The sequence below is a fragment of the Mesorhizobium sp. RCAM 06353 genome (genome assembly GCF_059683585.1).
This window is the reverse complement of sequence record NZ_CM185031.1, coordinates 172633-228367: the sequence shown is the minus strand read 5'-3', so window position 1 is coordinate 228367 and position 55735 is coordinate 172633. Positions and strand designations below refer to the sequence as shown.

Below are 55735 nucleotides of genomic sequence, written 5' to 3'. Positions count from 1 at the left end.
AAGGGCGGCGCGTCGGACAGGAGATGCGGCAGCAGTGAGGCGTTGGAATCATGCAGGCCGCAGAACACAGGTGTTTGCGGATCAAGGCCGGTTCGTGCGGCAAGCGCAGGCAGGATCGGGCCAAGGCGATCCCTGGCCGGCCGCACCGGCGCCATCAGGCGGCGCCAATCCAGACGGTCGACCATCGTCGAAAAGTCAGCACTCCACGGGCTCCACAGATCGGTATGGCAGCCGAGCGACGTCACCTCGTTGGCGGCGACCCCAGTGAGGCGCAGCGCCCAGTATTGCGGGTACATCAGCATCGCCGCAGCCCTGGCAAACTCGGCCGGAAAGCCCTTCTGCTGCCAGAAGAACTGCGCGCCGAGATTGAGACCGAGCGGCAGCCGTGGCGTGCCGGTTTCAGCGAAGGGCGGACGGATCGCGTCATACTCCGCCGCCAACCTGTCGGGGCCGTCGAACTCATAGTCGAGGACAGGCAAAACGAGTTCACCCGAAGCGTCGACCAGCGCGCCCGTCGCGCCGTGGGTGGTGATCGAAATGGCGTCGATGCGCTGTTCGCGGTTGAGGCTGGCCAGGCTGTTGAGGATGAACGTCCACAGCGCCTCGACATCGTGATGCGGGTAGGGCGCCCGGCGCAGCGGCGCATTCGCCATGCGGCGCAGCGCCACCTCGCTCAACGTAACGAGGTCGACCAGCGCCACCTTGGCGTTGGTCTTGCCGATGTCGATGACGGCGATATGGCGCAGAGCACTCATGCCATATGGAACACGGTTTCCAGGGGCACGGCCAGCGGCTCGTTGTCCGGTTTCGTTTCCATGATGTCGGCCATGTGGGCCCACCAGCGCTGCATCACCGGATGCTTCGGCAGGTCGGCCATGCCATGGTCGTCGCGCCGCCACAGCACGCCGAACAGGATGTTGGTTTCCTCATCGAGATGGATGGAATAATCCGAAACGCCGGCCTGCTTCAGCAGCGCGACCAGTAATGGCCAGATCTCGTCGTGGCGCTTCCTGTACTCCGCCTTCATGCCGGGCTTCAGCTTCATCTTGAACGCATATTTCTCCGGCATCAGCGTCCCCCGCGCAGCCGCCGCCAGACGATCGGCAGGGCGATGACGATGATCAGCAGCAGGCCGATGAAGATCGACATGACGATGCCGGGCACGTTGAGCAGGCCGAGCCCGAAGGTCACCAGCCCCATGATGAAGGCGGCGAGCACGACACCGACAATACTGCCGGCACCGCCCAGGATGCTGACGCCGCCGAGCACCACCATGGTGATCACCTCGAGCTCGTAGCCCTGAGCGATCGACGGCCTTGTCGAGCCGAGCCGCGAGGTGATCAGCACCGAGGCGATGCCCGACATCAGCCCGGTCAGGCAAAACAGGATGAATTTGATACGGCCAACGCGCACGCCGGAAAACTGCGCAGCTATCGGGTTGTTGCCGATGGCAAAGACGCGGCGACCGAAACTCGTGCGGTGCAACAGGAACCAGTAGACAACAGCCGCGATGAGGAAGAGCACCAGTTCGAACGACACAACCCACCAGACGTAACCCTGGCCGAAGAAGGCGAAGCTTTCCGGATAACCCTTATAGGCCTGGTCGCCGAGAATGATGAAGGCGATACCGCGAAACAGGCTCATCGTGCCGATGGTGACGACGATGGAGGGCAGGCCGAGCCTTGTCACCAGCAGTCCGTTGAAGGCGCCGCAGCCGAGCCCGACGACGATGCCGATCAGCACCAGCACCGGCGTGCCGGCGCCGGCCTGTACCGCCATGCCCATCATCGTCGAGGCCAGCGCGATGATGGCGGCGACCGACAGGTCGATCTCGCCCGAAATGATCAGCAGCGCCATGGCAAAGGCGATCAGGCCCTTCTCGGTGAAGTTGAAGGTCAGGTCCGACAGCGAATAGGGGTCGAGGAAATAGGGCGAGGCGAAGCTGTTGATGGCGAAGATGGCCACGGCCACCACGACCAGCAGCGCTTCCCAGGAAAAGATCGCCGAGCGGAACGGCTTGTCGAGCCGGTCGGGAATGTGGCGCGGGGCAGGGATGTCGGTCATGTCGCCTCCGCCTTTCTCAGGATGATGCGGCCCTGCTGGCGTTCGCCGCGCGCATTGAGCACGACGGCCAGGATGATGGCGCTGCCCGAGATCGCCATCTGCCAGAAGGGCGAGATGTTGATGACCGGCAGTGCGTTGGAGATGATGCCGAGGAACAGCGCGCCGAGCACCGCGCCGCCGACCGAGCCGATGCCGCCGGCGATGGAGATGCCGCCGATGACGCAAGCGGCAATGATGTTGAGCTCATAGCCGTTGGCGACCTCGACCGAGGCGATCACGTAGCGCGAGATCCAGAGGTAACCGGCAAGCCCGCCGATCATGCCGGAGATGCAGAAGACGATGAATTTGGTCCGGCCGACATCGATGCCGGTATAGACCGATGCCGTCGGGTTGACGCCGATGGCATAGATCGAGCGGCCAAGCGCGGTGCGTGTCATCAAGATGAAGAACAACGCGATGACCAGTATGGCGATCCACGACAGCACCGGAATGCCAAGAAACGCCGCGCGCTGAAAGCCGATGAACTCCGGGCTCATCTTGTCGGCATTGACCCAGGCGCCGCCTGACAGAACGAAAGTGGCGCCGCGATAAATAGTCAGTGTGCCCAAAGTCACCACGATCGAGGGGATGTTCAGCCGCCACACCAGCAGGCCGTTGATCGCGCCAAGCACCAGTCCGACGGCCAGTGCGATGACGATCAGCAGCGGGATCGGGATTGCCGGATGCGCGGCGTTCAGCATTGCCACCACCATGCCGGTGAAGCAGAGGTTGGAGGCCATGGACAGGTCGATCGAGCGGGTCAGGATGACAACCATCTGGCCGAGCGCCAGGATCATCAGGATCGAGGTGTCGTTGAACACCTGGCGCAGATTGCTGGGATCGGCGAAACCGGGAAAGCGGGTCGAGATCAGCCCGATCAGCACGATGATGGCCGCAGCCAGCCAGATTTCGCGATGCTTCAGAAGAGCCTTCATGCCGCGATCCCCGCTGCCGTCCGGACCAGCGTCTCGGCGTCCAGCCCCTTGTTGTCGTAGACCGCCGCGACAAGGCCCTCGCGCATGACGACGACGCGGTCGGACATGCCGAGAATCTCCGGCAGTTCCGACGACACCATGATCACCGACAGGCCTTGTGCGACGAGTTCGGCCATGAAGCCGTGCACGGCGGCCTTGGAGCCGATGTCGATGCCTTTGGTCGGTTCGTCCAGGATGATCACCTTGGGTGCGGTTGCCAACCATTTGGCGATGACGATCTTCTGCTGGTTGCCACCCGACAGCGTGCCGACGTCTTGGCTGAGCGACGAGGCCCTGAGGTCAAGCCGCTCGGTGTAGGAGCGGGCGAGCGCAAACTCCTCCGACAGCCGCAGCAGGCCGGATTTCGACGTGCGCTTGAGCGACGGCAGCGAGACGTTCTGGAAGATCGGCAGGCCGATCACCACGCCTTGCTTGCCGCGTTCTTCCGGCACGTAGACGATGCCGGCCTCGATTGAGTCCGCCGCCGATTTCGGCACGATCACCTTGCCGTCCAGCGTGATCTTGCCGCCTGAGGTGCGGGTAATGCCCGATATCGCTTGCATCACTTCGCTGCGCCCGGCACCGACAAGGCCGTAAAAGCCGAGGATTTCGCCCTTGTGCAGCTCGAAGCCGATGTCGTTGAACTCGGTCGGATGCGACAGGCCGGAGACGGACAGCACCGGCGCCCCGATCTCGGTCTTGCGCTGCGGAAAGATGTGGTCGACCGAGCGGCCGACCATCATGCGCACGATCTGGCTCTGGCCGGCATCCTTAATCAGGCCTTCGCCGACCATCTCGCCGTCGCGGAACACCGTGTAGCGGTCGGCGATCCGGTAGATCTCGTCGAACTTGTGGCTGATGAACAGGATCGCCTTGCCCTCGCTCTTGAGGAACTCGATGAGCAGGAACAGCTCCTCGATCTCCTTCATCGAAAGTGCCGCCGTCGGCTCGTCCATGATGACGATCTGCGCGTCGATCGACATGGCACGCGCCACGGCGACCAGATGCTTGTTGGCGATACCGAGGTCCTTCAGCCGCGCGTCGGCGTCGATATGGCCGGCATGCATGGTGTCGAGCACTTCGCGCGAATTCTTGCGCATTGTGCGCCAGTCGATGGTGCCAAAGCGCGAGCGCGGCGCATGGCCGAGAAAGATGTTTTCGGCGACGCTCAGATCGTCGAACAGCACGGTTTCCTGATGGATGGCGGTGACGCCATGGCCGAAGGCGGCATGCGCGCTGTGCAGGGTGACCGCCTGGCCATCGATGCTGATCGTGCCGGCGTCGGGCTGGTAGATGCCGGTCATGATCTTGACCAGCGTCGACTTGCCGGCGCCGTTTTCGCCGATCAGCGCCGTCACCTGGCCGGGATAGAGCGACAGGCTGACATCATGCAGCGCGCGCACGCCGGGAAAGCTCTTGGAGATGCCGGACAGCGTCAGGCGTGGGGCGGGGGTCGGAAGCCCCTCCTTTGCCGCGCCGTGTTGGGCTGTCGTGTCCATATCCGTATCAAGCCCTGAAACAAGGTCCGTTTAAAGTCGCGGCGGGACGTGAGCCCCGCCGCGACAGCTTGAGAGGGTCCGAGATCAATAGATCTTGGAGAACTTCTCGATGTTCGACTTGTCGAACTGGAAGGGCGGAGCCATCGCAGCCGAGTTGCTATCGTCGAGCGTGACCTTGCCGACGCGGCCGATCGACAGCGTCGCACCGGGCTTGGCCTCTTCCTTCTTCACCGCCAGATCATGGGCGAGGTAGACGGCCGAGTAGCCGAGGTCGATCGGGTTCCACAGAGCCACGGCCTGTGAAGCACCGTTGTCGATGAACTTCTTGAACTCGGACGGCAGCGCCAGGCCGGTGACATTGACCTTGCCGATCAGGTTCTCGTCGGTGACGACCTGGGCAGCGGCGACGACGCCGACGGTGGTCGGCGCGATGATCGCCTTGAGGTTCGGATAGGACTTCAGCAGGCCCTTGGCTTCGTCGGTGCTCTTAGCCGAATCGTCATCGCCATAGACGGTGGCGACGAGTTTGATCTTGGGGAACTTCTCAGGCAGTATTTTCTTGGCCGCGTCGATCCAGGCGTTCTGGTTTGTCGCGGTCGAGGAAGCCGACAGGATGGCGACGTCGCCGCCTTCCGGCAGATAGTCGGCGGCGAGCTTGATGATGGTCTCGCCGATCAGGCCGGTGTCGGATGGGTTGAGGTGAAGCTGGCGGCCTTCCTTGGCGACGCCGGAATCCCAGGAGATGACGGTGATGCCGCGCTCCATGGCCTTCTTCAGCACCGGCACCAGCGCGTCGGCGTCATTGGCCGAAATCGCGATGGCGTTGACCTTCTGGGCGATCAGCGAGTTGACCACTTCGATCTGCGCTTCGGCGGTCGCCTTGGTCGGGCCGGTGTAGATGATGTCGACATCGCCGAGTTCCTTGGCCGCCTCTTCGGCGCCCTTGTTGGCGGCGTCGAAGAAGCCGTTGCCGAGCGACTTCACCACCAGCGCGATCTTGACGTTTTCGGCGTAGGCTGCGTTCACGAACATGGCGGCAGAAAACGCCGCTGTAACCATCAATTTCTTCAAGAAGCTCATCGAATATCCTCCCTTGAGCGTTGCATTCCATCGTCGCTGCGGGCGTGAGGGTGTCTCAGGCCTGCAGTGAAGATTCTTCCTTTGCCGACTTGCGGGCGACGATCAGCGTCACGCCTGCGGTCTCCAACATCTTGGCTTCGCGATCCTCGATGCCATCATCGGTGATGACGGTGGCGATGCGTGACAGTCCGCACAGGATCAGGCTGGAGCGCTTGCGGAATTTCGAGGAGTCGACCAACACCACCAGCTCGTCAGCCTGGTCGATCAATTTCTGTTCCGCCTGGATCAAGAGCGGATCGCCTTCCATCAGGCCGAGTGGCCCCAGCCCTTGAGCGCCCATGAACATGCGGCGTGCGTAGAAATTGCGCGTCACGTCATTGTCGAAGGGCGACAGGATGATGTTCTGCTCACGGTAGATCGTACCGCCCGACAACATCACCGTGTTCTTGGAGTGCTTGAGCAAATGCTCGGCGATCGGGAACGAATTGGTGAAGATCGGCATGCGGCGGCCGGTCAGGAAATGCACCATCTGGAAGGTGGTGGTGCCGCCATTGATGATGATCGGTTCGCCATCGCCGCACAATTCGACAGCCTCGCGGGCAATCGCCCGCTTCTGCGAAGCATTGATCGTTTCGTTGACGGAAAACGGCCGGCCGGCCAGGCCGATGAACTGCGGTGGCGAGATCGCCTCGGCGCCGCCGCGCACCCGGCGCAGGCGCTTTTGCACGTGGAGGGCCGCGATATCGCGCCGGATCGTCGCCTCGGACGACTCCGTCAGGTCGACCATCTCCTGCACCGTCACCACAGGTTTTTCCTGGACGGCGGACAGAATGATCCTGTGGCGCTCTTTTTCGTGCATGGTTCCTCCCTGCCTGGCCATCTAGGCACTCAAAACGAGCAGTGTCAATCATTTCCGATCATATAATTTCATTGTGCAGTGCAATATGATCGATCTTGATCGTTTATGATTGACAATCGGCCTGCGTGCGTAGACATTCCCGGCAAAATGGACTGCCGTTTTTTGCGTCCCAGGGAGGATACCTATGCTCGACAAGCGCTCCGGCTCGCGCCTTGCCAATCTGTGGGATGATGCGAAATCCAAGGGAATGACCGATCCCGAGCTTCTGGTCTATCGCTCGAACACGCTCGGTTCCGACAAGCGCGTCACCAACTACGGCGGCGGCAACACTTCGTCCAAGATCTGGCAGAAAGACCCGCTCACCGGCGAGAACGCCGAGGTGCTTTGGGTCAAGGGCTCGGGCGGCGACAGCGCCTCGATCAAGCTTGACGGTTTCGCCACGCTCTACATGGACAAATTGCGCGCGCTGAAAGGTCTCTATCGCGGCGTTGAGCACGAGGACGAGATGGTCGGCTTCCTGCCGCACTGCACGTTCAATTTGAACCCCCGCGCGGCCTCGATCGACACGCCGCTGCACGCCTATGTGCCGAAGCCGTTTGTCGACCACATGCATCCCGATGCCATCATCGCGATTGCCGCGGCGAAAGATTCCAGGGCGCTGACCAAGGAGATCTTCGGCGATGCCATCGGCTGGCTGCCGTGGAAGCGGCCGGGCTTCGAACTTGGCCTGTGGCTGGAGAAGTTCTGTCTCGAACATCCCGCCGCCAAGGGCGTCATCCTGGAAAGCCACGGTCTGTTCACCTGGGGCGACACGCCCAAGGAATGCTACGAGACGACGATCTCGGTCATCAACCAGGCGATCGAGTGGTTCGAGCGCCGCTCCGAGGGCCTCGCTATTTTCGGTGGCGAAGTGGTCAAGTCGCTCGACGCCGCTGAGCGCCGCGCCATCGCGGCGAAACTGATGCCGAAAATCCGCGGCCTGATCTCGGAAAAGAGCCACAAGCTCGGCCATTTCGACGATTCCGCCGCCGTGCTCGAATTCGTCAACTCCAGGGATTTGCGCCCGCTGGCGGCACTCGGCACCTCCTGCCCCGACCATTTCCTGCGCACCAAGATTCGGCCTCTGGTCATAGAATTCGATCCGGCCAAGCCCGATGTCGATGCGGTGATTGCGCGCCTTGCCGATGATGTTGCGGCCTACCGTGTCGGCTACCAGGCCTATTACGACAGCTGCAAGCATCCGGACTCGCCGGCCATCCGCGATCCCAACGCTGTCGTCTACCTGATGCCCGGCGTCGGCATGTTCACCTTTGCCGGCGACAAGGCGACGGCGCGCATCTCGGGCGAGTTCTACGTCAACGCCATCAATGTCATGCGCGGCGCCTCGACCGTCTCGTCATATGTCGGCCTGCCCGCGCAGGAGGCCTTTAACATCGAATACTGGCTGCTCGAGGATTTGAAGCTGCAGCGCATGCCGAAGCCGAAGTCGCTCGCTGGCCAGATCGCCCTGGTCACCGGCGGCGCCGGCGGCATCGGCCGCGCGACCGCCAACCGCCTGCTGCGCGAAGGCGCCTGCGTGGTGCTCGCCGACATCGACGAGGCGGCGCTCGCCAGCGCCAATGAAGAACTGGCCAAGGCCTATGGCAAGGATTTCGTCCGGCCGGTGGTCATCAACGTCACCTCCGAGGATCAGGTGGTTTCCGGCTTTGCCGAGACGGCGGTCGAGTTCGGCGGCATCGACATTTTGGTGTCGAATGCCGGTCTCGCCTCCTCGGCGCCGATCGAGGAGACGTCGCTGGCACTGTGGAACAAGAACATGGACATCCTGTCCACCGGCTATTTCCTGGTCTCGCGGGAAGCGTTCCGGCTGTTTCGGGTGCAGATGATCGGTGGCAACGTCGTCTTCGTTGCTTCCAAGAACGGCCTTGCCGCATCGCCCAACGCCGCCGCCTACTGTACCGCCAAGGCTGCCGAGATCCATCTCGCCCGCTGCCTGGCGCTGGAGGGCGCGGAGGCACAGATCCGGGTCAACGTCGTCAATCCGGACGCGGTGCTGCGCGGCTCGAAAATCTGGACCGGCGAGTGGAAAGAACAGCGCGCCGCCGCCTACAAGATGTCCACGGACGATCTCGAAGAACACTACCGCTCGCGCTCGATGCTGAAGCGCTCGGTCTTTCCGGAAGACATCGCCGAGGCGATCTATTTCTTCGCTTCCGACATGTCGGCCAAGTCGACCGGCAACATCATCAACGTCGACGCCGGCAACGCGCAGAGCTTTACGCGCTAGGCCTTTCTTCCTTCTCCCCGTTCACGGGGAGAAGGTGGCCCGAAGGGCCGGATGAGGGGCAGCGCTGACGCAACGCATTTGGGAGGAATAGCAGTTTGTCCGAAACCATCATCTCCGCCGATCTCGTCGCCAGTCACAACACCGCCCGCAAGGCCAACCTCGAGCGCGACTACGCCTCGCTCGGCGAACGCCTCGACCGTCGCGGCATCGCAATCGACGCCATCCGCGACAAGGTCGAGAAATTCGCCGTGGCGATCCCGTCCTGGGGCGTCGGCACCGGTGGCACCCGCTTTGCCCGTTTTCCCGGCGCCGGCGAGCCGCGCGACATCTTCGACAAGATCGAGGATTGCGCCGTCATCAGCCAATTAACGCAGGCGACACCAACCGTTTCGCTGCACATCCCTTGGGACAAGGCCGACCCGAACCGGCTGAAGCAGGCCGCTTCGCGCTTCGGTCTCGGCTTCGACGCCATGAACTCCAACACCTTCTCGGATGCCAGGGACCAGAAACTCTCCTACAAATTCGGCTCGCTGTCGCATGCCGATGCCGGCACCCGCCGGCAAGCGGTCGAGCACAATCTCGAATGCATCGAGATCGGCAAGACACTTGGCTCCAAGGCGCTGACGGTGTGGATCGGCGACGGCTCGAATTTTCCCGGCCAGGTCAATTTCGGCAAGGCGTTCGAGCGTTATCTCGACGCGATGAAGGAGGTCTATGTCGGACTGCCGGCGGACTGGAAGCTGTTCACCGAGCACAAGATGTACGAGCCGGCCTTCTATTCCACCGTCGTGCAGGATTGGGGCACCAACTACCTCATCGCCAAGGAGCTGGGCGAGAAGGCGTTCTGCCTTGTCGACCTCGGCCACCACGCGCCCAACGTCAACATCGAGATGATTGTCTCGCGGCTGATCCAGTTCAAAAAACTCGGCGGCTTCCACTTCAACGATTCGAAATATGGCGACGATGATCTCGACGCCGGCTCGATCGACCCCTACCGGCTGTTCCTCGTCTTCAACGAACTGGTCGATGCCGAACTGTCCGGCGCTGAGGGTTTCGATCCCGCCCACATGCTCGACCAGAGCCACAACGTCACCGATCCGATCGAAAGCCTGATGCTGTCGGCGGTCGAGGTGCAGCGGGCCTATGCGCAGGCGCTGCTGGTTGACCGCAAGGCGCTGGGAGGCTTTCAGGACGGCAATGACGCGCTGATGGCGACGCAGACGCTGAAGGTGGCTTACCGCACCGATGTCGAGCCGATCCTGGCCATGGCGCGGCTGAACACTGGCGGCGCCATCGATCCCGTAGCCGCCTACCGGGCAGCGGGCTACCGCGCCAAGGTCGCGGCCGAACGCCCGGCTGTCGCCGGCGGCTCGGGCGGAATTGTCTAAGGCCTGACATCTGAATTGATCCGGCTGGCCACCCTTGATGGTGGACTTGGCCACTGCAACGGGCTCTTCTGGGCGTCCCGCCAGGAGAACCCGCAATGCATCTCACCCGTCGGACATTGATCGCCGCCAGTCTTTCCTTCGCTTTTGCGCTCGCTTCGCTGCCACCGACGTTCGCCGCGTCACCCGCACCGGCCAAGGGCGAACACGGCATGGTGGTGACGGCCCAGCATCTGGCGTCGGAAGTCGGCGTCGAGGTGTTGAAGAAGGGCGGCAATGCCGTCGATGCGGCTGTGGCCGTCGGCTATGCTCTGGCTGTGGTCTACCCCAATGCCGGCAACATCGGCGGCGGCGGCTTCATGACCATCCGTTTCGCCGATGGCAAATCGACCTTCCTCGATTTCCGCGAGCGCGCGCCGCAGGCGGCGACCAAGACCATGTATCTCGACAAGGACGGCAACCCGGTGAAGGGCGCCAGCCTCGACGGCTATCTCGCCGTTGGCGTGCCGGGTTCGGTGGCCGGTTTTGAGATGGCGCGCGAAAAATACGGCACACTGTCCAGGCAGGATCTGATGGCGCCGGCGATCACCTATGCCAAGGATGGCTTCGTCCTCAATCAAGGCGATGCCGCTTCTTTTGCCGGCAGCGCGGGTCGGCTGGCGAAAGACCCTGCGGCGGCGGCAGCCTTCTTGAAACCGGACGGCAAGCCCTACGGCATCGGCGAGCGGCTCACCCAGCCTGACCTTGCCGCCTCGCTCTCGGCCATCTCGGAAGAAGGCCCCGATGCCTTCTACAAAGGCGCCATCGCCGACGCCATCGTCAAGGCGAGCGGCGCCAAGGGCGGCATCCTGGCCAAGCCGGATTTCGAGCAATATGCGGTGCGCGAGCTGAAACCCGTGACTTGCACCTATCGCGGCTACGAGATCACTTCCTCGCCACCGCCGAGTTCCGGCGGCGTCATCATCTGCGAAATCCTCAATGTGCTGGAAGGCTATCCGCTGTCCTATCTCGGCGCAGGGTCGGCCGAGACGGTGCATGTCATGGTCGAGGCCATGCGCCATGCCTATGTCGACCGCAATTCGGCGCTGGGCGACCCTGATTTCGTCGACAATCCGGTCTCGAAGCTGCTGGACAAGGGCTACGCTAAGGACATCCGCGACAAGATCGATCCGTTCCGGGCCGGCGTCTCGCAGGACCTCATGCCGAAGGGCTTTGGCGAGTCGAAGGAGACGACGCACTATTCGATCATCGACAAGGACGGCAACGCGGTCGCGGTCACCTACACGCTGAATGGCTCCTTCGGCGCCGGCGTGGTTGCCGACGGCACCGGCATCCTGCTCAACAACGAGATGGACGATTTCACCCAGAAGCCCGGCGTTCCCAACCTCTACGGTCTGGTCCAGGGCGAGGCCAACGCCATCCAGCCGAAGAAGACGCCGCTCTCATCGATGAGCCCGACCATCGTCGCCAGGGACGGCAAGCCGTTCATGGTCATCGGCAGTCCGGGCGGCTCGCGCATCATCACCATCACTCTGGAAGCGATCGTCAATGTCATCGACCATGGCATGAATATCCAGGAAGCGATCGACGCGCCGCGCATCCACCACCAATGGCTGCCCGACACGGTCTACGTCGAGCCGTTCGGCCTGTCGCCGGACACCGAAAGACTGCTGGCCGGCATGGGTTATCATCTTGATCTGAGTAACCAGACCTGGGGCCAGGCTGCGGGCATCCTCGTCGGCGGCAAGAGCCTGGCGGAAATCGAGAAGGGCGGCGGCGCGCGCTACAATGGTGCCATCGACAGCCGAGCGGCATCGGGCGAAGCACTCGGATATTGATATCGGTTGGGCTCTCGGAGAGGTTCTGGTTCGCGGCCCGGCAAGGACCGTCAGGTCACCAGCGTGACGGTCGATGCGATCAGCATCAGGGCGGCGATGCCGACGAACAGCGCGTAGATGCGCGGCCGGTCGAGCAGGAGCGCGTTTCCGGAAATCCAGGCCGAGGTGGCGCCGCCAAGTGCGAAGAGGAACCCGTTGCGATGGCCGAAGGTCATCGATGCGGCCATCAGGCCGCCAATGATCAGGGCGCCGAACACGATGATCACGGCGACAGCGTATTTCTCGAAATCATTGTTGCCGATCCCCGGCCCGATCGCGTTCAGATTGGGCAGGTCGTCCGGATCGAAGGGGTTCGCCGACCCGTATTCGTCTTGACCGATGGATTCTCGCATCACTCGTTCTCCGCTGACCGGCAACAAACCATCAACACTTGCCGAGTGCAACCCGATCGCACATCCCTCTATGTGTTGACGGTCATCTTCAACACGTTCCGGCCGCACTTGTCACCGCTTTTTCGGGCGCCTGGCTCGGATGCAACACGCGTCCGCACTCGGATGGCACGCCGCCATATCATTCCATATGGACCGAGTTCGCGGGGAAAAGATGATGCCGCCGATCAATTCGGCGTCGGCATGCACTGCGCGACTGCGGCGGGGAGTCGCAGCGCCCGACATGCGACCGCTAGATTGTTCACTCCTGGTGGCATCTTTAATGTTGACTATGAAAGTCATGTTTCATAGTCAACCGGCATAGGCCGCTCGAGGCCAGAGTTCCAGACAGGCACGCCAAATTTGGAAAAAGACCAGGAAACCCGGCCAGGCAGGATAGCCAATCGCGCGCGTGGCTTGATAACCCGGCGCGGCGCGTTCGCGCTGTTTGGATTGCCCTTGGCCGCACTCATGCCACGGGCGGCCGAGGCAAAGCCGCCGCTGCGTATCGTCTGCCTGGATGACGGGCTGGCGGAGACCTTGCTCACGCTCGGCGTTACGCCAATCGCCGTCGCCGACCGCGAAATCTGGGAGAAGTGGGTAGTCGAGCCGCCACTGCCGCCGCAGGTTGCCGATATCGGCACAATCCTGGAGCCAAATCTCGAATTCCTGCAGCAGCTTCGCCCCGACATCATCCTCTCCACTCCCTATCTCGACGGCATCAAGTCGCTGCTCGAACGCGTGGCGCCGGTAACGACGATCGGCATCTACACGCCGGATGGCCAGCCTTATCGGCGCGCGATCGTGGCGACCCGGCAACTGGCAGCTCTTGTCGGCAAGGAAAGCGAAGGAGAAGCACTGATCGCGGCGACGGAGGTTTATTTCTCTGATGTCAGGCAGCAGCTGGAACCGCTTTCGGCGCGGCCGATCTACGTCGTCAACTTCCTCGATCCGCGCAATGTGCGCATCTATGGCGAAAAGAGCCTGTTTCAGGCAGTGTTCGACCGCATAGGCATCCGCAACGCCTGGACTGGTGAGACAAATTACTGGGGATTTGCAACCGTCGGCATCGACGGCCTGGCGACCTCGAGCGATGCGCGCCTTGCCTATCTCGAACCCCTGCCCGAAGGGGCGGCCGGCACGCTGACCGAAAGCCCGGTCTGGAACGCCATGCCTTTCGTGCGCAACCGCTCGATCATGCGCCTTGCCCCAGCGCTGATGTTCGGCGCGCTGCCTTCGGCGAGCCGCTTTGCCCGGCTGCTGGCCGCGGCGCTGACGGCGGAGCACGCCGGTGGCTGAGCAGCAAGCAATCTTGTCCGGCGACGCCGGCCTCGTCTCCGGTCGTGCGTCGTCGTCTCACATATCAGACAGATATCCCCTGGGAGCGATTCTGCTTTGCGTCGTGCTTCTTGGCGCCGCAGCCGCAGCGACCCTCTCTAACCTCGTCGTGCAGTTGCCGCCGGCGCTCTGGCTCGATGCGCTCGCCAGCCCCGATATCGACGACATGCGGCAGGTGCTCGTCCATTACGCCTTCCTGCCCAGGCTCGCCGTCAGCCTTCTCTGCGGCGCGGCCCTCGGTTTGGCCGGGACTGTGCTGCAACAGGTCCTGCGCAACCCGCTCGCCTCGCCCGAAACCGTCGGCGTCTCGGCCGGCGCCCATCTGGCGCTGGCGCTAGCGACGCTTCTTGCGCCGTCGCTGCTTGCCTTCGGCCGCGAATGGGTGGCCCTTGCCGGTGCCTTCACGGCTCTCGCCGCGGTCTTCGCGCTGTCCTGGCACAAGGGCCTGTCGCCGCTCTCGGTGGTGCTCGCCGGGCTCGTCGTCAGCCTCTATGCCGGCGCCATTGGTGCCGCCCTGGTGGTGCTGCGGCATGAATGGCTGGCCAGCCTGTTCATCTGGGGCGCCGGGTCGCTCGGCCAGCAGGACTGGTCGACGACGCTGTGGCTTTTGCCGCGCCTGGGTGCCGCCGCGTTGCTGATCGGCCTGATGGTGCGGCCGCTGACCTTGCTTGGCCTCGACGATGAAGGCGCGCGCAGCCTGGGCGTCCCGCTCGGCGCCTATCGCTTTGCCGGACTGGCGGCGGCGGTCGCGCTGATCGCCTTCGTCGTCGCCGCCGTTGGTGTCATCGGCTTCGTCGGCCTTGCCGCCGCGACGCTCGCCCGCATCGGCGGCGCCCGCCGGCTCGGCCAGCAACTGGTGATGGCGCCGCTCATCGGCGGCGGCTTGCTGTGGGCCGCCGATCAGGGCGTGCAGATCGCGACCGGACCGCATGGCGATCTGCTGCCGACCGGCGCGATGACAGCGCTTCTCGGCGCGCCGCTGTTGCTCTGGCTGCTGCCGCGCCTCGCGCTCGGCCTGGAAACGCCGGCACTCGGGTCGCAGAACCTGTCGCGCGCCCGTCATACCGGCCTCTTGCTTGCGGCGATCGGCGGCCTGCTGCTTCTGCTGCTTGGACTGGCCTTGCTTTACGCGCCGGGGCCACATGGCTGGACATTCGCGTCCGGCGATCAGCTGCAGCCTTTGTTGTCCTGGCGGCTGCCCAGAGTGTGTGCCGCGCTGGCCGCCGGCGCCATGCTGGCGCTGGCGGGCCTGATGATGCAGCGTCTCACCGGCAATCCGATGGCCAGCCCTGAAGTGCTCGGCATCAGCGCCGGCGCCGCGCTCGGCATGATGGTGGCGCTGTTTTCGCTGTCAGATGCCGGCCGTCCGGAGCAGACCGCCGCCGCCACCATCGGTGCCTTCGCCGCTTTGCTGGTGACGCTGGCGATCGGCCGCCGCGCCGCCTATGCTCCGGAGCGGTTGCTGCTGGCGGGCGTCGCTTTGACGGCTTTGTTCGACGCGCTGATCCTGGTGCTCACCGCCACCGGCGAACCGCGAGCCATGCTTTTGCTCAACTGGCTCACCGGCTCCACCTATGGCGTCGACGCGGGTTCGGCGTTTTTCACCTCGTCCATCGCCTTTTGCCTGTTTCTGCTTGCCCCGCTCTTCATGCGCTGGCTGGACATGCTGCCGCTCGGATCCGCTGCGGTGCAAAGCCTTGGCGTCAACCTGCGGGCAACGCGGCTTCTGGTGCTGTTGATGGTCGCAGCACTCACCGCCGCCTCCACGCTTGTGGTCGGGCCGCTGACCTTCATCGGCCTGATGGCGCCGCACCTTGCCCGCCGCCTCGGCCTGTCGCGCGCGCAGCCGCAAGCCGTCGGCGCGGTGCTCGTAGGCGCGCTGATCATGGTCTGCGCCGACTGGATCGGCCGCACCGCCATCTTCCCGCGCCAGATCCCGGCCGGCCTCGTCGCCACGCTGATCGGCGGCCCGGTGCTGATGTGGCTCTTGCGCCGCCGCTAAATTTTGTTTCCCGGAGAGTGCCATGACCGCCCCACCGAAGGCGTCGCCCGCCTTGATCGCCGACACCACCGTCCACGATCTTGGTCCCCGAGCAATTTCAGGAAAAGTGGCTAGCGGTTTTTCGTCCGGAATTGCGTCAGAGCAGAGAGCGGGCGGGGACCCCTGGCGGGTCTTCATCCATGTGCCTTCCGGGCCGGAGCCCGAGGCCGGCTGGCCGGTGCTCTACTTGACCGACGGCAACGCCGTCATCGGCACGGCGGTCGACGCTATGCGCGCCCAGGCCTTCTATCCCCTGGGCACCAATGTCGGCTGGGGCGTCATCGTCGCCATCGGCTATCCCGTCGTGGGCGCCTATGACCCGCTGCGCCGTTCATGGGACCTCGGCCCGCCGCCGGGCAAGACCTATCCGCCCTTCTACGAGGGCACATCGGAAGTCAGGACCGGCGGGGCAGGGGATTTTCTGGCCTTCATCGAGGAAGAACTGAAGCCCTGGGTCGCCAGCCGGACCGGGATCGATGAGAAGCGCCAGGCGCTTTACGGCCATTCCTTCGGCGGCCTGTTCGCACTCTACGCCTTGTTCACCCGCCCGCTCTCGTTCCGCACCTTCATCGCCGCCAGCCCCGCCATCTATTGGGAAGATCGCACCATCGATAGCTTCCTCGAAGCTTTCGAAGCTTCTGTCCCCGATGGCCTCAAGGCCGATGTGATCCTGTCGGCAGGCGAGTACGAGACCGTGAAGCTGGCACCGTTCCAGATCGGAGCGGAGGACGAGGAAAAACGCCTGCAGCAGAAGAAGCTGACGCGCACCGACGAATTCGCGCGGGCGATGGCCGGGCGCCTTGATGCTCTGCCTGGGGTGCGCGCGAGCTTTGAGCTGCATGCCGGCGAAAACCACATGTCGATCCTGCCGGTGACGGTCAACCGCGCGGTGCAGGCGGCGTTCGCGGTGAAGGCCCCCTAGGCGCCCGCAGCCCTGACCCTTGAAATCATGCCTTCCTGTTTTTCGGCCATGTCCGCGTCCATCGCGCCAAAGCGAAGGGCGCAGCGAAATACTCCTTCCGGAGCGACGCAAACCAGGCGGCCTCTTTCCTTGGCCGCAAGATAGCCATCGGGTTCGGCGGTCGCGGGCAGCACGAGGCCGAGCGCATCCTGGTCGGCGCCGCGCGTGATCCAGCGAACGGCATAGTTGAGCTCGGATGGACGAAAGCTGACGAAATCCGCTGTGCGATCCGGATGGACCTGCAAGGCGTGCGCCCAGCCTTCGGCGTCCGCCTTGGCTTTCATTGTCAGTACGAGTTCGGGGTCGATTGGCTCGTTCTTGGTCAGCGTGCGATGGCGCCGGGGATCGGCGACAATGGCGTCGCGATAGGCAAGGTAGCTTTCGCTCGGCGTGAAAAAGGGTGGCAGCACCTGGCGCACGACGATGTCCGCGTAATCATCGACCACGCTGTCGATCAGACGGCCGTCATCCGCCGGTCTGAAATTGATGTGCGCCAGATACATCAAATTCATAGGCGAGCGTTTCAGGTTGGTGATGGCGATGTCGACGGCAACGCCGGTGGCGTCGCGCTGCAGCCGCACGGTCGGTTGCGTCACATAGTCGTGGCTGAAGGCGACAGTTTGGCGGCAGCGCCCGGTCAGCGCCATGAACGGCCCGTCGGTATTGTCCCCGATGATCAGCTGGACATCCCCATAGGGTGCATTGGGCAAGTCGCCATGCAGCGGATGATGGTCGTCCGGACCCGGGTTCCCCATTGCCGTGGCGCCGCAGTGGATGAAGAAGGCGCCATAGTTGGACAGATAGTCCCGGGTCGCAACCGGCTCGTCGAACATCGAACGCATGGTCAGCGAGCGATTGAGGAACGTTGCGTCCCAAATCTGCTGCCCTTGGAACGGCAGCATGACGATTTCGCCCTTCGCATTGCTGATGCGAAGACCGGCAACGCCGGATCGGTAGCGAAAGGCGGTGGCGACAAGCCCGCGATATCGCGCCACGGTGGTGTCCAGCGGACCAAACTGCTCGGGCACGAGGTCGACGAAGACATGATGGGAATCGTCATAATGCATTGTTTCGACCTTCATCTGCAGCAAGCGCACATGCCGATAGTCGCAGGAAGCGTCTGGAAATCAACGGCTGTGACCTCAGATGCTCCGCCAAGCCGGCTGACGTTCTCGACAGGGCGGACCGGCGGTTTGGAGATCGCGCCGGACAGCTTCTTCGAATGTTGGGGGGCTGGCCCAAGCTTGGCGAATTCCACCGGACAATGGTCCTAAATGTCAGGATGTACCCGTCAAAGTCGGTAGACTTCTCCGAGTTCGCCAGCTAGCTAGATCGATATCAAAAGAGGGCAGACTCGGGGTCATCCAAAGTGAAAATCAGATACGTCGCCGGCATAAGCTGGCCACGCAGTGGACATCACCTGATGCATCGGCTTGCCCTGAGCTATTTCGGCAACGATTTCAATTACTGCCTGTTTTACCCCACTGATAACCCCGATTGTTGCCGCACCTTCCCGTGCATCCGGCCGGGGGTCAAATTCTCGAAGAACCACGATTTCGATCTATCGGGGCGGATCCTGCCGGATGTTCCTTATCTGGTCCAGCATCGGTCGTTCATGCCTGGAACCGTCTCGGACTTTGAACTGTATCTCCTCGACGGCGGGCAGGACACGAAGGAAAGCTTTAAGGAATTCGCACTCATCAGAACTGATGGATGGGCTGCCTTCATGGCAAAGTGGGTGGATAGCCGGATTAAATTCGAGCGTCTGTTGGTGGGGTACGAGGATTTCGTCTCCGACCCGCAAGGGACCATGAGACGCGTCATCCCGTTCTTTGCACCAGGTGAGAAACCTGATGAAGAGCGCCTGGCGCGCATTGTGAAGAACGAAACTCACGTCGCCGTCACCAAGCAAGGCGGTGAGGAGTGGACCGCCAATGCCGGTGTCAAGGCGTTCCGAAAAGTCGAGGCCTTTCGGTTCTATGACGCTGGATTGTTCCGGGAATTGGAGTCCATCGCGCAGGAGAAGCGCCGCGGGATTGCCAGAGAAGCCGCACCACGCCCTTCGAGTGGCCGCTTCAGGCTGCCGCTGATGAAAGCCATCTTCGGGCGGTAGATCAACAGGCCTCGCGCCATCATTCCTGTGAAGGAGGGGCGCTCAATCGACGATAAGGGACGCCATCGAAGCTTGCCGTCACAAAATCCGTGACGGACATCTTGCGCTTGCGTCCGTCGCTGCAGGCGTAAACCGGCCAACCGGCATCGCTGCATTCGCTGGCGGCGCAGATTCGCGCCAGGCAGTTACCGATAGTCAGCCGGAAGCCGCCCTTGCCGGCGAAACCTTGCAACAAGCTGCCGTCCGCCGAGCGCCATGTCCGCGCACGGAATTCCGCCCGCAAAAGAGATGGTTCGAGAGGGACCGCAAGATTGGTTTCGCCGGGACGCCCTGTAAGCTGCAGACGGAAGCGCGCCATTGCGGTCGTGTACGCGGTCACAAGATCCGATTCGCGAAAATATGCGATCGGTAGGTTGGAGCGGTCAAGCAGATGAGACATGCGCTCGCTTGCCTCAACCGGCGTCAGCAAGCCAACAAGGGTAAGAAAGGCGAAGCAAGCTCGCGACATTTCCAGCAGCCATATTGATCTCGGCCTGCCGGTTTGGCCCCGGTTGCCCCCAGTAACATCCCGCCAATCGTCGCTCCGTGCAAGCCACTTACTGAGGCAGTCCAAGGCGGCCGAGTGTGCAATTCGCAAGGCCACCGGGTTAAAGCGCCTGGAGCCCCATCGGTTAAAGCGCCTGGAGCCGAAGAGGTAACCGGCACCGACAAATTTGCGCGGGCGATGGCGAGGTACATCAGACGTTTGCGGCAAGGAGGAACCCCTGCCGCCAGCCAGGGTTCCTTAGCTGGCGCGGGCTGGCGGCAGTTCGAACAAATTGGCGCCGTTTTCCTGGCCGCTCTCGACATAGCCGATAATGCCGAACCATCTGGCGACGTCAGGCCCCTGCAGCCAGCTGCGCGAGTGGATGGGAAGGTTGCCGGCGAGCGCCTGGATGTGCCTGATATGCCGCTTGCAGAAGCGCACCGTCGAGCCGCGGAAGAAATCTTCCTGCGCGGCAAACAGCGTATCGGCGGCATCGCTGTTCTCATGCCAGGCGATGATCGCCACGGCCTTCTCGTCCTCGACCAGCGCGTGCGCCCGGCCTTCCTTCAAATTCATCATCAGATTGTCATAGGCGACCTTGCTGTCCTTGCCGGCCGCCGCGTATTCGTCCGACATTCGCTTGGACAGGCCATGAAACACATCCTCGAGATCCCCGAGCGTTGCTGCGCGTGCTCTCATTTCACCTCCTGCAGCCCCACGGGAAGTTTGCCCTACGGTCGAGGGGGCGCCAAGCAAATTGAATCCCGATGTGGCCCGGTGAGAGCAAAGTTGTTTCGTCAGACTATGGGCAATGGTTCGGAGGATATCGGCAATCGGGTTCCAGGGAGAAGATTGACAGTCGGGCCGCCGCCAATTGCGCTACGCCTAATGCCGCTCGGCCATGTTTGCCTCAGCCAGCTTTGCCAGCGCTTGCTCGACTTTCTGCGCCGAAGCGTCGGTGCGCGCGATGTGGCGCATCATCTGCCTGGCCAAATGCTCCAGCCTGGCGGCGCGATATACCTCGCCGTGCCTGGCGCTCTCAGAGTGGGTCGCGATCATCGTGCAGAACCCTTCTGGGCCGGTGGGTCGATCTTCACCATCCGCCGTTTGGCCTCGCTCACCCGACGTTGAGCGGACCGTATCCGACCACACAACGCCAAGCTGATGCCGACACCGCACTCGTCTTCGAGCAACTCTTCGGCGCGTTCGAGATCTAGCTTCGCGCGGCCGACACTCTGACGAGCCTTGGCCAGTTCCATATCCAGCAGGTCCATTGTCCCGCTCCCATTGGTTGCGGTCCCTTCGCTTCGTTAACCGCTGATGATCGCGTTGGTTCCGACGACGACCGATCACGAATGGCCCGGAGGGTGCCGATCGCATATTCGACGCAAGCGTTCGAATGTGGTCAGGAGAGGGAGATGGTGCCCAGAGGCGGATTCGAACCACCGACACGCGGATTTTCAGTCCTGTATCAACCGTCCTAAATCAAACACTTACGGCGAAAAGCCTGTCAAACCCGGCTTCGGAAATCAATCACTTACCCCGTGTTTGTCAAACTCGCCGGTAGGCGGAACTACAGGCCTTTGCCATACAGCGCCGGCCTCGATCGACGAGGCTGCGACCTGGTACGCGGCGCATCGCGACACCTGTGAGCGGCCGATCATTCCTGCACTGCGCAGCCGCTTCGGCCTAACACCCCATGAGGCAGTGACAGCCATCCGCGAAGCAAGGGGCCGAGGCTGATGAGGCCGAGCCTGCAGAAGAACGATGTGCTGTTCGCGCACATCGCGCTCAACCTGGCGCCGGGGTTTTCGAGCAACGCGCGTCGCGTCGCTGGCGCCATCGTCGAACACTTCAACAAGAAAACCGGGCAATGCGATCCATCTGTCGGCCGCCTGGCTGTCATGCTCGGCATCGATCGCGCAACAGTGCTGCGCGCGACGGCTGAGCTATGCGAGGGTGATGATCGCCTGTTCGACAAGGACAGTCACGGCGGCCATTCGCACCGGGCCAGCTACATTCCGATTTGGGATCGCTTCAACGCCATAGTCGACGATTGGGACATGCGGATGAAGGACGGCGAGGCACCTTCAAAGGTCGCAAAAGTGCGACGTTCAAGGTCGCAAGACTGCGACGTTAAAGGTCGCAAGACTGCGACACAAACCTACAGAAGGAACCTACAGAAAGAACCGGAGCAGGCGGCACCACTGCGGGAAACACCACCGCCGAGCGTCCCGAAAAGCCGCAATGGGCTTAGGAATGAGGGAGCCAGACCGCAGAGGCAGGGCTACCTGATACACGCCCTGCCTGGTGCTGGGCATGCTGCTGCTGCACGAGCGGCGGCAGAGCGGCGCTTGGACGTCGGCATGCGTGCGCTTCCATCCGACCAGTATCAGGCCATCAGCTTGGCGTTGATGGATGCGCCGGAGCTCTACGAGCGAGCTGCCGTCGCTGAGCAGGCGCGCCATGGCGATGGCATGCGGTGTGTGCTCGCCGAACTCGCGACGGTCACCCCCGCCTTGGGTCCTTCCCCGGTTCCAAACTGTATGCGGGACGGCTTAGGCCGAGGGTTCGCTAGTCAGAGGGTTGCGAAACATGGTTGACATGTTGACCGGCATTGACGGCGAGGCGACAGGCGTATGGTTGACGCTCGCAGAGGTTGCACGCCGGCGCGGTGTTAGCCGAGCGGCAATATCGAAGCGGGTGAAGCGCCTCGACCTGGCGACGCGCCCAGGTCCGGGCGGCTCGATCCTCGTCGAGCTCGCGTCGTTCGACCAAGCAACGCACGAAACGACCGCCGTGCGCGATGATCCGGCGGAGCGGAAGGCAACTGCCAAAGCTGTCGAGCTGCCAAGCGCGGCGGTCGAAAAGCTGCGCTACGAAGCCGCGCTGAAGCGCCTGGACCTCGATGAGCGACTAAAGACACTGCTGCCGATCAAGGACGTCGAGGATGCCATGGTCCGCGCCGGCGAAGGCATCGTCAGGGCGATCGAGCAGCTGCCAACCTTCGCGGCGGAATTGATGGCCGCCACGCGCCAGGGCGAGCCGGCCGTTCGCCAGAAGCTGCGCGAGATCAAAGATCATATCAGACGCAAGGCCTCCGAGGCGCTTGTGCTGTTGCGTGACGAGGGTGCGGCTCAAGAGCGGGCCGGTGGCCTCGAATACGAATTTGCCGAAATTGATGATGGAAGGGAAAATCCCCATGGCTAAAAACACGATCACGCAGCGCATTGCGCTCGAAGGTGGCGACGCCATTGCGAAGCAACTCAAGTTGCTGGGCGACGCAGGCGAGAAGGCTTTCAAAGATATCCAGGCGGCGGTTAACCGGGCTGATTTCAAGAAATTCACCGCCTCGCTCGCCAAGGTAAAAAGCGACCTTGCGACTGTGGCCAAGAATGCCGCACTCGTCTCTGCGGGTTTGGCCACGGCTGCCGCCGGCGCCGGCGTTGCCATCGTGGGCCTCGCCAAGTCGAGCGCGGAATCGGCCGATGAGGCTGGCAAAAACGCTCAAAAAACAGGCCTGCAAATCGATGCTTACGGACGGCTCGAGTTCGCAGCCAAGCAGGCGAATGTCACGCAAGATGAGTTCGTTTCCTCGATGTCGCGGCTCAACAAGTCGATCGCGGAAGCGGCGGCTCAGACATCGAAAACAGGCGAGGCATTCGACGCTTCTGGCGTTACCGTGACCAGGTTCGGTGGCGCGAGCGAAAAGGCTGCCGACAAGGCAAAGACGGCCGGCACCGCATTCGATCGCCTGGGCGTCAAGATCAAGGATGCCAACGGCAAGCTGCGCCCAACCGAGGCGATCATCGGGGATCTCGCCGAGGCGTTCTCACGACTTGAGGACGGTCCGGTCAAGGTCGCATTGGGCATGGAGATTTTTGGCAAATCATTCGCCGACCTGATCCCGTTCTTAAACCAAGGGCGGGCCGGCATCCGCGATCTAGGCGCGGAGGCTGACAGGCTGGGTCTATCCCTCACCAAAGCCGACACGGCGCTGGGCGACAATCTCGGCGATGCGCTGGACTCACTGGGCGGCGCCATATTTGGCATCAAACGCAAGCTTGGGCTGCTGTTCGCGCCGATCGTCCTGGCCGGCGCCGAAGGCTTGCGCGACCTCATCGTCGACAACAAGGACGCCATCCTGGCATTCGGCGCCGAGGCGGCTCGCCTCACCGCCGGCGTGCTAGGCGATTTGCTTCACATCCTGTCGGGCAACCCGCAGAACGTAAAAAATCCTTGGATCCGGGATTGGGCCGAAGCGATCGTCAAGTTCGGCCAGGATGTGGCGACGGTCGTCAAGACGGTTGTCATTCCACTGTTCAAGGCGGTTCGCGAGGGCGCCCAAGTCGTCGCCGACCAGATCAACAAAATCTTCAACACCGACATGAACGGCGACCAGCTGCTGATAGGCGCGGCCATACTTGGCGTCATAGGCTTTTTCGCCTTGCTTGGATCAGCGATCAGCGCCGTCATCATCGGCTTCGGCTTGTTTGGTGACGCCGCGGTTGCCATAGCGGCAAGTGCGGTTGCGCTCGGAATCGCGATCGGCGTCTTCTGGGATGACATCAAGGCGAAAGCAGCGTCGACCTGGCAGGATATCCAGAACGGATCGGCGGCGTCGTGGCAGTTCATCCAGGATGGCGCTGCGGCCGCCTGGGCGGCGATCGTCCAGGGCGTGACTGATCTGTGGTCGCAGATCGTCGGAGCCTTCCAGTCAGGTCAGCAGATGGCCGTCGATGCCTTTAACGGCATCGTCGACGCGATCGTCACCGCATGGAGTGGCTTGATCGATAGCCTGGGATCGATCGCGCAACAGATCGTCGAGAGGATCGCGACCTGGTTCGGCACTTTGCCCGGTCGGATCACCACAATATTCAACAGCCTTGTGAGCATTGCGGGCAGCGTTCTTAACCGTGTGTCGTCGCTGGTCGACAGCATCGTGTCAAAGATCAAATCGGCCATCGAGTTTGCCAAGCAGCTCGCCGGTATTGGCGACAGCGGTTCTGGCGGCGTCGGTTCCGGCGGCAGCCAGGGCGGCTTTGCTTCGGGCGGCTTCGTCCGGGGTCCAGGCGGTCCACGAACCGATTCGATCCTCGCCCGGTTGAGCAACGGCGAATTCGTGCTGCAAGCGCGCGCAGTGCAGCGGCTCGGCCTCGATTTTGTCACCGCGCTCAACAACGGCTTCGTGCCATCTCTGAAAGACCTGCGCGGCTTCAGCTTTGGCGGCTTCGTCGACAGCCTCAATCAATCGATGGCGATGCCGCGCTTTGCCGGCGGCGGCATGGCAAGGATGGCGCTTGAGCCGGCCACACTTGGCCGCACCACGCCGCTCCATTTTCACCTTGATGGCGGAAAAGAACTGGTTATCGACGCTGTAGGACTTAGCGCCCATGCTATGCAGACGCTTCAGACCATATCCCTGCGCGGCGCCCGTGTCAGCGCAGGCAGATCACCGAGGCGCAAATGACCTTTCCACATGCCGATCTTGGCCCTTTCGAGGGCGAAAATGGGAAATGGTGCAGCCACGTCACCCGTCAGTTTACCGGGCAGGTGACCAACGCGATTATAGAGGCAGATGAATGGAGCGACGCGCATGGCGCATGGGCTCACTTCCTAGGCTTTGTGATGCTATCGATGACCGATGCGAGCCAGCGCAGAGGGGATGGTGAACAACAGATCATGCCCGACCTTCTGGCGAAAGTGCGACCACTGTTCGACGCCTTGATTGACGGCCAGATAATGATCACCACCGGCAAGAAAGGTCCGCGCTTCACGGTGCTAACGGGCGGCAAACCGGACGACGACGGGTGACCGCCTGGCTCGCCTTCGCGCTGGCCTTCGGCGTCGTGCTGGTGATGACCTGGTGGCCGTGAAGGTCGGGTGACGTTTCACGGGAAAAGCACTGAAACAGGATTTGTTGTCGCTGTCGGGCGTACCTATATAATTTTAGCCATGACTGAAAAGCCTGTGTTAACGGACGACGCTACGCCCTCCAGCGAGGAAGTTTTGCCCGATGGCCAAGGCGAGGGCGATCTACCGATTTTCCCGATGGAACTTGTATCGAGCGTGCGGAAGTCGTCATTCCGCTACATCTATCACAACGAGCTTGCGACGGCCGAGGACGTTGAAAGGTTGATGGAACTCACCTGGCGCTCGCCAGAGACCAAGAATTTCATCTTCTGGGAGTGCGAACAGGGCCTGATTTCCACCGTCCAACAGGCCCTGGACTCCTGCAAAATTGCGTTCTCGGAAATGCAGCGACACTGGCACCGGCATCCAAATTATAAGCGAGACTTCATTCGCATTGACGGCGGCGAGCAAGAATTCGAGTGGCGCGAGGCCGCCGCCAAGTCGGAGCAGTTTTTTCGCGGCGAACTGGAGTTGACTACCGCAGAGCGCCGTCACCGGGACAATCGCGCTGTTGCTGATGAGATCGTTAAAAGCAGCCCCGAGGCACCAATACCATTTGGACAAAGCAAGGTGGGTCGCCACCTCTATAAGTATTCGACGGTCTATACGATCGTGACAACTGTCATCTCGATTGCACTATTCCTCCTCGCCTTCATCTAGGCGGATTAATGCCGCGTTCCCGGGTCGAGAGGATCGTCGATGGCGTCAATCTGTTCGCAGCCTAGTTCGAGGGCGAGATCATAGGCCTCGCGGTCGTTTAGCCAGGTGCCGCGACCGTCTTCAAGTCGCAGGCAGCGTCCGGTGATCTGATGCCTGAGCAGATAGAGATGATGCTGCTCGTCGACCACGCGTTCGTGGCCGAGGTTGTCGAAATCCGAAAACAGGAACCGCTCGCCGTCGATTTCAATCCACATTTTGAAATCCCTGTCTCTGATGAATCGCCAACAGCAATGATGATGTCACGCCGCAGCGCTCCCCGCGAGGAGGCGCTTGACGATTTTGGCGAATAAGAGCAGCGTGTCAGCGGGTGTGGAAACCCTGACCGCGATAAGCAGGAACCTCGATTGGCGTCGAAGGTGTCTGCTGAGGCGCAGGAGCCTTGGCAGGCTCTGAGCGCTTTGGTGACGCCTTGGCGGGCGTTCCAACTCGGCCTTTATGGCCGGGGGCGAACGCTATGTCCAGAGCGAGAGCTTAAAACCGTTCGACCTGTCTCGCGGCAGGTTTCCAACCCCCGGCTTCGGCGCCGTCCGCCGATGAATGGAAAATATTCCAAGCTTGGAATGTTTTCCGCCGGCTGTGGAAAGCCGGTTCGAACCGCGAGGCTCACCACCATGCAAACCAAGACCACGCGGGAAAGTATTCCGGTCGAGAATACTTTCCCCTCGAAAACCGTTCCGGCCGGGAACGGTTTTTCCCGCCGCTCGATGCTCTTCGGCCTGGCCGCTGCGCCGACAGTCGCATTGCCCGTCTTTGTCACGCCGGCGAGCGCTGAAAAACATTCCGGACAGGAATGTTTTTCAGCCGCCGATCGACTGCAGCATCACCTGTTGATGGCCGCTGCTGCAGCCGACGAGCTGGCGCCAGGCACGCAAAGCCGCTGGACAGTGTCGATGCACGGCAAGGCTGGCTTGTTCCGGCCGTTCTACAGGGTCAAGCGCATTGACGGATTTCGTGAACCCCATCCACGGGTGCCGGCGGGCATTTGGGTCGAGCGCTCGGAAGACATTGCCACGTGGAATGTGGAGCCTGTGACGATCGCCGAATACTCGGCACTTTATGGGCGGCCAGAATGAAAACCGGCATCGACTTGAAGGACCTGTTCGCGCCGACCGCCAATGCGAACTTTCTAACACTAGGCGCCCAAATCGAACGCTCGGCGGCAGAAATCGCCGATGCAATGGTGGCGATCCATGGTGAAAACTATCGGATCGAAATCAACCATCAGGTTGGATATGTGATGATTTGCAAGGGGCCGTCACCCGGGAAACCGGCGCCGTAGTTGTGGTGCGGAAATTCCGCACCCCGCCGTCGCCCTCCCTAGCGTTCTAGAACGGAACTCTAAGCCGACTGCATCCGAGGTCGGTCTCTGGAACATGAAGGGTCAGCAAATTTGCTGACCCCAAAGCGTGGCCGGGCACATGTGCACCCCCTGCCGGTATATTCGGCAGGGGATGCGATGCATCTATCCCCAATCAATGCTTTGGAGTCCCGTTGACTCTTTATTTACCATACCCTAGAGGTAACGGAGTCCTGTGGATTCCGTTTGCCGTTTGGAGGGTTTAATGCGTCGCGGTCCCTTTTGCTTCATTGCCGATATCAGCGTGTTCAACTTCAAGAACATGCTGAAGCGCGATCAGCTGCCTTTCGATGCCGGCGAGGCCGAGGGCTGGCGTACCTTCACGCTGCAAGACGCTTTCCTGCTTCGCATGACCCTCGACCTGTTCGAAGACGCCAGCATGGCGCCGGACCTGGCCGCCTCAGCCGTCAGCAATGGCTTTGGCCACGTCGCCGAGAAGGGCGAAGCCGGCATCGAGCAGCTGGCGCTCGCAGACCAGGACATTTTTCTCGGTGTCGAAAGGTGGATCGAAGCCGCAAGCGGCACCAAGGGCGCCTCGCATTATGCCGGCTCGCTCTCGCTGATAGCTGCGCAGAGTGAGCACCGCGCGGCAAGTGACCGCGCTGACGGCATCGAGCGCAGCCGCCTTTTCCTTGTCAACGCATCGCGCGCGGCCCGGTTCGTGTTGAAGCGCGCCCAAGAAGCCGGAGCAATCGACGATGATGACGCATGACCCGCTGGCGACGATCGCCACGCCTGAATTTGCCGACGCCTGCGCGCTGCTGGCCTCAGAATTGCGCGCCGGCGCCGACATCTCGCCGGAAGAGACAGCGCAGCGTCTCGGCCTGCCGCTCGATTTCCTGGTGATCTGCGCTGGGCAGTGGCTTGCGAACCAAACCGGCCGCGCCGTCGTGGTGCAGCCGATGGCTTGGAGGCCAAAGCATTGAACGCGCCGCTGATGGAAATGGATGGCAAAAGCTTGATCGTCGTCGACGGCGAGCTGATCCTCTATGGACCTGTCGGCTTCCATGATTTTTGGGAAGGCGCTGGCTTCACCGCCGCAGATGTCGTCAACGCGCTGGCCGAGATGGATGGTGACATCACCGTCCGCCTGAATTCAGGCGGTGGCGTCGCCACTGAGGGCGCCGCGATCTACAACGCGCTGAAACGCTACGATGGCGCCGTCGCCATCGTCGTCGACGGTATCGCCGCCTCGGCGGCCTCGCTGATCGCCATGGCTGGCAAGTCGATCGAGATGCCGCTCGGCAGCCTGATGATGATCCACGAGCCGGCCGGTATCACCCTTGGCCCAGCCGACGCGCATCGCAAGAACGCTGCCAACCTGGACGTCATGACCGGCGTCTATGCCACTGTGTACGCCGAGCGCACCGGCCAGTCGGAGGCAGTAATACGCCAGATGATGAAGGCGGAAACCTGGCTTTCACCGGATGACGCACTGGCCAAGGGTTTTGCCGACGAGGTCACCGAAAGGCAAGACCAGGCCGTCGCCGATGCCAGCTTCGACTATCAAACCTACAAGAAAGCGCCGGCGGACCTCGCAGCGCTGTCAGCAAATCGCAAGGCCGCGCGCCTTCCGATGGTGGCGGCACTTGCCGCCGCGCCGCGTGAGAAATTCAGGAATGCGCCGGCCTGTCCTCCCAAAGTGGCGCCCTCAAAGGAGTTTGAAATGGAAAATACCGACGTTATCGACCCGCCCATTGATGCACCTGTCGACAAGAATGCCGGCAAGATCCTCGGCATCTGCATGCGAGCCAAGCTTTCGCTCGATGCAACCAACAAGGTCTTGATCGAGGCGAAGGGTGATGCGGCCAAGGCCTCCGCGATGGTCATCGACATGATGGTTGACGCCGATCCCGACAAGGGCCGCAACACACCGCTGAGCGCGGCGGCGACGCTCACGCTTTCCGACACTTTAGGCAATCCGACATTCTTGGCCCAAACGATCGAAGACGCGATTTTCTGTCAGGTCAGCGGCCTTGCTCCGAACAAGCCGGCCACGGCTGAGTGGATGGGCCGCCCGCTGGTCGACATGGGCGCAGCGCTGCTTCAGGCGAACGGCGTCAGGATCATGTCGATGCATCGTGACAAGCTCGCTCGCCAGGTTCTGACGCCTGTCATGGCAGGCGGCCAGCATTCGACAAGCGATTTTCCGGCCGTGCTCGGCAATGCCATGAACCGCGTTCTTCTCGCTGCCTACCAGGCGAACGACACAGGGCTCAGCCCGTTGTTCAAGATCCGGAACGCTACCGATTTCCGCGAATTGCAGTCGGTCCGCATGGGTGATCTTGAGCGCCTCGACGAAGTGCCCGAAGGCGGCGAGATCAAGTACGGGACGCGCGACGAGGAAGGGCCGGAAACCAACCAGCTCAAGACGTTTGGCAAGATGTTCGCCGTGACGCGCCAGTTGATCATCAACGACGATCTCGGCGCTCTGGCCAGCATGGCGCAAGACCAGGGCCGAGCAGCTGCGCAGACCAAGGCGGATGCCATGGCGGCATTGCTGACGGCATTCAGCGGTGCCGGGGCAAAGCTGAGCGACAACACCTCGATCTTCACGACCGGACGCGGCAACAAGGCGAGTGGCGGTACGGCGATTTCCGTCGCTTCGCTCGGCGCCGGTCGCCAGGCAATCCGCGAGGTCAAGGGAATCGACGGAACGACGCCGCTCAACATCGCGCCGAAGTTCCTGGTCGTCGGGGCCGAACAGGAGACCTGGGCTGAAACGATCCTTGCCGCTGTCGCCGCGGCTGAGGTCGCCAATGTTAATCCATTCTCCGGCAAGCTGCAGCTCCTCGTCGATTCCAGGCTGACCGGCCCGGCCTGGCGCTTGTTTGCAGATCCGGCCGTCGCGCCGGTTCTTGAGATCGCATACCTCAACGGCGTCTCGCAGCCGCAGCTCGAGCAGCGTGACGGTTGGAATGTGCTCGGCGTCGAGTATCGCACCGTGTTCGACTTCGGCGTGGCGCCGATTGGCTGGCGCGGTGCTTATCTCAACGATGGCGCTCTGCCGTCCTGATCTCCGGGGGAAGTTAAAGCGCCTGGCTCCGGGCGCGTGAAGTGCCCACCTTTTCCCCCGCCCGGTCAGGAGCCGGGTTTCCAAGGGGGTGGACACAGGGCAGATTTTTTTTGAGGGTAACGCGATGTCGATGTCGACGCTGAATATCAGGGTGACGCCTCGGCGAATGCTGCCGCTGCGCGACGCCGCCGAGTATGTCGGCGTCGCCGCGAAACGGCTTGCCGGCCTGTGCCCGGTCGCGCCGATCGAGATGCCAGACGGCTCGCGCCTCTACGACATGCGGGACCTCGACGCCTGGCTCGACAGTCTGAAATCCGGTGACGCGAGCGGCGATGACGAGCTGATCGGAAAGCTCGCCTGATGGCAATCGTTCGCGTCAAAGGGTTTGCCATCTGGCGCGACCGCAAGCCGCCGTTCAAATGGCGCTGCCGGCATCGCAAGAGCGGTACGATGATCGACGTTTCAAAGTTCCCGATCGGAACTTTGACATTCCTGGCCGAATGCTCGCGCATCGTCGCGCTCGGCGACAAAGGCGACGAGCCGAAGCCCGGCACGCTCGGCCAACTGATCGGCCGCTATCGTGGCAGCGTGTTTTTCACCGACCTGGCCGCGCGCACGCGCGCCGATTACCAGCGCTGTTTCGACTATCTGCAGCCCATCGCCGACACCATGCTCGACCGCTTCACGCCGCCGCTGGTGGTCAAGATCCGCGACAAGGCGGCGGCGAAGCACGGCCGGCGCTTCGGCAATTACGTCAAGACGGTCCTGGCGCTCACCTTCGCCTGGGGCGTCGAGCGCGGCTATCTGAAGATCAACCCGGCGATGAAGATCAAGGGCATCCGTAGGCCTCGCGGCATGGCCGATGCGAATCGGCCCTGGTCGGACAGCGAGCGGGATGCCGTCGCCGCCGCGCTGCCGGCGCACATGCGGCTGCCGGTGGCGCTGATGATGTTCTGTGGCCTCGATCCCCAGGACGCGCTCAAAATCCCGCCCACGGCTGTTTCTGATGGCATGATCGATGCCAGGCGAGGCAAGACCGGTGAGGCGATGTGGTTTCCGCTGCCGGCGCCTGTCGTCGACGCGCTGGCGGTGGCGCCGAAGCACGGCGCAATCACGCTTTGCGCCAACAGCCGTGGCAAGCCGTGGACGCCTTCAGGCTTCCGCGCGTCGTGGCGACCCATCCGGCAGGCCCTGGAGCTTTCCGGCGCCGTGCAGCCTGGCCTGACGCTGAAGGGCCTGCGGCATACCGTGGCGACGATCCTTGCCGAGATGGGATATGACGAGCGCACGATCGCCGACATGCTCGGCCAAAAGACGATCGAAATGGCGCGGCACTACTCGAAGCGCGCCAACAAGAGCCGGAAAATGTCCGCCGTGGTCACCAGTTTCGACGCCGAAGTGAACAGGCGGCGAACAAAAACTGTCAAACCCGCCTGAGAAAAACGTCAAACCGGATTGCATCGACACCATGAGAAGCGCCGAAAAGATCAATAGAAACAATATGGTAGAATGGTGCCCAGAGGCGGATTCGAACCACCGACACGCGGATTTTCAGTCCGCTGCTCTACCAACTGAGCTATCTGGGCCTGTTCCGGCAAACGAAAACGCATCAACCGGATTTCATGAAGGCGCCGTGGGGCGCCCCTTGAAAGCGCGTGGGTTATAGCACGGGAATTTAGCCTGTCCAGCGCCTAGGTGGCGATTTCCGGCAGGAAAAGAGAGGCTGTGGAAAGGCCGGCTTTGTCAGGCGCTTTCACAATCACAGTGGCGCGTGGGTTGACCTCTTTCGGCCCTTTGGCCTCCTTTTCCGCGCCGCAATGGCGCGCTGCGACTGCCAGGATCCGTCCTTAGCCGACGATCGGGATGTCGCTATGCACTCGCATCAACAAGCGGCAACGGCCTGTCGCCTCTATCTGGCGCCTCCGGCCACGCCCTTGCGGAAATCCGACGGCGTCATGCCGGCCAGCTTGCGGAAGGATTTGTTGAAGGCGCTGAGCGAGCCGAAGCCTGAGTCCATGGCGACGCGCAGCACATTGGCGTCCTGATGCATCAAAAGCGCCTGCGCGTAGCTCAGCCGCAGCAGGTTGACATATTCGTTGAGCGTCATTCCGGTCGATTTCTTGAACAGGCTCATGGCGTATTTGGGATGAATGTCGGCCGCCGCCGCGATGTTCACGCAATCGATGTCGTAGAGGAAATTCTCGGCGATGAAATCGCACATACGCCCGACATTGCGCGACGATTGCTGGTCGAAGGGGCTGCCGGCTTCCTGCCCGGCCGCGGTTTCGGGCACCAGCCGGTAAGGCTCGAACCGCACCCGCTCCAGCCGCAGCAAAAGTTCGTTGACGGCGTGCTCGGCCTTGGCCGGATCGCCCGAGCGGGCGTAGCGGTTCCAGCGGGCGAAATTGTCGTTGTCGGATTGATCGGTGGCGCCGGTCACCAGGGTCGCGCCCGTCATCAACCGGTGGCGCACATCCGCCGGCAGATGCAGCCGGAAGAAATGCACCAGCGGCAGATGCGCGCCGGCATAGATGGCGTCATCGCTGAGATCGTCCATCTGGTGCGGCAGGCCGCCCCAGAAGAAGCACATCTCGCCGGCCGAAAGCGAAATCTCATGCTCGTTCATGCGGTAGTGCACGCTGCCGCGCACGATGAAATTCACCTCGACCTGGGCATGCCAGTGCGGCTTCAGCATCACCAGCGGCGCGGTGTGAAACATCTGCAGGAGCAGCGGCAGGCCTTCCACGCTGCTGGCGCCTGGCTGGTAAAACGGCCGTTCCGGCATCTTACTTTCCGCCAATTCCGTATTCCCTTTGTCGGCGACAAGCCTTCCGCGCTGCATAGTCTAGCCCGGCTCGCAGAGAGAGCAAATGAAATGGGAGGATTTCAATGCGCATCACACTGACCTGCGCCGCGCTCGCGCTTGCCCTGGGCTCAGCCCCGGCCTTTGCGCAGTCCGGCGAAATCACCATCTGGAGCTGGAACGTCGCCGCTTCTTCGCTGAAGGCGACGGTTGCCGGCTTCAACAAGCTGCATCCCGACATCAAGGTCACCGTCCAGGATCTCGGCAACCAGCCGACCTATGACAAGTCGATTGCCGGCTGTGCCGCCGGCGGCGTCGGCCTGCCCGACATCGTCACCATCGAGAATGGCGAGGCCGAGAATTACTGGAGCCAGTTCCCCGACTGCTTCGTCGACCTGCACACGCTGGGCTACACAGCGGAAGACCAGAAGAAATTCCCCGATTTCAAACGCACCGAGCTCGAGGTCGGCGACAAGGCCTATGCCATGCCATGGGATTCAGGCCCGGTCGCCGCCTTCTATCGCCGCGACTTCTACGAAAAGGCCGGCGTCGACCCGGCGTCGATTAAGACCTGGGACGATTTCATCGCCGCCGGCAAGAAGATCCAGGCAGCCAATCCTGGCGTCTCGATGACCAATGCCGATTTCAACGGCGACAGCGAATTCTTCCGCATGATCTCCAACGAGCAGGGCTGCGCCTATTTCGCCGAGGACGGCCAGTCGATCACGGTCAACCAGCCCAAATGCGTCGACGCCATGACCAAGGTCAAGGAGATGAAGGACGCCGGCATCGTCTCGTCGGCCGACTGGGGCACCAAGATCACCAACAACACAGCCGGAACCGTCGCCACCCAAATCTATGGCGGCTGGTATGAAGGCACCATCCGCACCGAATCGGCCGGTGAAAACGGCAAATGGGGCGTCTACCTGATGCCAAGCCTCACCGCTGACGGCCCGCGTGCCGCCAATCTCGGCGGGTCGTCGCTGGCCATCACTTCGGCCTCGAAGAACAAGGAAGCGGCCTACGAGTACCTGAAATACACGCTCGGAACCAATGAAGGCCAGATCACCATGCTGAAGGAGTTCGGCCTCGTCCCCTCGCTGGTCTCGGCGCTTGACGATCCCTACGTCAGCCAAGGCCTGCCCTATTGGGGTGGCCAGGCGGTGTGGAAGGATATTCTGGGCACCTTGCCCAAGGTCGTCCCCAGCCGCGGCACGCAGTTCCAGAGCGATGCCGAAATCATCGTTCGCGCGGTGCAGACCAAATATCTGGGCGGCGGCTATCCCGACGCCAAGGCCGCACTCGACGACGCCGCAAATCAGATTGCCGCGGCGACCGGACTGCCGGTCAAATCATAACCTCCCAAGGACGGGGTCCGGGACGGCTCGTGCCGCCCGGACCCCCCGCCTGCGAGCTTGTCTGAAACACCTGATATGATGGAGGAGGAGGAAGATGCGCAACCGCAACGCCACGGCCTATCGTTTCCTCGCGCCATACCTCCTGATCTTCTCCGTCTTCTGGGTGTGGCCGATCATCTCCTCGTTCCTGATCTCCTTCCAGGCGACACGCACCGTGCCGTGGCGTTTCGCGCCCGGCTTCAACTGGGGCCGGCTGATCGGCGATCCGGCCTTCTTCAACGCGCTGAAGAACACGCTGCTCATCCTCGTCATCCAGGTGCCGGTGATGATCGCGCTGGCCATGGTGATGGCTGTGCTTTTGAACTCACCGCTCCTGAAGGCGAGGGGTCTCTACCGCTTCGCCTTCTTCGCTCCGGTGGTGGTCGGCGAGGTCGCCTATTCGGCGGTGTTCCGGCTGATGTTCAGCCTCGATTTCGGCATCGTCAACAAGCTCTTGAACAGCATCGGGCTGCCCAAGATCGACTGGTTCTCCAACGTCACGCCGGCCATGGCGCTGATCATGATCGCGGTCACCTGGCGCTGGGCCGGCTACAACGCCATCATCCTTCTGGCCGGCATGCAATCCATCCCCGAGGATGTCTACGAGGCGGCGACGCTCGACCGCGTCAGCAAGCTGAAGCAATTCTTCTACATAACCTTGCCGCTGTTGAAGCCGGTCATCGTGTTCTGCCTGGTGCTGTCGATCATCGGCACCATGCAGCTGTTCACCGAGCCCTTCCTGATCACCGAGCGCGGCGGACCGGGTGGTGGCACCGAGACGCTCGGCCTGCTGCTCTACCGCCAGGGTTTCCGGTCGCTCAATTTCGGCTACGCCTCGGCTGTCGCCTACACCATGGCGGGGTTGGCGATCGCGATCACGCTGGTGCAGCTGTGGCTGACGAGGGAAAAGCAATGAGCTCGCTCTCCTCCGCCCGCCTGAGGCGCAGCATCGCGCTGCATCTTTTCCTCACCCCGCTGGCGCTGATCTGGCTGTTCCCGCTGTGGATGATGGTGGTGTTCTCGACCATGCCCGACAACGGCATCTTCAGCCCCGGCATCGAGCTTTTGCCGCACGGCAATTTCGTTGACAATTTCAACAATCTGCAGCGCGACACCAACTTTGTCGGCGCCATCGGCATCTCCGTCTCGGTGGCGGTGACCTACACATTCCTGTCCGTGCTGTTGACCTCGATGGCCGGCTGGGCGCTGGCGCGCTACCAGTTCTTCGGCAAAGGCGTGGTCGTCGGCATCATCTTCGGTACCATCACGCTGCCCTATGCCGTGGTGCTGATCCCGCAATTCATCATGGTGGCGCGTGACTTCCAGCTCGCCAACACCTGGGTGGCGCTGATCGTGCCGCCGCTGTTCAATTCGCTCGGCGTGCTGTTCATGCGCCAGAGTTTCTCGATGATGCCCGACGATCTGTTCGATGCCGCCCGCGTCGAAGGCGTGAAGGAGTGGCGCATTTTCCTCTTCGTCGCGCTGCCGCTGGCGCGGCCGATGCTGGCGGCACTTGCCATCATCCTGTTCCTCGCCTCGTGGAATAATTATCTCTGGCCGCTTTTGATCAACAGCCAGCCGGGTTCGATGACAGCGCCGGTGGCGCTCGGCACGCTGATCGGCCTCACCAAAGTGTCGTGGGGCGGCATCATGGCGGGTGCCGTGATGCTGACCGTGCCGATGCTCATCGTCTTCGTGCTCCTGCAGCGCCATTTCATCGCCGGCATCGCCGCTGGCGCAGTCAAGTAAGAGGCAGCATGGCAACCGTTACGCTGAGCAATGTGGTCAAGCGCTTCGGCGCCTTCGAAGTCGTCCATGGCGCCAACATCGACATCAAGGACGGCGAGTTCGTCGTCTTCGTCGGCCCCTCCGGCTGCGGCAAGTCCACCTTGCTCAGGATGATCGCCGGGCTCGAGGACATCAGCGGCGGCGAGATCGCCATCGGCGGCAAGCTGGTCAACGATGTCGAGCCGGCCGACCGTGGCATCGCCATGGTCTTCCAGTCCTACGCGCTCTATCCGCATATGAGCGTCGAGCAGAACCTCTCCTTCGGCCTGCGCATGACCGGCAATCCGAAGGCCGACACCGACCGGCGGGTCAAGCGCGCGGCCGAGATCCTGCGCATCAGCGAATTGATGGACCGGCGCCCGAAAAAGCTCTCCGGCGGCCAGCGCCAGCGCGTCGCCATCGGCCGCGCCATCGTGCGCGAGCCGCAAGTGTTCCTGTTCGACGAGCCGCTCTCCAATCTCGACGCTGAACTGCGCGTCCAGATGCGGGTCGAGATATCGCGCCTGCACAAGGAACTCGGCGCCACCATGATCTACGTCACGCACGACCAGACCGAGGCGATGACGCTCGCCGACCGCATCGTCGTGCTGCGCGCCGGCCATATCGAGCAGATCGGCCGGCCGCTCGATCTCTACGACGATCCCGACAATCTGTTCGTTGCCGGTTTTGTCGGTTCGCCGAAGATGAATTTCATCAAGGCGCAAATCGTCGGGCACGATGCGCGTGGTGTCGTGGTCGAGCTGGCGGGCCAGGAGAAGACCCGCATCATCCAGCCGCTGACCGGCGCTCCGCCCGAAGCGGGCAGCCCAAAAATCGGAAGCAAGGTCATCGTCGGTGTGCGGCCCGAGCATTTCGGCGATGCCGGAGAAGGCGACACCGATCTTGTCGTCGGCATCGACGTGGTCGAGCACCTGGGCGGTACGAGCTTTCTCTACGCCCGAACGGCGCACGGCGAAGACGTGGTGATCCAGCGCGACGCGGCGAAGGTTCCGACCACCTCCGAGGTCACCGTTTCCATCCGCAAATCCTATCTGTTCGACGAAAACGGGCTGCGGCTGCGCTGACCGGGCCGTCCCCATCCAGACTTCAAGGAGATGACAATGACCGCAACCACGCCCATTCGCTGGGGCATTCTCGGCCCGGGCAGCATCGCGCAGGCCTTCGCCGGCGGCGTGGCCGCTTCGCGCACCGGAAAACTGGTCGCCATCGGCGCGCGCAACCCCGCCAAGCCGGGCCTCGCCGAGAAATTTCCCGGCGCCCGCATCGTTGACGGCTACGAAGCGCTGCTTGCCGATCCCGGCATAGATGCCGTCTATATCGCGATACCGCATCCCGGCCATGCGCAATGGGCGATCAGGGCGGCGGAAGCGGGCAAGCACGTACTGTGCGAAAAGCCGCTGGCGCTGACCGCCTTCGAGGCCGATGCCATGATGCATGCCGCGCGCAAGGCCGGCACTTTTCTCGGCGAAGCCTTCATGTACCGGCTGCACCCGCAGACGCTGAAGCTGGTGGAATTGATCAGGTCCGGCATCATTGGCGAGATCAGGATGATCAAGTCGAGCTTCGGCTTCGCCATGCCGGGCTTCATGCCGGAGCATCGGCTCTACGCCAACGATTCCGCCGGCGGCGGCATCCTCGACGTCGGTGGCTATACTGTCTCGATGGCGCGGCTGATTGCCGGTGCGGCGACAGGACTTCCCTTTGCCGAGCCGGACAAGGTGGTTGGTACCGCCCATCTTGGCCAGTCCGGCGTCGACGAGTGGGCCTCGGCACTGCTGCATTTTTCCGGCGGTATCGTCGCCGAGGTGTCCTGCAGCATCTCGCTCAACCAGGACAATGTGCTGCGCATCCTCGGCACCAAGGGCCGCATCGAAGTGCCGGACTTCTGGTTCGCCGGGGGAAATCGCGATGTCGGCCTCGGCCGCATCGACGTGATCGGCGCGGATGGTTCGCGCGAGACGATCAGCGTCGACGAGAAGCGCCATGTCTATTCCTTCGAGGTCGACGGCGCCGGCGAGGCGATCCTTGCCGGGCGGCAGGAGTTCGCCTGGCCGGGCATGGATTGGGCCGACAGTCTCGGCACTTTGCGCGTGCTCGACCGATGGCGCGCTGCCGTCGGGCTGGAATACGAGATCGAAAAGGCCCCGCTGCGCACCAACACCATCTCCGGCCGGCCTCTGCGGTCCGGCGGCACCGCGATCGGCAAGCGGGCCATTCCGGGCCTGGCGAAACCGGCATCGGTGGTGGCGCTCGGCTTCGAGGATTTCCGTACCTTCTCCTCGGGTTCGATCCTGCTCGATGCCTTTTTCGAGGCCGGCGGCAATCTCTTCGACACCGGTTTTGTCTATGGCGCCGGCTACACCGAAAAGCTGCTTGGCGAATGGCTGAAGAACCGTGGCGTGCGCGAGCAGTCGGTGATCATCGCCAAGGGCGCGCATTCGCCGCTCTGCTATCCCGACGTGATCGGCAAGCAGCTTGCCCAGTCGCTCGACCGCCTGCAGACCGACCATGTCGATATCTATTTCATGCATCGTGACAATCCCGACGTGCCGGTCGGTGAATTCGTCGATGCCATGGACCGTGAGGTCAAGGCCGGTCGCATCCGTGGCCCGTTCGGTGGCTCGAACTGGACGATGCAGCGCATGGATGAGGCGATTGCCTATGCCGAGCGCACCGGCAAGCAGAAGCCCGGCGCGCTCTCCAACAATTTTTCGCTGGCCGAAATGCTGGAGCCGATCTGGGCCGGCTGCGTCACCTCGTCCACCGATGACTGGAAGGCCTGGCTGACATCCAGGCAGATGCCGAATTTCGCCTGGTCGAGCCAGGGTCGCGGCTTCTTCACCGAGCGCGCCGGGCGCGACCGGCGCGACAGCGAGGAACTGGTGCGGGTCTGGTATTCGGAGCGCAATTTCGGCCGCCGCGACCGTGCCATCGAGCTTGCTGCCAGGCTGCGCAAGAGCCCGATCCACATTGCGCTGGCCTATGTGCTCAACCAGCCCTTCCCGTCGGTTCCGCTGATCGGGCCGCGCACGCTGGGTGAGCTGGACGACAGCCTGCGGGCGCTGGATATCGCGCTTTCGCCGGCCGATCTCGAGTGGCTGGACGGCGGCAGCCTGCACGCGGCCTGACAGAACAGACCGCAAGCGGCGTCAGCTCTCGCCGTCAAATACTTTGGCGCCGCCTCTGGCCGGGGTCCGCAGACTGGCATACATGCCGGTGGTGCGGAACTGGCTTGGTGTGGTGCCGTAGAGGCGGCGGAAGACCTTCGAGAAATAGTTCGCGTCCTCGAAACCGCACAGGATGGCGACTTCCTTCACCGGCAGGAAGTCCGCTTTGGTCAGCAGCTTCGCTGCCCGTTGCAGCCGTTGCTGCAGCACGAATTCGGCCGGCGGCAGGCCTTCGCTCTCGGCGAAGCAGCGCGAGAAATGGGCGCGGCTGAGGCCGCTGATCTGGACGAGCTCCGCCACCGGCAGCGGCTTGTCGAGATTGGCACTGATATGGTCGACGACCGGCTGCATGGCGCTCTGTTTTTCGGCAAAGGCATGCGAGCCGAAGACATCGTCATAGAGCGCCATCGCCGCCTCGTAGGCGATGGCTGAAGCGGCACCGGGCGAGGCCGCCCCCTTGACCAGACGCAGGCTGCAATCGGCGAGGTGATCGATCGTTGTCGGCTTCAGCCGGAACACCGGACCGGAGACGCTGAGGATCGATTTGTGGATGCGCAACGCCTCCTCACCATTCATCGAAATCCAGAAATATTCCCAGCGCTCGTCCCTGGCCAGCCAATAGCGGTGGTTGTGCGGCACCAGCACCAGCAGCGTATCGTTCGCTTGCAGGCGGTAGTTGCGGTTCTCGTAGCGTAGCTGGCCGGTCCCGCTGATCGTGTGCTGGAGCACGGTGAACGGGGTCTGGCCGCGTTTGCGCCCGTCCCAGTCATAGGTCTCGTCCTCGCGCACCTCGTAGCCGGTGCTGGTCGGCATGGCATGCAGGCGCTGGCGGCCGCGCGGCAGCGAGATCGTCCGCATCGACTGTCCGTTGGCGATCAAATCTTGCAGCACAAAATTACCCTTGAAAGCATAATCCTTCTCTGGTCGCGCTCGTGAATAAGGGCATAATCGCCCCGGAAAAGCGAGAGAGATCCGCAGGCGAGGAGCGGACGGGGAGGTTGGCAGGCCGGAATCCGGCTTGTCGTGCACACTTGTCACGGCATGTGGCTGCAACCCACCCCTGTCATTCCCGGCCTGTCATTCGATTAAGATAAGGTGCGGCTGATGAGTTTCAAAATCGCTATCATCGGTGCGGGCAGCGTCGGATTCACCAAGAAACTGTTCACCGACATACTGTGCGTGCCCGAATTTAGGGATGTCGAATTCGCGCTGACCGATCTCAGCGAGCACAATCTCGGGATGATCAAGGCGATCCTCGACAGGATCGTCGAGGCGAACGGATTGCCGACAAAAGTGACGGCGACGACCGATCGCCGCAAGGCGCTGGAAGGCGCGCGTTACGTCATCAGCTGCGTGCGGGTCGGCGGCCTTGAGGCCTATGCCGACGACATCCGTATTCCGCTGAAATATGGCATCGACCAGTGCGTCGGCGACACGATCTGCGCCGGCGGCATTCTCTATGGCCAACGCAACATCCCGGTCATCCTCGACTTCTGCAAGGATATCCGCGAGGTCGCCGCGACGGGCGCCAAATTCCTCAACTATGCCAATCCGATGGCGATGAACACCTGGGCGGCGATCGAGTATGGCAAGGTCGATACGGTCGGGCTCTGCCACGGTGTCCAGCACGGCGCCGAGCAGATCGCCGAGGTGCTGGGCACGAAGTCCCGGCACGAGCTCGACTATGTCTGTTCCGGCATCAATCACCAGACCTGGTTCATCGATTTGCGGCTGAACGGCCGCAAGATCGGCAAGGACGAGCTGATTGCCGCCTTCGAGGCGCATCCGGTCTATTCGCAGCAGGAGAAGCTGCGCATCGATGTCTTGAAGCGCTTCGGTGTCTATTCGACCGAAAGCAATGGCCATCTGTCGGAATATCTGCCCTGGTACCGCAAGCGGCCCGACGAGATCACGCGCTGGATCGACATGTCGGACTGGATCCATGGTGAGACTGGCGGCTATCTCCGCTACTCCACCGAAACCCGCAACTGGTTCGAGACCGAGTATCCGCAATTCCTCGAAGCGGCGTCGAAGCCGATCGATCCGGCAAAGCGCTCCAACGAGCATGCCAGCCATATATTGGAGGCGCTGGAGACCAATCGCGTCTATCGCGGCCACTTCAACGTCAAGAACGATGGCGTGATCACCAATTTGCCGCAGGACGCCATCGTCGAATCGCCCGGCTTCGTCGACCGCTTCGGCATCAACATGGCAGCCGGCATCACGCTGCCGGAAGCCTGTGCGGCCACCTGCATCGCCTCGATCAATGTGCAGCGCATGTCGGTCCATGCCGCGATATCAGGCGACATCGATCTCTTGAAGCTCGCCGTTCTGCATGACCCGCTGGTCGGCGCGGTGTCGACGCCGGAGGAAGTCTGGCAGATGGTCGACGAAATGGTCGTCGCCCAGGCCGCCTGGCTGCCGCAATACGCGCATGCGGTTCCGGCAGCCAAAGAGCGGCTGTCGAAATCCGTGGTCAAGACCCGCGAATGGGCCGGTGCCGCGCGGCGAAACGTCCGCTCGATCGATGAATTGCGCGCCGAAAAGGCCGCGTTGAAACAGGCCGGCTAAACCTCGGGCGCAGCGACGGACCTTGGGAGGCAGGTCCGCTGCAATCAGCCGTCCGGGCGGAAGAAGAGCAGCAACAAATATCTGAACACGAGGGAGGAGTTAATGAGGAACCTACGCAGCATTGGCATTGCCGCCGGTCTGGCGCTGAGCGTCTCAGTTCCGGCACTCAACGCTTTCGCTTCCGAACCGACGGTCCCGCCGACGCCGGCGACATTTCCGGCCGAGGGTAAGATCAAGTACGTGGCGCGCGACTCCATCCTGGAGTTCAAGGCGCTGCCGGAATATCACGAGCCAGACTGGGTGACCGAGAAATACGTCAAGACCGGCAAGCTGCCGCCGCTGAAGGATAGGCTGCCGAAGGAGCCGCTGGTCTTCAAGACGGCCAACATGCCTGATGGCACCGGCGTCTATGGCGATACGATGCGCCATGTCATAGGCGGGCGGCCGGAAGGCTGGAACTATGGCGCCGGCCAGACGCAAGGCTGGGGCGGTATCGATATCGGGCTCTCCGAGTGCCTGACGCGCACCGCGCCGCTGTTCCAGGTCGAAGCCAAGGACACCGAGCCGCTGCCGAACCTGGCCAAAAGCTGGGACTGGTCGAAGGACGGGCACAAGCTGACCATGCATCTGGTCGAGGGCTCCAAATGGTCCGATGGCGTGGCCTTCAACGCCGACGATGTCATGTTCTACTGGGATGACGAGGTCGTCGATCCGAACGTCTCGCCGCTCAACGGCGCAACACAGGAAACCTTCGGCGTCGGCACGACGCTGAAGAAGATCGACGACTACACCGTCGAATGGACCTTCAAGGACGCCTTCCCGAAACAATATCTCTACGCCATGGCCTACGGCACCTTCTGCCCCGGCCCCGCGCACATATTGAAGCCGCAGCATCCGAAATATTCGAAGAACACCTACGACCAGTTCAAGAACGCCTTCCCGCCGGAATATATGAACATGCCGGTGATGGGCGCCTGGGTGCCGGTCGAGTATCGCGCGGACGACATCATCGTCATGCGCCGCAACCCCTACTACTGGAAGGTCGACGAGAAGGGCAACCAGCTGCCCTACCTCAACGAGCTGCAGTACAAGCTGTCGACCTGGGCCGACCGCGACGTCCAGGCGGTCGCCGGCTCGGCCGACTTCTCCAATTTGGAGCAACCGGAAAACTTCGTCGCCTCGCTGAAGCGCGCGGCGGAGGCGAATGCGCCGGCACGGCTCGCCTTCGGCCCGCGCCTCATCGGCTACAATCTGCGCCTGAACTATTCCGCCAATGGCTGGGGCAATCCGGACGAGCGCAGCCAGGCGGTCCGCGAGCTGAACCGCAATGAGGATTTCCGCAAGGCTGTCACCATGGCGCTCGACCGCAAGGCGCTGGGCGACTCTCTGGTCAAGGGGCCGTTCACCGCCATCTACCCCGGCGGCTTCTCCTCGGGCACCAGCTTCTATGACCGCAAGTCGACCGTCTACTATCCCTTCGATCTCGCGGGCGCCAAGGCCGAACTCGCCAAGGCCGGCCTCAAGGACACGGACAGCGACGGTTTCGTGAACTTCCCGGCAGGCACCGCCGGCGGCAAGAACGTCGAGATCGTCATGCTGGTCAACAACGACTACGGCACGGACAAGAGCCTCGCCGAAGGCGTCGTCGCCCAGATGGAAAAGCTTGGTCTGCGGGTCGTGCTCAACGGCCTGAACGGCACCCAGCGCGATGCCTCGCAATATTCCGGTCGATTTGACTGGCTGATCAGGCGCAACGACCAGGAACTGACCTCGGTCGTGCAGAACACCGAACAGCTCGCGCCGGTCGGCCCGAAGACCAGCTGGAACCACCGCGCGCCGGAAAGCGGCGAGGTCGACCTGATGCCTTTCGAAAAAGATCTCGTCGACATCGTCAACAAGTTCGTCGCGTCGGAGGACAACGACAAGCGCGCCAGCCTGATGAAAGAGTTCCAGAAGATCTCGACGGAACATGTCTACAATGTCGGCTTGACCGAATATCCCGGTGCGCTGATCGTCAACAAGCGCTTCTCCAACATTCCGCAGGGCACGCCAATCTTCATGTTCAACTGGGCCGAGGATTCGATCATCCGCGAACGCGTCTTCGTCAAGGCCGACAAGCAGGCGAAATACGAATTGTTCCCGCAGGAGCTTCCAGGCAAGCCTGGAGACAAGGGTCCGATGTAAGTTTACCTCCCCTGACTAGGAGACCCGGCCGCGCTGCTGGCGCGGCCGGGACAGACCAACCCTCCGAACGTCCCTCAACGGGAGCGTCCGGCGAGATGAGGAAGCGGACCGTCCATGCTGCGATTCCTGGCTATGCGCATAGCGTCGGCAATACCGGTCCTCGCCATCCTGAGCCTCGTCACCTTTGCCATCATCCAGGCACCACCCGGCGACTATGCCGACTACATCCGCTCGCAGCTGATCAACCAGGGCGGCGCGTCCTTCGCCGAGGCCGATGCGCAGGCGCAGGCCTACCGTGTCGAACGCGGCCTCGATAAGCCGCTGCCCGTCCAGTATCTCAACTGGATCGGCGGCATCGTCACCCGCGGCGATTTCGGCTACAGCCTCTACTACAACAAGCCGGTGGCCGATGTCGTCGGCGAGCGCCTGCCGCGCACGCTGCTCCTGGCGCTGGTTTGCCATATCCTCGCCTCGGTGCTGGGCATCACCTTCGGCATATGGGCGGCGACAAGGCAATACACCTGGATCGACACGACGCTGTCGGCCATCTCCTTCCTCGGCATGACGGTGCCGCGCTTCCTGATGGCGCTGATCATCGTCTATCTGCTGGTCTTCCAGTTCAACGTGTCGGAGATCGGGTCGTTCTTCTCGCCGCAATATGGCGGCGCGCCATGGTCGTGGGCGAAGTTCGTCGACCTGGTCAAGCATGTCTGGCCGGTGGTGGCGATCGCCACCTTCGGCGGCCTCGCCTACAATATGCGCGTCATGCGCGGCAATTTGCTCGATACGCTCAACGCCCAATATGTCGAGACGGCGAGAGCCAAGGGCCTGACCGGCAGCGCCGTCGTCATGCGCCACGCCGTGCCCAATGCGCTGCATCCGCTCGTCATGTATCAGGGCGTGGTGCTGCCCTACATGCTCACCGGCGAGATCGAGACGGCGATCATCTTCGCGCTGCCGACCGTCGGCCCGGCGGTTGTCGGCTCGATGGCGGTCGGCGATGTCTATGTCACTGCCACCTTCATGATGGTGCTGGCGGCGACGCTGATCGTCGGCAACATCATCGCCGACATGCTGCTCGTCCTGCTCGACCCGCGCATCCGCCAGTACGGGGAGAGCTAGATGCTGGCGCGCGATCCATCACCGCCACCCTTGCCGGCAGAAGGCCCCATCGTCGTCAAACCGGCGCGCGGCAATGAGAGCTACATGGCGCTGGTCTGGCGCCGGCTGAAGCGCTCCTGGACCGGCATGGCCGGGCTCTGGCTGGTCGTGCTGCTGCTGGTGATGGCCGTGTTCGCCGAGTTCCTGGCACCGATGGACCCGAAGGCGACCGATGTCGGCTTCGCGCCGCCGCAATTGCCGTCCTTCCACGACAAGGACGGCAATTTCGTCGCGCGGCCGCGAGTCTATGCGCTGGCCGATTCGGCCGACCTCGATCCGGTCACCTTCCAGCCCGTCGTCGGCCCCGACTACGACCATCCGAGGCTGCTCGGCTTCTTTGTCGAGGGCGCGCCCTACAAGCTCTTCGGGCTGATCCCGGCGGACCGGCATTTCTTCGCCTCGACGGATGGCCAGCCAGTGCATTTCCTCGGCACCGACAAGTTCGGCCGCGATGTGCTGTCGCGCGCCATTCACGGTTCGCGCGTCTCGCTGATGATCGCGCTGACGGTGGTCTTCATCATCACCGTCATCGGCACCACGGTCGGCATGGTCTCTGGCTATTTCGGCGGCAGGTTCGACATCTGGATGCAGCGCTTCGTCGAGTTGGTGCTCGCCTTCCCGCAACTGCCGCTCTATCTGGCGCTGACGACGCTGATCCCGGTCACCGCGCCGACCAATGTCTTCCTCGCCTTCGTCATCATCGTCATGTCGGCGCTGGGCTGGGCGCAGATGTCGCGCGAGGTGCGCGGCAAGACGCTGGCGCTGGCGCGCATCGAATATGTGCGCGCCGCCATGGCGGTCGGCGCCACGGACCGGCGCATCATCCTGCAGCACATCTTACCCAACGTGATGAGCCACGTGATCGTCGCGGTCACCTTGGCGATCCCAACCGTGGTGCTGCTCGAATGCTTCCTCGGGTTCCTCGGCTTCGCGGTCAAGCCGCCGCTGATCTCCTGGGGCCTGATGCTGCAGGACACCGCAACCTACTCCGTCATCGGCACCTATCCCTGGATCCTGTCGCCGGTCAGTTTCGTGCTCGCCACCGTTTTTGCCTTCAACGCGCTGGGCGACGGCCTGCGCGATGCCGTCGATCCGTATTGAGGTGGCTCGGATGACCGTCGTACTCGCCGAGTCCTTCGCACCCACCGTTCGTCATGACCATGACGGGCGCCAGGACCAGCCCATCATCGATGCCCGCAACATCGAGGTCGCCTTCAAGGTCGAACACGGCGTCGTCGAAGCGGTCAAGGACATCTCGTTCCAGCTTTATCGCGGTGAGACGATCGCCATCGTCGGCGAGTCCGGCTCCGGCAAGTCGGTGACTGCGCGCGCCGTCATGGGGCTACTGTCCAGGCGGGCCACCATGTCGCCGAGATCGAGCATCTGTTATGACGGCCAGAACATCCTGAAATTCCCCGAGAGCGAGCGGCGCAAGCTGCGCGGCAACCGTATCTCGATGATCTTCCAGGAGCCGATGAGTTCGCTCAACCCGATCTATACGGTCGGCAGTCAGATCGTCGAGGCGATCAGGGTGCACCGCAAGGTGAGCCGCAAGGCGGCCTGGGCGCGGGCGCTCGAGCTGCTGCGGCACGTGCAGATCCCCGAGCCTGAGGCGCGGCTCAAGCAATACCCGCACCAGCTCTCGGGCGGTCAGCGCCAGCGCGTGATGATCGCCATGGCGCTGGCCAACAATCCCGACGTCTTGATCGCCGACGAGCCGACCACCGCGCTCGACGTCACCGTCCAGGCGCAGATCCTCAACCTGATCCGCAACCTGCAGAAAGAGTTGCGGATGGCGGTGATCCTGATCACCCACGACCTCAACGTGGTGCGCAAATTCTCCGACTACGTCTATGTCATGCAGCATGGCGCGATGTGCGAGCACAACGTCACCGAGAGGCTGTTCGCCGATCCGCAGCATCCTTACACGCAGCGGCTGCTCGCCTCCGAGCCGCGCGGCCGGCCGCAACCGCTGCCGGAGGGGAGCGGCACCATTCTCGAGGCGAATGGCGTGCGCGTCTGCTTCATGCTGCGCCATGGCAGCTTCCTGAAGCCGGACTGGCGCGAACTGGTCGCCGTCGACGATCTCGGCCTCAAACTTTGCCGCCACGAGACGCTGGGGCTGGTCGGCGAATCCGGCTCCGGCAAGACCACCTTCGGCCAGGCGCTGCTGAGATTGACCGACGCCAAGCGCGGCGAGATCCGTTTCGACGGCAAGCCGATCCACGGCCTGTCACGCAACGATATGCGGCCGTTTCGCTCGCGCATGCAGATCGTCTTCCAGGACCCGTTCTCATCGCTCAACCCGCGCATGACGATCGGCCAGATCATCGAGGAAGGGCTGATCGTCAACAGCATCGGCGCGACGCGGGCAGAGCGGGTCGATCGGGTGCGCGAGGCGCTGGTCAGCGCCGGCATGCCTGGCGACATCCTTTCGCGGTTTCCGCACGAATTCTCCGGTGGCCAGCGCCAGCGCGTCGCCATTGCCCGCGCCATCGCGCTCGAACCCGAATTCATCCTGCTCGACGAGCCGACATCGGCGCTCGACCTGTCTGTTCAGGCGCAGATCATCGACCTCTTACGCAAGCTGCAGGACGAGCGCGGTCTGAGCTACCTCTTCATCTCGCACGACCTCAAGGTGGTGCGCGCGCTGTGCCACCGCGTCATCGTCATGCAGCACGGCAAGATCGTCGAGCAGGGACCCGTCGACGAGGTCCTCACCAATCCCAAGACCGCCTACACCGAACGGCTCGTCCGAGCCGCTTTCGACGTGGCCTGAACATATGCCGGAGACCAGCATGACAAGACATCCCAGGATCACTTTTATCGGCGCCGGCTCGACCGTGTTCATGAAGAACATTGTCGGCGACGTGCTGCAACGGCCAGCACTTTCTGGCGCGACGATCGCGCTGATGGACATCAATCCGCAGCGCCTCGAAGAAAGCGCCATCGTCGTCAACAAGCTGATCGCGACGCTCGGCGTCAAGGCAAGGGCTGAGACCTATTCCGACCAGCGCAAGGCGCTCGCCGGGGCGGATTTCGTCGTCGTTGCCTTCCAGATCGGCGGCTACGAGCCCTGCACCGTCACCGATTTCGAAGTGCCGAAGAAATACGGCCTGCGCCAGACCATCGCCGACACGCTCGGCGTCGGCGGCATCATGCGCGGCTTGAGAACCGTGCCGCATCTGTGGAAGATTTGCGAGGACATGCTCGCCGTCTGCCCCGAGGCGATCATGCTGCAATACGTCAACCCGATGGCGATCAACACCTGGGCGATATCGGAGAAATATCCCGACATCAGGCAGGTTGGTCTCTGCCATTCGGTGCAGGGCACGGCGATGGAACTGGCGCACGATCTCGACCTTCCTTACGACGAGATCCGCTATCGCTCGGCCGGCATCAACCACATGGCCTTTTATTTGAAATTCGAGCATCGCCAGCCCGACGGTTCCTACCGCGATCTCTATCCCGACCTCGTGCGCGCCTATCGCGAAGGCCGCGCGCCCAAGCCGGGCTGGAATCCGCGCTGCCCCAACAAGGTGCGCTACGAGATGCTGACAAGGCTCGGCTATTTCGTCACCGAAAGCTCGGAGCATTTCGCCGAATACACGCCCTATTTCATCAAGGAAGGCCGCTCCGATCTGATCGAGAAATACGGCATTCCGCTCGACGAATATCCCAAACGCTGCATCGAGCAGATCGAGCGTTGGAAAGACCAGGCACAGGCCTATCGTTCGGCCCAGCGCATCGAGGTCGAGGAGTCCAGGGAATATGCCTCCTCGATCATGAATTCGGTCTGGACGGGCGAACCCTCGGTGATCTACGGCAATGTTCGCAACAATGGCTGCATCACCTCGCTGCCCCGCGATTGCGCCGCCGAAGTACCGTGCCTTATCGATGCCTCCGGCATCCAGCCGACCTATATAGGCGACCTGCCGCCGCAACTGACGGCGCTGATCCGCACCAACATCAACGTGCAGGAGCTGACGGTGCGGGCGCTGATGAGCGAGAACCGCGAGCACATCTACCACGCGGCGATGATGGATCCGCACACGGCGGCAGAGCTCGATCTCGACCAGATCTGGTCACTGGTCGACGAACTTCTCGCCGCCCATGGCGACTGGCTGCCGGCCTGGGCGCGGACAAGCCGCAAGACCCACGCGGCCTGATCGGCGGCGCTCGCCTTATTTCGGCTCGTCGGTGTCGGGTTCTTCCTCGTCGTCGCGGGCCTTGATGACATAGGCGCCCTTCAGCCAGCGGTTGAGGTCGATGTCCTTGCAGCGCGTCGAGCAGAACGGAAAGGTCTCGCGCGCCGAGGCCTTGCCGCATTCGGGGCAGGGGCGCTTTGGGCGCAGCGGCGTGACTTTGGAGTCGGAATTCATGGCCGCGCGGACAGCCAGCTTTGATGGGTCTTGAAACCTTCGCCGGAAAGCAGTGCCACCGTCTCATAGAGCGGCAGGCCGACGATGTTGGTGTAGGAGCCGACCAGCTTGACGACGAATGAGCCGGCGAGACCCTGGACGGCATAGCCGCCGGCCTTGCCGCGCCATTCGCCCGAGGCGACATAGGCGTCGATTTCCTCGCGCGGCAGCCGCTTGAAACGCACCCGCGTCTCGACCAGCCGCTGGCGCAATTTGCCGCCAGGCGTGATCAGGCAGATGCCGGAATAGACCCGGTGCGAACGGCCGGACAGCAGCCCGAGGCAGTTGGCGGCGTCGTCGAGCGTCTCGGCCTTGGGCAGGATGCGTCGCCCGACCGCGACCACCGTGTCGGCGGCCAGCACGAAGCTAGGTGCATAATCCGTCTCGCTCTTCAGCGACGCGAACGCCCTCTCGGCCTTTTCCTTCGACAGCCGCTTGGCCAGCGAGCGCGGATGCTCGGCACGCAGCGGCGTTTCGTCGATATCGGCCGGCAGGATACGGTCCGGCTCGATGCCGGCCTGCTGCAAGAGTTCGATGCGGCGCGGCGAACCCGAGGCAAGCACCAGCTTCTGCAAAATGCTCATCGCGGACCAGTCGAGCCTTGATCTTACTTGAAGCGGTAGGTGATGCGGCCCTTGGTCAGGTCGTATGGCGTCATCTCGACCAGAACCTTGTCGCCGGTCAGCACGCGGATGCGGTTCTTGCGCATGCGGCCGGCCGTATGGGCGATGATCTCGTGTTCGTTTTCGAGCTTCACCCGGAACATCGCGTTCGGTAACAATTCCGTCACGACACCCGGAAACTCGAGGACTTCTTCCTTCGGCATTCGATACCTTTGCTTGGATTGCAGTTCCAGCGCCTGGCCGGAATTTCGGCGGAACCTATATGATAATCGTCCGCTTGTGAACACGCTTAATCCGTAGCGTTTTTTGCCTCTGGAAGCAGAAAACGTCGGCTTATGCGCAACTTCAGCCGTTCGCGCACGTCGCGGTAGCTGGCCATGATCTGCTCGCGAGTGCCGCTCGCACCGGTCGGGTCCTGTGTCGGCCAGTATTCGACCTCGACGGCGAGCGAGCGGGTGAGCTCCAGCGCGGCATGGTGCGCTTCAGGCGCCAGTGTGACGATCAGGTCGAAATAGTCGTCCTCGAGGTCGTCCAGCGTCCTCGGGTGACGCTCGCCCAGCGTGAGACCGTCTTCGGCCAGCACGGCATCGACGAACGGGTCTCGCTCGCCGGCGCGCACACCGGCCGAGGCGACGAAGATGGTGGCGGGCAGCATCCGGCGTGCCAACTGCTCCGCCATTGGCGAGCGCACGGCATTCATGCCGCACAGGAACAGGATCGAGCGGGGCAGGGGTGCCAGGACTAGCCTCGCCAGTGCAGCACGCAGACCAGCGTGAACAGCCGTCGCGCCGTGTCGAAGTCGATGTCGATCTTGCCGGAGAGCCGGTCCATCAACGTCTGCGACCCTTCATTGTGCAAACCGCGCCGGCCCATGTCGATCGCCTCGATATGGCTCGGCGTCGAGGAGCGGATCGCGTCGTAATAGCTTTCGCAGATCATGTAATAATCCTTGACGATGCGCCTGAGCGGCGTCAGCGACAGGATGTGGGTGACCACCGCAGTGCCGTCCTCGCGTGCGACGGCGAAGACCAGACGCTGCTCGGCCAGCGACAGTTTCAGCCGGTAGGGACCGGCGCCGCTGTCATTGACGGGCTGAAAACGGTTCTCCTCGATCAGGTCGAAGATTGCCACGGCCCGCTCATGCTCGACATCGGGCGTCGAACGGCCGATCGATTCATCGAGTTCGACATCGATCAGTTTTGCGCGGGTTTGATCGGAGCCCGTCATCTCAGCCTACATGTTCAGCCGGATAGTGACGGAGCGGCCATGCGCATCGAGCCCTTCCGCCTTGGCGAGCGCGATCGCCGCCGGCGCCAGCACGCGCAATTGCTCCGGCCCGAGTTTCAGGACCGAGGTGCGCTTGACGAAGTCGAGCACCGAAAGGCCCGACGAGAAGCGCGCCGAGCGTGCCGTCGGCAGCACGTGGTTGGAGCCGCCGACATAATCGCCGATAGCTTCCGGCGTGTGGCGGCCGAGAAAGACGGCGCCGGCATTGCGCATCCGCGACAGGAAGCCTTCGGCATCATCGATGGCCAGTTCGACATGTTCGGCGGCGATGCGGTCGACCAGCGGCAGCGAGGCATCGATGGTCGGGACCAGGATCACCGCGCCGAAATCACGCCAGCTCGCCGCGGCCGTCTCGCCGCGCGGCAGGCTCTGCAACTGGCGTTCGACCGCCTGTTCGACCGCTTTGCCGAAGGCCGGATCGTCGGTGATCAGGATCGACTGCGCCGACACGTCGTGTTCGGCCTGGGCGAGCAGGTCGGCGGCGATCCAGTCCGGATCGTTGTTGCCGTCGGCCACCACGAGCACTTCCGAGGGCCCGGCGATCATGTCGATGCCGACCGTGCCGAACACCTGCCGCTTGGCCGCCGCGACATAGGCATTGCCGGGGCCGACCACCTTGGCCACCGGCTTTATCGTTTCGGTGCCATAGGCAAGGGCAGCGATCGCCTGGGCGCCGCCGACGCGATAGATCTCGGAAACACCTGCAATATCAGCCGCCACCAGCACCAGCGGCGGTATGGCGCCGCCCGAGGCCGGCACGCAGATAGCGATGCGGTCGACGCCGGCGACCTTGGCCGGTATCGCATTCATCAGCACCGAGCTTGGATAGCTTGCGGTGCCGCCCGGCACGTAGAGCCCGACGGCCTCGATCGCCGTCCAGCGCCAGCCAAGCTCGACCCCGGCGGCATCGGTATAACGATTGTCCTTCGGCAGCTGCTGCTCATGATAGGCGCGGATGCGGTCGCGCGCGAACTCGAGCGCCTTGATTGTCTGTGCGTCGGCGCCGTCATAGGCGCGGGCGATTTCGTCCTTCGAGACCGCGATGCCGACGCTTTTGAGGTCGGCGCGGTCGAATCGGCTGGAATAGTCGATCAGCGCCGCATCGCCCTCGGCGCGCACGCGCGCGATGATCTGGCGCACGGCGGTGTCGACATCCTCGGACACTTCCCGCTTCGTCAACAGGAAGGCAGCGAAGCGCTGCTCGAAATCGGCGTCGGACTGGGCAAGCGTGATGGCCATGGGGCGCTCAAGCCTTGTGGACGGGACGCGACGTGGCTTCCCACGCGCCGCCGATGTCGGTAAGGCGGGCTTCGATGCATTCGACATCGAGCATGATGGTGCCGCCACCGGAAAAGATCAGCTCGACGATACCGGCAGGCTTGCTGATCTCGATGAAGCTGATCGCCAGCAGGGACAGCACCTCGGCCGGCTTGTTGCGGGCAATGCCGTTGGTCTTGGCGCCGAGCACCCGGTCGAAATGCAGCACGGCCTGCCGCCGCTCATTGTGCTGGCGGAACAGGCCCGACTTCGCCTCCCAGACGAAACGGTTCATGGTCAGCACGAAACGCTTGGCCGCAGGCAGGTATTCGAGATCACTGACTTTCAGGACAGCGTCCTGGACATGAGCCGAAACGATGCCCAGATCCTGGTCGTCGAGCGCGATAAGCTTGAGGGCCATGCGGAATTTGCACCTAAGGTTGGTTTCAGCCTTCTGTTAGAGCATGATCCCGAAAAGTGGAAACCGGTTTTCGGAAAAGATCATGCTCAAACAAAAAAACTAGAGCCTGTTTTGTCCCGATCTCATCGAGATAAAACAGGCTCTAGGCGGTCTTTCCGGCCGGTGCAACCGCGACACGACTTCCGCCCGAGGCAATTGCCTCGGGTTTGCGGTATTGGCAGCGTGATGAAGGCCGTACGGAGCAGTCTTCGTCTGAAGCTGCCGCCGTCCGGTCGTCAGGCTGAAATCCGCTCGATCACAGCGCCGCAGTTGGACAGCTTTTCTTCCAGCCGCTCGAAGCCGCGGTCGAGATGGTAGACGCGGTTGACCGTCGTCTCGCCTTCGGCGGCGAGGCCGGCGATGACCAACGAGACGGAAGCGCGAAGATCGGTGGCCATGACAGGCGCACCTTTCAGCTTCGCGACGCCGTCGACGATCGCCGTCTGGCCCGAAAGCGTGATGTGGGCGCCGAGCCGGGCGAGTTCCTGCACGTGCATGAAGCGGTTCTCGAAGATCGTCTCGGTGATGCGCGACTTGCCCTTGGCCATGGTCATCAGGCCCATGAACTGCGCCTGCAGATCGGTCGGGAAGGCCGGGAAGGGCGCGGTCGTCACGTCGACCGGCGAAATGCCGGCGCCGTTGCGCCTCACGCGAATGCCGGAATTGGTCTGCGTGATCTCCGCACCCGTCTGCGAAATGACGTCCAGCGCGGTCTGCAACAACTCGGGGCGTGCGCCTTCGAGCACAACGTCGCCGCCGGTCATGGCGACTGCCATGGCATAGGTGCCGGTCTCGATGCGGTCGGGGATGACGCGCACGCGCGCGCCCGACAGCGATTCGACGCCATCGATGGTGATGGTCGGCGTGCCGGCGCCGGAAATCTTGGCGCCCATGGCGTTGAGGCATTCGGCGAGGTTGACGATTTCGGGCTCGCAGGCGGCGTTTTCCAGCACCGTCTCACCCTTGGCCAGCGAAGCCGCCATCATCAGCACATGGGTGGCGCCGACCGACACTTTCGGGAACACAAAGCGGTTGCCGATGAGGCGGCCATTCTTGGTCTTGGCGATGACATAGCCGGTGTCGACGTCGAGATCGGCGCCGAGCGCCTGCAGGCCTTCGAGGAACAGGTCGACCGGGCGCGTGCCGATGGCGCAGCCGCCGGGCAGCGACACCTTGGCCTCGCCCATGCGGGCCAGCAGCGGCCCGATCACCCAGAATGACGCCCGCATCTTCGACACCAGCTCATAGGGCGCCGTTGTGTCGACGATGTTGCGGGCGGAGAAGTTGATGGTGCGCGAATAGCCCTCATTCTGCTTCTCGCGGCGGCCATTGACCGAATAGTCGACGCCGTGATTGCCGAGGATGCGGATCAGCTGCTCGACATCGGCCAGATGCGGCACGTTTTCCAGAGTCAGCGTGTCGTCGGTCAACAGCGAGGCGATCATCAAGGGCAAAGCGGCATTTTTCGCGCCCGAAATCGGAATGCTTCCGGAGAGCTTGTTGCCCCCGACAATTCTGATGCGATCCATTAGAGAATGTCCCTCTCGGCCAAAAAGGCCGGTTCAATCGTTTGAGTATCGGCCCGTCTAGACCATTGGCCGGCCTGGTTCAAGAAATAGGATTTCCCAGCATCCGGGCCAAGAGTGGCCGATTTGAGTTAATCTTTCTGCATTTCCTTGTCCGAACCGAGCCCATCCGGCCGCTGGTCGGCTTCACCTGTACGGCGCGAGCGCGACTGCGCCTTGCGTTTCTGCAGATTGGCGCGCAATTGCTCGGCGAGCCGGTTCTTGCGGTCCGTCCCGCCCTTTTTGGCTGGAATTGTCTTATCGCTCATCGTCCCGCCCCGGCTGCCTCTTAGCCGATACCCCATTCAGGGATAGCCAACATTGTGGCGCCGCCATGTCATTGAAAGCTATCCGGCAAAGGCTTTCACAGAAGCGTTGTTCTTGGCCTTGCGCTTGCCGGTTCGATATGGCAGAAGCCCGCCATCGGCGGCTGCGGTAGCTCAGTGGTAGAGCACTCCCTTGGTAAGGGAGAGGTCGAGAGTTCAATCCTCTCTCGCAGCACCAGCCTATCCCATCGAACTGCTCACGACCTTGACTGAGGCCCTAAGTTCCGGCTCCTGGGCGGTGCGAAATGGCGTTGGCACGCAATCGTGTCTATCCGCGCATGATGCGA

General features: G+C 62.6%; 56 protein-coding genes and 2 tRNA genes (2 of these 58 running past the window's edge). 31 read left to right on the top strand and 27 right to left on the bottom strand.

Annotation, left to right across the window (positions count from 1 at the left end; translation table 11 throughout):
- The 7 genes from AC56QX_RS00990 to AC56QX_RS00960 all read right to left on the bottom strand — a co-directional run.
- Positions 1 to 755, bottom strand: the 5' portion of a protein-coding gene (locus AC56QX_RS00990) for an FGGY-family carbohydrate kinase (protein ID WP_497113314.1). It extends 622 nt beyond the left edge of the window; 755 of the gene's 1377 nt are visible here — the first part of the coding sequence; its start codon is at positions 753 to 755; its stop codon lies beyond the left edge, outside the window.
- Positions 752 to 1069, bottom strand: coding sequence for an L-rhamnose mutarotase (rhaM, locus tag AC56QX_RS00985; RefSeq protein ID WP_497113313.1), 318 nt, complete (start codon positions 1067 to 1069; stop codon positions 752 to 754). Before rhaM ends, AC56QX_RS00990 begins: the two co-directional genes overlap by 4 nt.
- Complete coding sequence (locus tag AC56QX_RS00980; protein WP_497113312.1) at positions 1069 to 2064, bottom strand: ABC transporter permease; 996 nt, start codon at positions 2062 to 2064, stop codon at positions 1069 to 1071. Before AC56QX_RS00980 ends, rhaM begins: the two co-directional genes overlap by 1 nt.
- A complete protein-coding gene (locus AC56QX_RS00975; protein ID WP_497113311.1) occupies positions 2061 to 3038 on the bottom strand; it encodes an ABC transporter permease in 978 nt (325 codons plus the stop codon). Before AC56QX_RS00975 ends, AC56QX_RS00980 begins: the two co-directional genes overlap by 4 nt.
- Positions 3035 to 4576: a sugar ABC transporter ATP-binding protein gene (locus AC56QX_RS00970; RefSeq protein ID WP_497113310.1), complete on the bottom strand. Its 1542-nt coding sequence runs from the start codon at positions 4574 to 4576 to the stop codon at positions 3035 to 3037. The genes AC56QX_RS00975 and AC56QX_RS00970 overlap by 4 nt, the downstream gene beginning before the upstream one ends.
- An 84-nt stretch (positions 4577 to 4660) precedes the next feature.
- Positions 4661 to 5656 (bottom strand): rhamnose ABC transporter substrate-binding protein, encoded by a 996-nt coding sequence (gene rhaS / locus AC56QX_RS00965; protein ID WP_027043425.1) that lies wholly within the window; start codon positions 5654 to 5656, stop codon positions 4661 to 4663.
- Between the two features lie 55 nt (positions 5657 to 5711).
- Complete coding sequence (locus AC56QX_RS00960; protein ID WP_013897232.1) at positions 5712 to 6515, bottom strand: DeoR/GlpR family DNA-binding transcription regulator; 804 nt, start codon at positions 6513 to 6515, stop codon at positions 5712 to 5714.
- Between the two features lie 184 nt (positions 6516 to 6699).
- Between AC56QX_RS00960 and AC56QX_RS00955 the strand changes: the two genes are divergently transcribed.
- From AC56QX_RS00955 to ggt, 3 genes are all read left to right on the top strand, one after another.
- Positions 6700 to 8802 (top strand): bifunctional rhamnulose-1-phosphate aldolase/short-chain dehydrogenase, encoded by a 2103-nt coding sequence (locus AC56QX_RS00955; RefSeq protein WP_497113309.1) that lies wholly within the window; start codon positions 6700 to 6702, stop codon positions 8800 to 8802.
- 95 nt (positions 8803 to 8897) lie between these two features.
- A complete protein-coding gene (gene rhaI, locus AC56QX_RS00950; RefSeq protein ID WP_497113308.1) occupies positions 8898 to 10190 on the top strand; it encodes an L-rhamnose catabolism isomerase in 1293 nt (430 codons plus the stop codon).
- Positions 10191 to 10285: 95 nt separating this feature from the next.
- A complete protein-coding gene (gene ggt, locus AC56QX_RS00945) occupies positions 10286 to 12025 on the top strand; it encodes a gamma-glutamyltransferase (RefSeq protein WP_497113306.1) in 1740 nt (579 codons plus the stop codon).
- Between the two features lie 50 nt (positions 12026 to 12075).
- On the opposite strand, the gene AC56QX_RS00940 is transcribed toward ggt, so the two are convergent.
- Positions 12076 to 12417, bottom strand: a complete 342-nt coding sequence (locus AC56QX_RS00940) for a hypothetical protein (protein WP_475453453.1) — start codon at positions 12415 to 12417, stop codon at positions 12076 to 12078.
- A 456-nt stretch (positions 12418 to 12873) separates the two neighbouring features.
- Here AC56QX_RS00940 and AC56QX_RS00935 point away from each other — a divergent pair, with 456 nt between their 5' ends.
- The 3 genes from AC56QX_RS00935 to AC56QX_RS00925 are packed head-to-tail and all read left to right on the top strand — an operon-like array spanning position 12874 to position 16754.
- Positions 12874 to 13752 (top strand): ABC transporter substrate-binding protein, encoded by an 879-nt coding sequence (locus tag AC56QX_RS00935; RefSeq protein WP_497118057.1) that lies wholly within the window; start codon positions 12874 to 12876, stop codon positions 13750 to 13752.
- Complete coding sequence (gene fhuB, locus AC56QX_RS00930; RefSeq protein ID WP_497113305.1) at positions 13745 to 15793, top strand: Fe(3+)-hydroxamate ABC transporter permease FhuB; 2049 nt, start codon at positions 13745 to 13747, stop codon at positions 15791 to 15793. The genes AC56QX_RS00935 and fhuB overlap by 8 nt, the downstream gene beginning before the upstream one ends.
- 22 nt (positions 15794 to 15815) lie before the next feature.
- Complete coding sequence (locus AC56QX_RS00925; protein ID WP_497113304.1) at positions 15816 to 16754, top strand: alpha/beta hydrolase; 939 nt, start codon at positions 15816 to 15818, stop codon at positions 16752 to 16754.
- Here AC56QX_RS00925 and AC56QX_RS00920 read toward each other — a convergent pair.
- Positions 16751 to 17860, bottom strand: a complete 1110-nt coding sequence (locus tag AC56QX_RS00920; RefSeq protein WP_497113303.1) for a DUF4432 family protein — start codon at positions 17858 to 17860, stop codon at positions 16751 to 16753. The genes AC56QX_RS00925 and AC56QX_RS00920 overlap by 4 nt on opposite strands.
- A 356-nt stretch (positions 17861 to 18216) precedes the next feature.
- On the opposite strand from AC56QX_RS00920, the gene AC56QX_RS00915 reads away from it, so the two are divergent.
- Entirely contained in the window at positions 18217 to 18906 is a 690-nt protein-coding gene (locus tag AC56QX_RS00915; protein ID WP_497113302.1) for a sulfotransferase family protein, read from the top strand.
- 19 nt (positions 18907 to 18925) lie between these two features.
- Here AC56QX_RS00915 and AC56QX_RS00910 read toward each other — a convergent pair whose 3' ends face one another.
- The 4 genes from AC56QX_RS00910 to AC56QX_RS00895 form a co-directional block, all read right to left on the bottom strand.
- On the bottom strand, positions 18926 to 19345 hold the full coding sequence (locus AC56QX_RS00910) for a hypothetical protein (protein WP_497113301.1): 420 nt from the start codon (positions 19343 to 19345) through the stop codon (positions 18926 to 18928).
- 345 nt (positions 19346 to 19690) lie between these two features.
- Positions 19691 to 20131, bottom strand: coding sequence for a hypothetical protein (locus AC56QX_RS00905; RefSeq protein WP_497113300.1), 441 nt, complete (start codon positions 20129 to 20131; stop codon positions 19691 to 19693).
- A 186-nt stretch (positions 20132 to 20317) separates the two neighbouring features.
- Positions 20318 to 20491 carry a hypothetical protein gene (locus AC56QX_RS00900; protein ID WP_497113299.1) on the bottom strand — a complete coding sequence of 58 codons (174 nt, stop codon included), beginning with the start codon at positions 20489 to 20491 and terminating at the stop codon, positions 20318 to 20320.
- Entirely contained in the window at positions 20488 to 20706 is a 219-nt protein-coding gene (locus AC56QX_RS00895) for a hypothetical protein (RefSeq protein WP_497113298.1), read from the bottom strand. The genes AC56QX_RS00900 and AC56QX_RS00895 overlap by 4 nt, the downstream gene beginning before the upstream one ends.
- 468 nt (positions 20707 to 21174) lie before the next feature.
- Here AC56QX_RS00895 and AC56QX_RS00890 point away from each other — a divergent pair, with 468 nt between their 5' ends.
- The 5 genes from AC56QX_RS00890 (at position 21175) to AC56QX_RS00870 (ending at position 26005) form a co-directional block, all read left to right on the top strand.
- On the top strand, positions 21175 to 22035 hold the full coding sequence (locus AC56QX_RS00890; RefSeq protein ID WP_497113297.1) for a hypothetical protein: 861 nt from the start codon (positions 21175 to 21177) through the stop codon (positions 22033 to 22035).
- A complete protein-coding gene (locus AC56QX_RS00885) occupies positions 22028 to 22642 on the top strand; it encodes a hypothetical protein (protein ID WP_497113296.1) in 615 nt (204 codons plus the stop codon). The genes AC56QX_RS00890 and AC56QX_RS00885 overlap by 8 nt, the downstream gene beginning before the upstream one ends.
- Positions 22635 to 24902: a phage tail tape measure protein gene (locus tag AC56QX_RS00880; RefSeq protein WP_497113295.1), complete on the top strand. Its 2268-nt coding sequence runs from the start codon at positions 22635 to 22637 to the stop codon at positions 24900 to 24902. Before AC56QX_RS00885 ends, AC56QX_RS00880 begins: the two co-directional genes overlap by 8 nt.
- On the top strand, positions 24899 to 25246 hold the full coding sequence (locus tag AC56QX_RS00875; protein WP_497113294.1) for a hypothetical protein: 348 nt from the start codon (positions 24899 to 24901) through the stop codon (positions 25244 to 25246). The genes AC56QX_RS00880 and AC56QX_RS00875 overlap by 4 nt, the downstream gene beginning before the upstream one ends.
- A gap of 141 nt (positions 25247 to 25387) precedes the next feature.
- On the top strand, positions 25388 to 26005 hold the full coding sequence (locus AC56QX_RS00870; RefSeq protein ID WP_497113293.1) for a hypothetical protein: 618 nt from the start codon (positions 25388 to 25390) through the stop codon (positions 26003 to 26005).
- Between the two features lie 5 nt (positions 26006 to 26010).
- Here the strand turns inward: AC56QX_RS00870 and AC56QX_RS00865 are convergent, their stop codons facing one another.
- Positions 26011 to 26259 carry a hypothetical protein gene (locus AC56QX_RS00865; RefSeq protein ID WP_497113291.1) on the bottom strand — a complete coding sequence of 83 codons (249 nt, stop codon included), beginning with the start codon at positions 26257 to 26259 and terminating at the stop codon, positions 26011 to 26013.
- Between the two features lie 417 nt (positions 26260 to 26676).
- Between AC56QX_RS00865 and AC56QX_RS00860 the strand changes: the two genes are divergently transcribed.
- From AC56QX_RS00860 to AC56QX_RS00830, 7 genes are all read left to right on the top strand, one after another.
- Positions 26677 to 27138: a hypothetical protein gene (locus AC56QX_RS00860; RefSeq protein WP_497113290.1), complete on the top strand. Its 462-nt coding sequence runs from the start codon at positions 26677 to 26679 to the stop codon at positions 27136 to 27138.
- Positions 27135 to 27344, top strand: coding sequence for a hypothetical protein (locus tag AC56QX_RS00855; protein WP_497113288.1), 210 nt, complete (start codon positions 27135 to 27137; stop codon positions 27342 to 27344). Before AC56QX_RS00860 ends, AC56QX_RS00855 begins: the two co-directional genes overlap by 4 nt.
- A 283-nt stretch (positions 27345 to 27627) precedes the next feature.
- Complete coding sequence (locus AC56QX_RS00850) at positions 27628 to 28134, top strand: hypothetical protein (protein WP_497113287.1); 507 nt, start codon at positions 27628 to 27630, stop codon at positions 28132 to 28134.
- Positions 28121 to 28348, top strand: a complete 228-nt coding sequence (locus AC56QX_RS00845; RefSeq protein ID WP_497113286.1) for a hypothetical protein — start codon at positions 28121 to 28123, stop codon at positions 28346 to 28348. Before AC56QX_RS00850 ends, AC56QX_RS00845 begins: the two co-directional genes overlap by 14 nt.
- Positions 28345 to 30438: a head maturation protease, ClpP-related gene (locus AC56QX_RS00840; RefSeq protein ID WP_497113285.1), complete on the top strand. Its 2094-nt coding sequence runs from the start codon at positions 28345 to 28347 to the stop codon at positions 30436 to 30438. Before AC56QX_RS00845 ends, AC56QX_RS00840 begins: the two co-directional genes overlap by 4 nt.
- 130 nt (positions 30439 to 30568) lie before the next feature.
- On the top strand, positions 30569 to 30799 hold the full coding sequence (locus tag AC56QX_RS00835; RefSeq protein WP_497113284.1) for a hypothetical protein: 231 nt from the start codon (positions 30569 to 30571) through the stop codon (positions 30797 to 30799).
- The gene (locus AC56QX_RS00830; protein ID WP_497113283.1) at positions 30799 to 31875 is read left to right on the top strand and encodes a tyrosine-type recombinase/integrase; all 1077 of its coding nucleotides are present in this window, start codon (positions 30799 to 30801) and stop codon (positions 31873 to 31875) included. Before AC56QX_RS00835 ends, AC56QX_RS00830 begins: the two co-directional genes overlap by 1 nt.
- Before the next feature lie 73 nt (positions 31876 to 31948).
- Here AC56QX_RS00830 and AC56QX_RS00825 read toward each other — a convergent pair.
- Positions 31949 to 32024, bottom strand: a tRNA-Phe gene (locus AC56QX_RS00825).
- Between the two features lie 323 nt (positions 32025 to 32347).
- Entirely contained in the window at positions 32348 to 33223 is an 876-nt protein-coding gene (locus AC56QX_RS00820; RefSeq protein ID WP_497113282.1) for a helix-turn-helix domain-containing protein, read from the bottom strand.
- 104 nt (positions 33224 to 33327) lie between these two features.
- On the opposite strand from AC56QX_RS00820, the gene AC56QX_RS00815 reads away from it, so the two are divergent.
- The 5 genes from AC56QX_RS00815 (at position 33328) to AC56QX_RS00795 (ending at position 39554) form a co-directional block, all read left to right on the top strand.
- A complete protein-coding gene (locus AC56QX_RS00815; RefSeq protein WP_497113281.1) occupies positions 33328 to 34599 on the top strand; it encodes an ABC transporter substrate-binding protein in 1272 nt (423 codons plus the stop codon).
- 94 nt (positions 34600 to 34693) lie between these two features.
- Complete coding sequence (locus tag AC56QX_RS00810; protein ID WP_497113280.1) at positions 34694 to 35554, top strand: carbohydrate ABC transporter permease; 861 nt, start codon at positions 34694 to 34696, stop codon at positions 35552 to 35554.
- The gene (locus tag AC56QX_RS00805; RefSeq protein WP_019860421.1) at positions 35551 to 36387 is read left to right on the top strand and encodes a carbohydrate ABC transporter permease; all 837 of its coding nucleotides are present in this window, start codon (positions 35551 to 35553) and stop codon (positions 36385 to 36387) included. Before AC56QX_RS00810 ends, AC56QX_RS00805 begins: the two co-directional genes overlap by 4 nt.
- 8 nt (positions 36388 to 36395) lie before the next feature.
- On the top strand, positions 36396 to 37490 hold the full coding sequence (locus AC56QX_RS00800) for an ABC transporter ATP-binding protein (protein ID WP_497113279.1): 1095 nt from the start codon (positions 36396 to 36398) through the stop codon (positions 37488 to 37490).
- A 36-nt stretch (positions 37491 to 37526) separates the two neighbouring features.
- On the top strand, positions 37527 to 39554 hold the full coding sequence (locus AC56QX_RS00795) for an aldo/keto reductase (protein ID WP_497113277.1): 2028 nt from the start codon (positions 37527 to 37529) through the stop codon (positions 39552 to 39554).
- Between the two features lie 21 nt (positions 39555 to 39575).
- On the opposite strand, the gene AC56QX_RS00790 is transcribed toward AC56QX_RS00795, so the two are convergent.
- Positions 39576 to 40484, bottom strand: coding sequence for an AraC family ligand binding domain-containing protein (locus AC56QX_RS00790; protein WP_497113276.1), 909 nt, complete (start codon positions 40482 to 40484; stop codon positions 39576 to 39578).
- A gap of 213 nt (positions 40485 to 40697) precedes the next feature.
- On the opposite strand from AC56QX_RS00790, the gene AC56QX_RS00785 reads away from it, so the two are divergent.
- The 6 genes from AC56QX_RS00785 (at position 40698) to AC56QX_RS00760 (ending at position 49678) form a co-directional block, all read left to right on the top strand.
- Positions 40698 to 42164: an alpha-glucosidase/alpha-galactosidase gene (locus AC56QX_RS00785; RefSeq protein ID WP_497113275.1), complete on the top strand. Its 1467-nt coding sequence runs from the start codon at positions 40698 to 40700 to the stop codon at positions 42162 to 42164.
- Positions 42165 to 42266: 102 nt separating this feature from the next.
- On the top strand, positions 42267 to 44348 hold the full coding sequence (locus tag AC56QX_RS00780) for an ABC transporter substrate-binding protein (RefSeq protein WP_497113273.1): 2082 nt from the start codon (positions 42267 to 42269) through the stop codon (positions 44346 to 44348).
- 114 nt (positions 44349 to 44462) lie between these two features.
- Positions 44463 to 45470 (top strand): ABC transporter permease, encoded by a 1008-nt coding sequence (locus AC56QX_RS00775; protein WP_497113272.1) that lies wholly within the window; start codon positions 44463 to 44465, stop codon positions 45468 to 45470.
- Positions 45471 to 46610, top strand: a complete 1140-nt coding sequence (locus tag AC56QX_RS00770; protein WP_497113270.1) for an ABC transporter permease — start codon at positions 45471 to 45473, stop codon at positions 46608 to 46610.
- Positions 46611 to 46620: 10 nt separating this feature from the next.
- On the top strand, positions 46621 to 48288 hold the full coding sequence (locus AC56QX_RS00765; protein WP_497113269.1) for an ABC transporter ATP-binding protein: 1668 nt from the start codon (positions 46621 to 46623) through the stop codon (positions 48286 to 48288).
- A gap of 19 nt (positions 48289 to 48307) precedes the next feature.
- A complete protein-coding gene (locus AC56QX_RS00760; RefSeq protein WP_497113267.1) occupies positions 48308 to 49678 on the top strand; it encodes an alpha-glucosidase/alpha-galactosidase in 1371 nt (456 codons plus the stop codon).
- 15 nt (positions 49679 to 49693) lie between these two features.
- Here AC56QX_RS00760 and yacG read toward each other — a convergent pair whose 3' ends face one another.
- From yacG to AC56QX_RS00715, 9 genes are all read right to left on the bottom strand, one after another.
- On the bottom strand, positions 49694 to 49891 hold the full coding sequence (gene yacG / locus AC56QX_RS00755; protein ID WP_497113265.1) for a DNA gyrase inhibitor YacG: 198 nt from the start codon (positions 49889 to 49891) through the stop codon (positions 49694 to 49696).
- Positions 49888 to 50514 (bottom strand): Maf-like protein, encoded by a 627-nt coding sequence (locus tag AC56QX_RS00750; protein ID WP_497113264.1) that lies wholly within the window; start codon positions 50512 to 50514, stop codon positions 49888 to 49890. The genes yacG and AC56QX_RS00750 overlap by 4 nt, the downstream gene beginning before the upstream one ends.
- 23 nt (positions 50515 to 50537) lie before the next feature.
- Positions 50538 to 50756: a translation initiation factor IF-1 gene (gene infA / locus AC56QX_RS00745; protein WP_006200926.1), complete on the bottom strand. Its 219-nt coding sequence runs from the start codon at positions 50754 to 50756 to the stop codon at positions 50538 to 50540.
- A gap of 86 nt (positions 50757 to 50842) precedes the next feature.
- The gene (locus AC56QX_RS00740; protein WP_497113262.1) at positions 50843 to 51253 is read right to left on the bottom strand and encodes an arsenate-mycothiol transferase ArsC; all 411 of its coding nucleotides are present in this window, start codon (positions 51251 to 51253) and stop codon (positions 50843 to 50845) included.
- 41 nt (positions 51254 to 51294) lie between these two features.
- Complete coding sequence (locus AC56QX_RS00735) at positions 51295 to 51780, bottom strand: UPF0262 family protein (RefSeq protein ID WP_172233972.1); 486 nt, start codon at positions 51778 to 51780, stop codon at positions 51295 to 51297.
- 6 nt (positions 51781 to 51786) lie between these two features.
- On the bottom strand, positions 51787 to 53079 hold the full coding sequence (gene hisD, locus AC56QX_RS00730; protein ID WP_497113261.1) for a histidinol dehydrogenase: 1293 nt from the start codon (positions 53077 to 53079) through the stop codon (positions 51787 to 51789).
- A gap of 7 nt (positions 53080 to 53086) precedes the next feature.
- A complete protein-coding gene (locus AC56QX_RS00725) occupies positions 53087 to 53518 on the bottom strand; it encodes a DUF2948 family protein (RefSeq protein ID WP_497113259.1) in 432 nt (143 codons plus the stop codon).
- A gap of 275 nt (positions 53519 to 53793) precedes the next feature.
- The gene (gene murA / locus AC56QX_RS00720; RefSeq protein WP_497113257.1) at positions 53794 to 55086 is read right to left on the bottom strand and encodes a UDP-N-acetylglucosamine 1-carboxyvinyltransferase; all 1293 of its coding nucleotides are present in this window, start codon (positions 55084 to 55086) and stop codon (positions 53794 to 53796) included.
- 128 nt (positions 55087 to 55214) lie between these two features.
- Complete coding sequence (locus AC56QX_RS00715; protein ID WP_497113256.1) at positions 55215 to 55391, bottom strand: hypothetical protein; 177 nt, start codon at positions 55389 to 55391, stop codon at positions 55215 to 55217.
- A gap of 160 nt (positions 55392 to 55551) precedes the next feature.
- On the opposite strand from AC56QX_RS00715, the gene AC56QX_RS00710 reads away from it, so the two are divergent.
- A tRNA-Thr gene (locus tag AC56QX_RS00710) sits at positions 55552 to 55626 on the top strand.
- 90 nt (positions 55627 to 55716) lie between these two features.
- Here the strand turns inward: AC56QX_RS00710 and AC56QX_RS00705 are convergent.
- Positions 55717 to 55735: the final stretch of an adenylate/guanylate cyclase domain-containing protein gene (locus AC56QX_RS00705; RefSeq protein ID WP_497113255.1), read on the bottom strand. 1427 nt of this gene lie beyond the right edge of the window; only the last 19 of its 1446 coding nucleotides appear in the window; the start codon falls outside the window, past its right edge — the gene reads right to left on this strand; it ends in the stop codon at positions 55717 to 55719.

Coding starts and splice junctions, on each gene's coding strand:
- rhaM (WP_497113313.1), bottom strand. CDS start 1,069: ATGCCGGAGAAATATGCGTTCAAGATGAAGCTGAAGCCCGGCATGAAG.
- AC56QX_RS00980 (WP_497113312.1), bottom strand. CDS start 2,064: ATGACCGACATCCCTGCCCCGCGCCACATTCCCGACCGGCTCGACAAG.
- AC56QX_RS00975 (WP_497113311.1), bottom strand. CDS start 3,038: ATGAAGGCTCTTCTGAAGCATCGCGAAATCTGGCTGGCTGCGGCCATC.
- AC56QX_RS00970 (WP_497113310.1), bottom strand. CDS start 4,576: ATGGACACGACAGCCCAACACGGCGCGGCAAAGGAGGGGCTTCCGACC.
- rhaS (WP_027043425.1), bottom strand. CDS start 5,656: ATGAGCTTCTTGAAGAAATTGATGGTTACAGCGGCGTTTTCTGCCGCC.
- AC56QX_RS00960 (WP_013897232.1), bottom strand. CDS start 6,515: ATGCACGAAAAAGAGCGCCACAGGATCATTCTGTCCGCCGTCCAGGAA.
- AC56QX_RS00955 (WP_497113309.1), top strand. CDS start 6,700: ATGCTCGACAAGCGCTCCGGCTCGCGCCTTGCCAATCTGTGGGATGAT.
- ggt (WP_497113306.1), top strand. CDS start 10,286: ATGCATCTCACCCGTCGGACATTGATCGCCGCCAGTCTTTCCTTCGCT.
- AC56QX_RS00940 (WP_475453453.1), bottom strand. CDS start 12,417: ATGCGAGAATCCATCGGTCAAGACGAATACGGGTCGGCGAACCCCTTC.
- AC56QX_RS00925 (WP_497113304.1), top strand. CDS start 15,816: ATGACCGCCCCACCGAAGGCGTCGCCCGCCTTGATCGCCGACACCACC.
- AC56QX_RS00920 (WP_497113303.1), bottom strand. CDS start 17,860: ATGCATTATGACGATTCCCATCATGTCTTCGTCGACCTCGTGCCCGAG.
- AC56QX_RS00915 (WP_497113302.1), top strand. CDS start 18,217: ATGCATCGGCTTGCCCTGAGCTATTTCGGCAACGATTTCAATTACTGC.
- AC56QX_RS00910 (WP_497113301.1), bottom strand. CDS start 19,345: ATGTCTCATCTGCTTGACCGCTCCAACCTACCGATCGCATATTTTCGC.
- AC56QX_RS00905 (WP_497113300.1), bottom strand. CDS start 20,131: ATGAGAGCACGCGCAGCAACGCTCGGGGATCTCGAGGATGTGTTTCAT.
- AC56QX_RS00900 (WP_497113299.1), bottom strand. CDS start 20,491: ATGATCGCGACCCACTCTGAGAGCGCCAGGCACGGCGAGGTATATCGC.
- AC56QX_RS00895 (WP_497113298.1), bottom strand. CDS start 20,706: ATGGACCTGCTGGATATGGAACTGGCCAAGGCTCGTCAGAGTGTCGGC.
- AC56QX_RS00890 (WP_497113297.1), top strand. CDS start 21,175: ATGAGGCCGAGCCTGCAGAAGAACGATGTGCTGTTCGCGCACATCGCG.
- AC56QX_RS00885 (WP_497113296.1), top strand. CDS start 22,028: ATGGTTGACATGTTGACCGGCATTGACGGCGAGGCGACAGGCGTATGG.
- AC56QX_RS00880 (WP_497113295.1), top strand. CDS start 22,635: ATGGCTAAAAACACGATCACGCAGCGCATTGCGCTCGAAGGTGGCGAC.
- AC56QX_RS00875 (WP_497113294.1), top strand. CDS start 24,899: ATGACCTTTCCACATGCCGATCTTGGCCCTTTCGAGGGCGAAAATGGG.
- AC56QX_RS00870 (WP_497113293.1), top strand. CDS start 25,388: ATGACTGAAAAGCCTGTGTTAACGGACGACGCTACGCCCTCCAGCGAG.
- AC56QX_RS00865 (WP_497113291.1), bottom strand. CDS start 26,259: ATGTGGATTGAAATCGACGGCGAGCGGTTCCTGTTTTCGGATTTCGAC.
- AC56QX_RS00860 (WP_497113290.1), top strand. CDS start 26,677: ATGCAAACCAAGACCACGCGGGAAAGTATTCCGGTCGAGAATACTTTC.
- AC56QX_RS00855 (WP_497113288.1), top strand. CDS start 27,135: ATGAAAACCGGCATCGACTTGAAGGACCTGTTCGCGCCGACCGCCAAT.
- AC56QX_RS00850 (WP_497113287.1), top strand. CDS start 27,628: ATGCGTCGCGGTCCCTTTTGCTTCATTGCCGATATCAGCGTGTTCAAC.
- AC56QX_RS00845 (WP_497113286.1), top strand. CDS start 28,121: ATGATGACGCATGACCCGCTGGCGACGATCGCCACGCCTGAATTTGCC.
- AC56QX_RS00835 (WP_497113284.1), top strand. CDS start 30,569: ATGTCGACGCTGAATATCAGGGTGACGCCTCGGCGAATGCTGCCGCTG.
- AC56QX_RS00830 (WP_497113283.1), top strand. CDS start 30,799: ATGGCAATCGTTCGCGTCAAAGGGTTTGCCATCTGGCGCGACCGCAAG.
- AC56QX_RS00820 (WP_497113282.1), bottom strand. CDS start 33,223: ATGCCGGAACGGCCGTTTTACCAGCCAGGCGCCAGCAGCGTGGAAGGC.
- AC56QX_RS00815 (WP_497113281.1), top strand. CDS start 33,328: ATGCGCATCACACTGACCTGCGCCGCGCTCGCGCTTGCCCTGGGCTCA.
- AC56QX_RS00810 (WP_497113280.1), top strand. CDS start 34,694: ATGCGCAACCGCAACGCCACGGCCTATCGTTTCCTCGCGCCATACCTC.
- AC56QX_RS00805 (WP_019860421.1), top strand. CDS start 35,551: ATGAGCTCGCTCTCCTCCGCCCGCCTGAGGCGCAGCATCGCGCTGCAT.
- AC56QX_RS00800 (WP_497113279.1), top strand. CDS start 36,396: ATGGCAACCGTTACGCTGAGCAATGTGGTCAAGCGCTTCGGCGCCTTC.
- AC56QX_RS00795 (WP_497113277.1), top strand. CDS start 37,527: ATGACCGCAACCACGCCCATTCGCTGGGGCATTCTCGGCCCGGGCAGC.
- AC56QX_RS00785 (WP_497113275.1), top strand. CDS start 40,698: ATGAGTTTCAAAATCGCTATCATCGGTGCGGGCAGCGTCGGATTCACC.
- AC56QX_RS00780 (WP_497113273.1), top strand. CDS start 42,267: ATGAGGAACCTACGCAGCATTGGCATTGCCGCCGGTCTGGCGCTGAGC.
- AC56QX_RS00775 (WP_497113272.1), top strand. CDS start 44,463: ATGCTGCGATTCCTGGCTATGCGCATAGCGTCGGCAATACCGGTCCTC.
- AC56QX_RS00770 (WP_497113270.1), top strand. CDS start 45,471: ATGCTGGCGCGCGATCCATCACCGCCACCCTTGCCGGCAGAAGGCCCC.
- AC56QX_RS00765 (WP_497113269.1), top strand. CDS start 46,621: ATGACCGTCGTACTCGCCGAGTCCTTCGCACCCACCGTTCGTCATGAC.
- AC56QX_RS00760 (WP_497113267.1), top strand. CDS start 48,308: ATGACAAGACATCCCAGGATCACTTTTATCGGCGCCGGCTCGACCGTG.
- yacG (WP_497113265.1), bottom strand. CDS start 49,891: ATGAATTCCGACTCCAAAGTCACGCCGCTGCGCCCAAAGCGCCCCTGC.
- AC56QX_RS00750 (WP_497113264.1), bottom strand. CDS start 50,514: ATGAGCATTTTGCAGAAGCTGGTGCTTGCCTCGGGTTCGCCGCGCCGC.
- infA (WP_006200926.1), bottom strand. CDS start 50,756: ATGCCGAAGGAAGAAGTCCTCGAGTTTCCGGGTGTCGTGACGGAATTG.
- AC56QX_RS00740 (WP_497113262.1), bottom strand. CDS start 51,253: ATGAATGCCGTGCGCTCGCCAATGGCGGAGCAGTTGGCACGCCGGATG.
- AC56QX_RS00735 (WP_172233972.1), bottom strand. CDS start 51,780: ATGACGGGCTCCGATCAAACCCGCGCAAAACTGATCGATGTCGAACTC.
- hisD (WP_497113261.1), bottom strand. CDS start 53,079: ATGGCCATCACGCTTGCCCAGTCCGACGCCGATTTCGAGCAGCGCTTC.
- AC56QX_RS00725 (WP_497113259.1), bottom strand. CDS start 53,518: ATGGCCCTCAAGCTTATCGCGCTCGACGACCAGGATCTGGGCATCGTT.
- murA (WP_497113257.1), bottom strand. CDS start 55,086: ATGGATCGCATCAGAATTGTCGGGGGCAACAAGCTCTCCGGAAGCATT.
- AC56QX_RS00715 (WP_497113256.1), bottom strand. CDS start 55,391: ATGAGCGATAAGACAATTCCAGCCAAAAAGGGCGGGACGGACCGCAAG.